59 protein-coding genes and 1 tRNA gene are annotated in these 55,332 nt (G+C 60.3%); 27 read left to right on the top strand and 33 right to left on the bottom strand.

The genetic code is table 11. The annotated features are described in order from the left end of the window. The first annotated feature begins 397 nt into the window (after positions 1–397). The 3 genes from NW855_RS07660 (at position 398) to NW855_RS07650 (ending at position 3,348) form a co-directional block, all read left to right on the top strand. A complete protein-coding gene (locus NW855_RS07660; protein ID WP_414388410.1) occupies positions 398–2,533 on the top strand; it encodes an Rne/Rng family ribonuclease in 2,136 nt (711 codons plus the stop codon). Positions 2,534–2,591: 58 nt separating this feature from the next. Beyond that, positions 2,592–3,257, top strand: a complete 666-nt coding sequence (locus NW855_RS07655; RefSeq protein ID WP_011429711.1) for a ribonuclease HII — start codon at positions 2,592–2,594, stop codon at positions 3,255–3,257. 17 nt (positions 3,258–3,274) lie between these two features. Further along, positions 3,275–3,348, top strand: a tRNA-Arg gene (locus NW855_RS07650). Between the two features lie 63 nt (positions 3,349–3,411). Here NW855_RS07650 and NW855_RS07645 read toward each other — a convergent pair. The 5 genes from NW855_RS07645 to gvpA all read right to left on the bottom strand — a co-directional run bounded on the left by NW855_RS07645 (position 3,412) and on the right by gvpA (position 7,147). After that, entirely contained in the window at positions 3,412–3,837 is a 426-nt protein-coding gene (locus NW855_RS07645; RefSeq protein WP_011429712.1) for an LptA/OstA family protein, read from the bottom strand. A 75-nt stretch (positions 3,838–3,912) separates the two neighbouring features. Then, positions 3,913–4,245 carry a gas vesicle protein gene (locus NW855_RS07640; protein WP_011429713.1) on the bottom strand — a complete coding sequence of 111 codons (333 nt, stop codon included), beginning with the start codon at positions 4,243–4,245 and terminating at the stop codon, positions 3,913–3,915. 39 nt (positions 4,246–4,284) lie between these two features. After that, positions 4,285–5,169: a gas vesicle protein GvpN gene (gvpN, locus tag NW855_RS07635; protein WP_011429714.1), complete on the bottom strand. Its 885-nt coding sequence runs from the start codon at positions 5,167–5,169 to the stop codon at positions 4,285–4,287. Between the two features lie 88 nt (positions 5,170–5,257). Next, positions 5,258–6,280 carry a gas vesicle protein GvpC gene (gene gvpC, locus NW855_RS07630; protein WP_099812338.1) on the bottom strand — a complete coding sequence of 341 codons (1,023 nt, stop codon included), beginning with the start codon at positions 6,278–6,280 and terminating at the stop codon, positions 5,258–5,260. 648 nt (positions 6,281–6,928) lie between these two features. Next, positions 6,929–7,147: a gas vesicle structural protein GvpA gene (gene gvpA / locus NW855_RS07625; RefSeq protein WP_011429717.1), complete on the bottom strand. Its 219-nt coding sequence runs from the start codon at positions 7,145–7,147 to the stop codon at positions 6,929–6,931. Between the two features lie 382 nt (positions 7,148–7,529). Between gvpA and NW855_RS07620 the strand changes: the two genes are divergently transcribed. The 6 genes from NW855_RS07620 to aroH all read left to right on the top strand — a co-directional run bounded on the left by NW855_RS07620 (position 7,530) and on the right by aroH (position 10,568). After that, on the top strand, positions 7,530–7,748 hold the full coding sequence (locus NW855_RS07620) for an Hfq-related RNA-binding protein (protein ID WP_011429718.1): 219 nt from the start codon (positions 7,530–7,532) through the stop codon (positions 7,746–7,748). Positions 7,749–7,899: 151 nt separating this feature from the next. Further along, positions 7,900–8,583 (top strand): V4R domain-containing protein, encoded by a 684-nt coding sequence (locus tag NW855_RS07615; RefSeq protein WP_011429719.1) that lies wholly within the window; start codon positions 7,900–7,902, stop codon positions 8,581–8,583. Further along, a complete protein-coding gene (locus NW855_RS07610) occupies positions 8,580–8,831 on the top strand; it encodes a hypothetical protein (protein WP_011429720.1) in 252 nt (83 codons plus the stop codon). The genes NW855_RS07615 and NW855_RS07610 overlap by 4 nt, the downstream gene beginning before the upstream one ends. Positions 8,832–8,876: 45 nt before the next feature. After that, entirely contained in the window at positions 8,877–9,356 is a 480-nt protein-coding gene (locus NW855_RS07605; RefSeq protein WP_011429721.1) for a hypothetical protein, read from the top strand. Positions 9,357–9,412: 56 nt separating this feature from the next. Then, the gene (locus NW855_RS07600; protein WP_011429722.1) at positions 9,413–10,102 is read left to right on the top strand and encodes a V4R domain-containing protein; all 690 of its coding nucleotides are present in this window, start codon (positions 9,413–9,415) and stop codon (positions 10,100–10,102) included. Positions 10,103–10,193: 91 nt separating this feature from the next. Further along, positions 10,194–10,568, top strand: a complete 375-nt coding sequence (gene aroH / locus NW855_RS07595; protein ID WP_011429723.1) for a chorismate mutase — start codon at positions 10,194–10,196, stop codon at positions 10,566–10,568. Here the strand turns inward: aroH and NW855_RS07590 are convergent. Then, positions 10,565–10,966 (bottom strand): hypothetical protein, encoded by a 402-nt coding sequence (locus tag NW855_RS07590; RefSeq protein ID WP_011429724.1) that lies wholly within the window; start codon positions 10,964–10,966, stop codon positions 10,565–10,567. The two genes, aroH and NW855_RS07590, sit on opposite strands and share 4 nt — an antisense overlap. A gap of 166 nt (positions 10,967–11,132) precedes the next feature. Between NW855_RS07590 and NW855_RS07585 the strand changes: the two genes are divergently transcribed. After that, a complete protein-coding gene (locus tag NW855_RS07585) occupies positions 11,133–11,915 on the top strand; it encodes a Ycf66 family protein (RefSeq protein WP_099812336.1) in 783 nt (260 codons plus the stop codon). A gap of 132 nt (positions 11,916–12,047) precedes the next feature. Here the strand turns inward: NW855_RS07585 and ppc are convergent, their stop codons facing one another. The 3 genes from ppc to NW855_RS07570 form a co-directional block, all read right to left on the bottom strand. Next, positions 12,048–14,984 (bottom strand): phosphoenolpyruvate carboxylase, encoded by a 2,937-nt coding sequence (gene ppc, locus NW855_RS07580; RefSeq protein ID WP_099884165.1) that lies wholly within the window; start codon positions 14,982–14,984, stop codon positions 12,048–12,050. A gap of 122 nt (positions 14,985–15,106) precedes the next feature. Then, positions 15,107–15,364 carry a DUF3146 family protein gene (locus tag NW855_RS07575; protein WP_011429727.1) on the bottom strand — a complete coding sequence of 86 codons (258 nt, stop codon included), beginning with the start codon at positions 15,362–15,364 and terminating at the stop codon, positions 15,107–15,109. 200 nt (positions 15,365–15,564) lie between these two features. Further along, positions 15,565–15,906, bottom strand: a complete 342-nt coding sequence (locus NW855_RS07570; RefSeq protein ID WP_041438161.1) for a DUF3155 domain-containing protein — start codon at positions 15,904–15,906, stop codon at positions 15,565–15,567. A gap of 765 nt (positions 15,907–16,671) precedes the next feature. Between NW855_RS07570 and NW855_RS07565 the strand changes: the two genes are divergently transcribed. Then, positions 16,672–17,148, top strand: a complete 477-nt coding sequence (locus tag NW855_RS07565; protein ID WP_011429728.1) for a DUF4168 domain-containing protein — start codon at positions 16,672–16,674, stop codon at positions 17,146–17,148. Here the strand turns inward: NW855_RS07565 and NW855_RS07560 are convergent. Next, positions 17,138–17,545 carry an ATP-binding protein gene (locus NW855_RS07560; RefSeq protein WP_099884163.1) on the bottom strand — a complete coding sequence of 136 codons (408 nt, stop codon included), beginning with the start codon at positions 17,543–17,545 and terminating at the stop codon, positions 17,138–17,140. The two genes, NW855_RS07565 and NW855_RS07560, sit on opposite strands and share 11 nt — an antisense overlap. Before the next feature lie 109 nt (positions 17,546–17,654). Here NW855_RS07560 and NW855_RS07555 point away from each other — a divergent pair, with 109 nt between their 5' ends. The 4 genes from NW855_RS07555 to NW855_RS07540 all read left to right on the top strand — a co-directional run bounded on the left by NW855_RS07555 (position 17,655) and on the right by NW855_RS07540 (position 21,331). Beyond that, positions 17,655–17,804: a hypothetical protein gene (locus NW855_RS07555; RefSeq protein WP_011429730.1), complete on the top strand. Its 150-nt coding sequence runs from the start codon at positions 17,655–17,657 to the stop codon at positions 17,802–17,804. Positions 17,805–18,011: 207 nt separating this feature from the next. Continuing rightward, positions 18,012–18,503 (top strand): DUF2062 domain-containing protein, encoded by a 492-nt coding sequence (locus NW855_RS07550; protein ID WP_346426062.1) that lies wholly within the window; start codon positions 18,012–18,014, stop codon positions 18,501–18,503. Positions 18,504–18,691: 188 nt separating this feature from the next. Continuing rightward, positions 18,692–19,480 (top strand): type I methionyl aminopeptidase, encoded by a 789-nt coding sequence (gene map, locus NW855_RS07545; protein WP_011429732.1) that lies wholly within the window; start codon positions 18,692–18,694, stop codon positions 19,478–19,480. A gap of 6 nt (positions 19,481–19,486) precedes the next feature. Continuing rightward, complete coding sequence (locus NW855_RS07540; RefSeq protein WP_414402357.1) at positions 19,487–21,331, top strand: chloride channel protein; 1,845 nt, start codon at positions 19,487–19,489, stop codon at positions 21,329–21,331. A gap of 3 nt (positions 21,332–21,334) precedes the next feature. Here the strand turns inward: NW855_RS07540 and NW855_RS07535 are convergent, their stop codons facing one another. The 4 genes from NW855_RS07535 to NW855_RS07520 are packed head-to-tail and all read right to left on the bottom strand — an operon-like array spanning position 21,335 to position 24,659. Next, entirely contained in the window at positions 21,335–22,123 is a 789-nt protein-coding gene (locus tag NW855_RS07535; protein WP_228375438.1) for an endonuclease III domain-containing protein, read from the bottom strand. Positions 22,124–22,142: 19 nt separating this feature from the next. Then, complete coding sequence (murG, locus tag NW855_RS07530; RefSeq protein ID WP_414402358.1) at positions 22,143–23,231, bottom strand: undecaprenyldiphospho-muramoylpentapeptide beta-N-acetylglucosaminyltransferase; 1,089 nt, start codon at positions 23,229–23,231, stop codon at positions 22,143–22,145. Positions 23,232–23,238: 7 nt separating this feature from the next. After that, the gene (locus NW855_RS07525) at positions 23,239–24,234 is read right to left on the bottom strand and encodes a photosynthesis system II assembly factor Ycf48 (protein WP_414508640.1); all 996 of its coding nucleotides are present in this window, start codon (positions 24,232–24,234) and stop codon (positions 23,239–23,241) included. Positions 24,235–24,242: 8 nt separating this feature from the next. Beyond that, complete coding sequence (locus NW855_RS07520) at positions 24,243–24,659, bottom strand: rubredoxin (protein WP_346426045.1); 417 nt, start codon at positions 24,657–24,659, stop codon at positions 24,243–24,245. 358 nt (positions 24,660–25,017) lie between these two features. Here NW855_RS07520 and NW855_RS07515 point away from each other — a divergent pair, with 358 nt between their 5' ends. The 3 genes from NW855_RS07515 to NW855_RS07505 all read left to right on the top strand — a co-directional run bounded on the left by NW855_RS07515 (position 25,018) and on the right by NW855_RS07505 (position 28,835). Then, positions 25,018–25,428, top strand: coding sequence for an FHA domain-containing protein (locus NW855_RS07515; protein WP_011429738.1), 411 nt, complete (start codon positions 25,018–25,020; stop codon positions 25,426–25,428). Positions 25,429–26,389: 961 nt separating this feature from the next. After that, a complete protein-coding gene (gene accC / locus NW855_RS07510) occupies positions 26,390–27,745 on the top strand; it encodes an acetyl-CoA carboxylase biotin carboxylase subunit (RefSeq protein ID WP_011429740.1) in 1,356 nt (451 codons plus the stop codon). A 97-nt stretch (positions 27,746–27,842) separates the two neighbouring features. Next, entirely contained in the window at positions 27,843–28,835 is a 993-nt protein-coding gene (locus NW855_RS07505) for a tyrosine-type recombinase/integrase (protein WP_099812332.1), read from the top strand. Positions 28,836–28,998: 163 nt separating this feature from the next. Here the strand turns inward: NW855_RS07505 and NW855_RS07500 are convergent, their stop codons facing one another. The 4 genes from NW855_RS07500 to NW855_RS07485 all read right to left on the bottom strand — a co-directional run bounded on the left by NW855_RS07500 (position 28,999) and on the right by NW855_RS07485 (position 32,014). Next, positions 28,999–30,012 (bottom strand): hypothetical protein, encoded by a 1,014-nt coding sequence (locus NW855_RS07500; RefSeq protein WP_011429743.1) that lies wholly within the window; start codon positions 30,010–30,012, stop codon positions 28,999–29,001. Continuing rightward, entirely contained in the window at positions 30,003–30,605 is a 603-nt protein-coding gene (locus NW855_RS07495) for a J domain-containing protein (RefSeq protein ID WP_011429744.1), read from the bottom strand. The genes NW855_RS07500 and NW855_RS07495 overlap by 10 nt, the downstream gene beginning before the upstream one ends. 325 nt (positions 30,606–30,930) lie before the next feature. Beyond that, a complete protein-coding gene (locus tag NW855_RS07490) occupies positions 30,931–31,230 on the bottom strand; it encodes a hypothetical protein (protein WP_143597299.1) in 300 nt (99 codons plus the stop codon). A gap of 31 nt (positions 31,231–31,261) precedes the next feature. Then, entirely contained in the window at positions 31,262–32,014 is a 753-nt protein-coding gene (locus NW855_RS07485; protein WP_011429746.1) for a DUF561 domain-containing protein, read from the bottom strand. A 172-nt stretch (positions 32,015–32,186) separates the two neighbouring features. Between NW855_RS07485 and speB the strand changes: the two genes are divergently transcribed. The 4 genes from speB to proC all read left to right on the top strand — a co-directional run bounded on the left by speB (position 32,187) and on the right by proC (position 36,150). After that, positions 32,187–33,092, top strand: a complete 906-nt coding sequence (speB, locus tag NW855_RS07480; RefSeq protein WP_011429747.1) for an agmatinase — start codon at positions 32,187–32,189, stop codon at positions 33,090–33,092. Positions 33,093–33,523: 431 nt separating this feature from the next. After that, complete coding sequence (locus NW855_RS07475) at positions 33,524–34,198, top strand: YggS family pyridoxal phosphate-dependent enzyme (RefSeq protein WP_011429748.1); 675 nt, start codon at positions 33,524–33,526, stop codon at positions 34,196–34,198. A gap of 573 nt (positions 34,199–34,771) precedes the next feature. Continuing rightward, positions 34,772–35,341, top strand: coding sequence for a cell division protein SepF (locus NW855_RS07470; RefSeq protein WP_011429749.1), 570 nt, complete (start codon positions 34,772–34,774; stop codon positions 35,339–35,341). Positions 35,342–35,346: 5 nt separating this feature from the next. After that, a complete protein-coding gene (gene proC, locus NW855_RS07465; protein ID WP_011429750.1) occupies positions 35,347–36,150 on the top strand; it encodes a pyrroline-5-carboxylate reductase in 804 nt (267 codons plus the stop codon). Here the strand turns inward: proC and NW855_RS07460 are convergent. The 3 genes from NW855_RS07460 to NW855_RS07450 all read right to left on the bottom strand — a co-directional run bounded on the left by NW855_RS07460 (position 36,136) and on the right by NW855_RS07450 (position 39,389). After that, entirely contained in the window at positions 36,136–37,350 is a 1,215-nt protein-coding gene (locus NW855_RS07460; RefSeq protein WP_414508639.1) for an NAD(P)/FAD-dependent oxidoreductase, read from the bottom strand. The two genes, proC and NW855_RS07460, sit on opposite strands and share 15 nt — an antisense overlap. Positions 37,351–37,399: 49 nt before the next feature. Further along, positions 37,400–38,650, bottom strand: coding sequence for an MDR family MFS transporter (locus NW855_RS07455; RefSeq protein ID WP_414402608.1), 1,251 nt, complete (start codon positions 38,648–38,650; stop codon positions 37,400–37,402). Between the two features lie 445 nt (positions 38,651–39,095). Next, positions 39,096–39,389, bottom strand: coding sequence for a hypothetical protein (locus NW855_RS07450; protein ID WP_011429755.1), 294 nt, complete (start codon positions 39,387–39,389; stop codon positions 39,096–39,098). 214 nt (positions 39,390–39,603) lie between these two features. On the opposite strand from NW855_RS07450, the gene NW855_RS07445 reads away from it, so the two are divergent. The 4 genes from NW855_RS07445 to NW855_RS07430 all read left to right on the top strand — a co-directional run bounded on the left by NW855_RS07445 (position 39,604) and on the right by NW855_RS07430 (position 43,260). Beyond that, positions 39,604–39,846 (top strand): Ycf34 family protein, encoded by a 243-nt coding sequence (locus NW855_RS07445; protein ID WP_011429756.1) that lies wholly within the window; start codon positions 39,604–39,606, stop codon positions 39,844–39,846. A 121-nt stretch (positions 39,847–39,967) separates the two neighbouring features. Next, positions 39,968–40,981 (top strand): oxygen-dependent coproporphyrinogen oxidase, encoded by a 1,014-nt coding sequence (gene hemF, locus NW855_RS07440; RefSeq protein WP_099813229.1) that lies wholly within the window; start codon positions 39,968–39,970, stop codon positions 40,979–40,981. 31 nt (positions 40,982–41,012) lie between these two features. Further along, on the top strand, positions 41,013–41,708 hold the full coding sequence (locus NW855_RS07435) for an alpha/beta hydrolase (protein WP_414402609.1): 696 nt from the start codon (positions 41,013–41,015) through the stop codon (positions 41,706–41,708). Positions 41,709–41,781: 73 nt separating this feature from the next. Further along, a complete protein-coding gene (locus NW855_RS07430; protein ID WP_414508638.1) occupies positions 41,782–43,260 on the top strand; it encodes a hypothetical protein in 1,479 nt (492 codons plus the stop codon). Here NW855_RS07430 and NW855_RS07425 read toward each other — a convergent pair. The 12 genes from NW855_RS07425 to cas10 all read right to left on the bottom strand — a co-directional run bounded on the left by NW855_RS07425 (position 43,257) and on the right by cas10 (position 53,680). Beyond that, complete coding sequence (locus NW855_RS07425; protein WP_099812327.1) at positions 43,257–44,153, bottom strand: putative CRISPR-associated protein; 897 nt, start codon at positions 44,151–44,153, stop codon at positions 43,257–43,259. The two genes, NW855_RS07430 and NW855_RS07425, sit on opposite strands and share 4 nt — an antisense overlap. A 53-nt stretch (positions 44,154–44,206) precedes the next feature. After that, a complete protein-coding gene (locus tag NW855_RS07420; RefSeq protein WP_414402611.1) occupies positions 44,207–44,338 on the bottom strand; it encodes a hypothetical protein in 132 nt (43 codons plus the stop codon). A 129-nt stretch (positions 44,339–44,467) separates the two neighbouring features. Continuing rightward, positions 44,468–44,923 (bottom strand): hypothetical protein, encoded by a 456-nt coding sequence (locus tag NW855_RS07415; RefSeq protein ID WP_414402612.1) that lies wholly within the window; start codon positions 44,921–44,923, stop codon positions 44,468–44,470. A 10-nt stretch (positions 44,924–44,933) separates the two neighbouring features. Beyond that, on the bottom strand, positions 44,934–45,914 hold the full coding sequence (locus NW855_RS07410) for an RAMP superfamily CRISPR-associated protein (RefSeq protein WP_414402613.1): 981 nt from the start codon (positions 45,912–45,914) through the stop codon (positions 44,934–44,936). 95 nt (positions 45,915–46,009) lie between these two features. Further along, complete coding sequence (locus tag NW855_RS07405; RefSeq protein WP_414402614.1) at positions 46,010–46,462, bottom strand: hypothetical protein; 453 nt, start codon at positions 46,460–46,462, stop codon at positions 46,010–46,012. Further along, positions 46,459–47,439 carry an RAMP superfamily CRISPR-associated protein gene (locus NW855_RS07400; RefSeq protein ID WP_414508637.1) on the bottom strand — a complete coding sequence of 327 codons (981 nt, stop codon included), beginning with the start codon at positions 47,437–47,439 and terminating at the stop codon, positions 46,459–46,461. Before NW855_RS07400 ends, NW855_RS07405 begins: the two co-directional genes overlap by 4 nt. Before the next feature lie 54 nt (positions 47,440–47,493). Beyond that, the gene (gene csx7, locus NW855_RS07395; protein WP_414508636.1) at positions 47,494–48,336 is read right to left on the bottom strand and encodes a CRISPR-associated RAMP protein Csx7; all 843 of its coding nucleotides are present in this window, start codon (positions 48,334–48,336) and stop codon (positions 47,494–47,496) included. A gap of 19 nt (positions 48,337–48,355) precedes the next feature. Further along, positions 48,356–48,892, bottom strand: coding sequence for a hypothetical protein (locus tag NW855_RS07390; RefSeq protein WP_148202689.1), 537 nt, complete (start codon positions 48,890–48,892; stop codon positions 48,356–48,358). Positions 48,893–49,006: 114 nt separating this feature from the next. Next, positions 49,007–49,447, bottom strand: coding sequence for a hypothetical protein (locus tag NW855_RS07385; RefSeq protein WP_414402616.1), 441 nt, complete (start codon positions 49,445–49,447; stop codon positions 49,007–49,009). Continuing rightward, positions 49,444–50,667: a CRISPR-associated RAMP protein Csx10 gene (gene csx10, locus NW855_RS07380; protein WP_414402617.1), complete on the bottom strand. Its 1,224-nt coding sequence runs from the start codon at positions 50,665–50,667 to the stop codon at positions 49,444–49,446. The genes NW855_RS07385 and csx10 overlap by 4 nt, the downstream gene beginning before the upstream one ends. Continuing rightward, entirely contained in the window at positions 50,667–51,380 is a 714-nt protein-coding gene (locus NW855_RS07375; protein ID WP_414402618.1) for an RAMP superfamily CRISPR-associated protein, read from the bottom strand. Before NW855_RS07375 ends, csx10 begins: the two co-directional genes overlap by 1 nt. Then, entirely contained in the window at positions 51,380–53,680 is a 2,301-nt protein-coding gene (gene cas10 / locus NW855_RS07370; RefSeq protein ID WP_240527715.1) for a type III-B CRISPR-associated protein Cas10/Cmr2, read from the bottom strand. The genes NW855_RS07375 and cas10 overlap by 1 nt, the downstream gene beginning before the upstream one ends. 421 nt (positions 53,681–54,101) lie before the next feature. On the opposite strand from cas10, the gene cas6 reads away from it, so the two are divergent. Next, positions 54,102–55,226: a CRISPR-associated endoribonuclease Cas6 gene (cas6, locus tag NW855_RS07365; protein WP_414508635.1), complete on the top strand. Its 1,125-nt coding sequence runs from the start codon at positions 54,102–54,104 to the stop codon at positions 55,224–55,226. Positions 55,227–55,332 lie beyond the last annotated feature (106 nt).

The following is a 55,332-nucleotide window of genomic DNA, read 5'->3' as shown; positions in this document are numbered from 1 at the left end:
CTCCTGAGAAGGTGTTTCTTTCCGCGTGCAAACCCTGTCTTTCTGTGGATCTAGGCTGGCACGATTGGGGTTCTGCCACGAACCATCGTCTAATCTCTTCTGGGATGTCTGAGGCGGAGGGGTGTCATCTTGCCTCCTGAGCCTATCCATCAATCCCCATGCAAATCCCACCCAATCCTAAGGATCCGATGAGCTTGGACTCACCTCATCAATGGTGGAGTGGAAGCCCAGCAAATCGGTCATCCTCCGTCAAAGCAGAGCTTAGGGTAATGGACAGCCTCATGATGAATCGATTCTGGCTAAAAAAACTTGAGCGGATCCCGCCAAAAGGACAGCGCCTCGCCGCAAGGAGGGTTCAATCCACAACCGCAGGCCCTGGGGGCGGGGAGGAACGTTAATGCCCAGGCAGATTGTAATTGATGAGCAACACCGCGTCGCTGCTGTTTTTGCCGAAGACCAAGTCCAAGAGCTGATCGTTGCCAGTGGCACCTACCAGGTGGGAGACGTCTACGTCGGGATCGTCGAGAACGTCCTGCCCAGCATCGACGCTGCCTTTGTCAACATTGGCTCCGGCGAACGCAACGGGTTTATTCACGTCAGCGACCTAGGCCCGCTACGCCTCAAGCGCAACCATGCCTCCATCTCGGAGCTGGTTCTGCCACAGCAAAAGGTGCTGGTGCAGGTTATGAAGGAGCCCACCGGCAACAAAGGGCCACGCCTCACCGGCGATCTGGCCTTTCCAGGGCGGTACTTGGTGCTGCGACCCTACGGCAAAGGGGTTCATCTGTCCCGCCGCATCGAGGATCGGGAAGAACGCAATCGCCTCAAGTCGCTGGCTATTTTGATCAAACCCCCCCAGATGGGCCTGTTGGTGCGCACCGAGGCCGAGGGGGTGTCTGAAGAGGCGATGATCGAAGACCTGGAGCAATTGAAAAAGCTCTGGGAGGATATTCAACAGCAGTATCAGGCGGCACGGGGTCCGGGGCTGCTCAGCCGAGATGACGATTTTATCCAGCGAGTGCTGCGGGATGTCTACTCGGAGGACGTCAACCGCATCGTTACCGACTCGCCGGCAGGGGCGAAGCGGGTGCGTAGCTATTTGCAAGGTTGGAACAAGGGCCAGATGCCGCCCGGTGTTGTGGTCGATGCCCACCGCGAACCCACCCCCATCCTGGAGTATTTCCGGGTCAATGCAGTCATCCGGCAGGCGCTGCGACCCCGGGTGGATCTCCCCTCCGGCGGCTACATCGTCATTGAGCCCACCGAAGCCCTGACGGTGATCGATGTCAACTCTGGCTCTTTCACCCAATCGGCCACCTCTCGCGAGACAGTGCTGTGGACCAACTGTGAGGCGGCTACCGAGATTGCCCGTCAACTGAGGCTGCGCAACATTGCCGGCGTGATCGTGGTGGATTTCATCGACATGGATTCCCGCCGCGACCAGTTGCTGGTTTTGGAGCACTTCAACAAGGCCCTCTCCAGCGACAAAGCTCGCCCCCAGGTGGTTCAGTTGTCGGAATTGGGGCTGGTGGAGCTCACCCGCAAGCGGCAGGGGCAAAGCCTTTACGAGATCTTCGGCCACTCTTGTCCTACTTGTGAGGGGCTAGGGATCCTGGCCCGCCTGCCAGGAGCTGAGCCAGGACGGCTGTTGACGGTCGAAAGTGGCCTGCCGGTAACGTTGCCCACTGAGGGGGAGGACGGTTCCAGCCCAAGCCTGCTCCAGGAGGGCGACTCGCAGCGGGCGGGCCTGCGGCTGGGGAGCAATGGGGTGTCGCGAACCGAAGGCCGTGTCTCCCTGAGCCGCTCCCGTACTGCCCCAGAACAGCGACCGGATCTGGAGGAATCGCGAATTGAGGTGGGGCGCAAACGCTCCCGCGACGAGTGGGTGGATCCCCGCGTAGGCCAGCGCCCGGTTTCCCGGAGCGGAGAGGCAGAAGGGGGCAGTCTGGAGGTGCCTGGGGAAGATCTCTTGCAGCCGGCAGGGGGCGGGGCGGAGCAGAAGCGCAAAGAATCCCGGCGTCCCAGCCGGGGAGAAGATGGGGAAGAGCAGGGCTCCCACAGAGACCAGCCTACCGCGGGGCGATCCGCTCGCGCCGGTGGGGTGGAGTCCTCAGAAAGCCGTCCAGCCCGGCAAGCCATTACTGTGGAGATGACCCCCTTGCAACAGCGGGTCTACTCAGAGTTAGGGCTGTCGCCGCTGTTGCTTCTGGATCAGCCACCGCCCTCGGGCCGCGACACGGTGGTTATGGTGGCCCTGCCGGGCACTGTAAAGATGGCCAGCCCGGAAGAGGCGGAGGCCGGTGCAACTTCTGCCAACGGCACGGCGGAGACGGTTGCCCCTGAAGCCGCAGCTTTGCCGGAGCAGGAGCCGGTAAATACTCTTCCCCCGCCAGCACCCTCCGAGCCGCAAACTCCTCCGCCTGTATCATCGATGGCGGAGCCGCCGGCAACGGTGACGCCCCAGGAGGTAGTCATCGACCCGTCTCAGCAATCTCCGGCGGCCTCCAGACGACGGCGCTCCCGCAGCAGCTAGCCGGCCCGCTGAGCCCGGGAGCAAACCTCGCCGTTGGTCGGTTGGCTCGGTCAAGAGGATGGTTGGCTCCGGAGTTGGGGGTGTGGACAAGGTGGTGCAGCCCAGCCTGAAGTGGGAGGGATCCCTGTGGCAACAGGGGATGCGGCGGGTGGCAGGCGTGGATGAGGTGGGGCGGGGGGCCCTGGCGGGGCCGGTGGTGGCGGCGGCGGTGATTTTGCCGGCCCATCTGGATCCGGAGGCGCTGTCAGGGGTGAGAGACTGCAAACAACTGCGCCCGCCGCAGCGCGCCCACTGGGCGGAGCGGATTGCCCAAGTAGCCCTGGCCGTAGGCATTGGCAGCGCCTCTGCCGCCGAGATCGACCAGCTCAACATTCGCCAGGCCACGCTGCTGGCCATGCAACGAGCTCTGGCGCAGGTGGGGGAAGTGGAGCACATCCTGCTGGATGGGTTGCCGTTGGCAGAGCTGGGATCCCGGCAGACGGCCCTGGTCAAAGGGGATCAGCTTAGCCTCTCCATCGCCGCCGCTTCCATCGTGGCCAAAGTCTGGCGGGATACCCTGATGCAGAGCTGGGATCACCAGTACCCCGGCTACGGCTGGCGCACCAACGTCGGCTATGGCACGCAGGAGCACCGACTGGCGCTGCAGCGCTTGGGGCCAAGCCCCCAGCACCGCCGTAGCTTTGCCCCCCTGCGAGACTTGCAGGCAGGCGAAATTGGAGGGTAGGATAGAGTCCACGTACTGCCCACGTAGCTCAGCGGACTAGAGCACTGGGTTCCGGTCCCAGGGGTCGGAGGTTCGAATCCTTTCGTGGGCGTTTCTTCCAGAAGCAGACAGCGAAGGAGCACTTCTCTCAGCAGGATCTGGATCTAAGCCTTAGCTAGGGGCTCGCAGTGGGTTCTGGTAGCACATAAACGGACTCCACCTGGCCTCCTGCTGCTGGCACGGCCTGGATGGTGCCTTTTTCGATGTGATAGATGACTTTTTCTGCTTGCAACTGATTTTCCCCTTGGCGGATGGTGACCTGGCCCTCCAGCTCGATCCGCTGCTCCCGGCTGTAGTACACCGCTCTCTGGGCGCGGGCCGTGAGGCGCTCGGCGGGAAAGCTGAGGGTGACATTGCCGGTGGCTACAAACACCCCCGTGTTGGCATTGGCCTCCTGGACATCGGCGCTGATGCTGAGGGCACGCGGGTTTTGCCCCCAAGCCAGGCTGGGGATCGCCAGCAGCAGCGCCACCCCCACCGCCCAGGCTACCCCCCTTAGCTGGCACCTGTTTTTCTGCTCAAGGTCGATCCCGACCGCCATGCGCCTCACCCCAATCAAACCACCCCACCTGCGAGTCTAGCCCGGGATCCCTGGCCCCGCTGGCGGGGCAGCGCGTTAGTCCTTACCATTTCCTCCCTTGGGCAGGCCTTGGGCCAGTTGCTTTTCCAGCTCGCTGACCCGCTGCAGTAACTGGCGGTTGGTTTCCAGCAGCTCGCGGGCTTGGCTGCTGAGATAGGGATCCGATTCCCACCAGTTGATCCCAATCTCCTTGGCCTTGTCCACCGAAGCGATCAGCAGCCGAATGCGCACATTGAGCAGCTCCACATTGCCCACCGAAACGGTGATATCCCCGGCGATGACAATCCCCTTGTCCAAAACCCGCTCCAAGACATCGGCCAGAGAGGAGCCATGCGTTGCCGTGGCCAGGGGTTGAGAGGTAATAGGCACAGAGAATTTCCCTCCAAAGTGTGCGAAAGCATACAAATATCAGCCGGGCAGTTGATCCAGCAAATAGTTGAGCACCTGGGCTCCTTCCTCGTAGCGCTTGCCGGCCCTGGGCAACAGCACGTCGGCGCACAGAGCGCGAAAATCGGCATTGTCCTTGCTCACCGCCAGCTCGTGCTCCTTGACAATGCGTCCGATCATCAGACAACTGCGCAGGCTGGGGTGGCGGGTCAGATCCAATTTGCGGCGAAAAGCGCGGACGATGTGGACGATCTTGAGCGCATCAGGGGCAGAGAGACCGATGCGCGCGGTGAGGATCTCCTTTTCGGTCTCGATATCCGGCTCGCCGATATCGATGGTGATCATCCGATCCAGCAGCGCATCCTGGGCCTTGTGAACTCCGGTGTATTCCTCTGGGTTGGAGGTGAAGATGGCCCGGAACTGGGGATGCACCCGCAGATACTCCGAGCGGTTGCTGTCCGGCGGCAACACCAGCAGCCTCTCTTCCAAAGCGCTCAGGAGGGCGTTGTTGGCCTCCGGGCGGGAGCGGTTGAACTCGTCGTAGATGAGGGTGAACCCCTCGCGGCAGGCCAAGGTGAGGCGGGCATCCACCCAGCGCTGCTGCACATCCTCCTCCGTCTTCACCACCGAGTGGATAAAGTTGTCCACCACCCGCCGATGGGTAAAGCCGGTGCGCCCCCCGATCAGGTCGGAAGAATCGAAGCGATCGTCGCCGTAGATCAGCATGATGGGACGGCCCAGCAGGCTAGCCAGATGCATCGCCAGGGTAGTCTTGCCCGTGCCCGAAGGGCCCCGCAGATGCACCGCAAAACCCGATTGCAGATAGCGCAAAGCGCGGCGGGTAATCCGCTCGATGTAAGGAGTGTTTACGAACTGGCGGGGACGCGCCTGCAGAACCGTGGCCATAGCAATACCCAACTCTCAATTGCCTTGACGCTCTTGCCTCGACTATAGCGGCAACGGTCTTCTTGCGCTCACAGGTGTTAGGCCGGGATCAGATGGCAACCGTCGCTGACACCATACGCCGCAAGGTGGCCAGGATCTCGGAGGGATCCACCCCCAGATCCACCGCACCGCGGGCCAGCAGATCCCGCACCCGCTCCCGATCCCCGATCACCTGCAGCAAAGTTAGATCGGGAGCCTGCGCTTGCAGGTTGGTTACATAGTTGTTGACGTAGGCCATGATGCGATCCGAACTTGCCTCCTGCGGGGGCGCGGGCCGAACTGGAGCAGGTTCAGGTGGTGGCGGAGTCACCACAGGCTGAGGGGGAGGAGGAGCCGCCTCTTCTGAGACCGCAACCACAGGCTTTGGCAGGGAAACCTCAGCCGAAACCGTTTTCGAGGCATTGGCCGAGCTCTCAGACTTTTCACCTTCCAAGCCCTCAGAAGGGATGATGGGTTGGGCCTCTGGGATCCCATTCCCCCAGACCTGCTCGTGCAACGCCCTGCGGAAAGCCGCCAAAGCTTGCCGCAGAGCCTGGGCCTCTGCCCGCTGATCCTGAGCGACCTGAGCCAGCTCCTGCCGCGCGAGCTGCTGCAAAGCCTGTACCCGCTGCCGCAACTCAGCATAAAAAGACTGGCGAGCTTGTCGAGTTTGGCCGGCCATGGTCTGCCGGGCCTGTGCACAGGTGCTCAGCAATCTCCCCACCGTCGCTGTCAAGTTGGCTTGAAAAGTCTGCAGCTCCTGCTGCTGGGCCTGCGATTGGGCGGCTCGCTCTTGAGCCATGCGGGAGAGAAGCTCCGCCACCGCTTTGACCCGCTGGGCCACAGCCTCCATGCGAGAATGCTCGTCCAAGGCCCGCTGCGCCGCCCGGCTCTGGTTGAAGCTCTTCAGTTGCCTACGGGTTTGCTCCCTCTGTTGCCGGATTGCCTCTTGTCGTTCCCGGCGGCGTTGCTCCAGCTCGGCTATCAGAGCTCGGTGCTGCTCCAGACGCTGCTGCCGGGATTGACTGAACAAACTTTGATTCTGGGCCACCCGTTGGTTGTGGGCCATGGCCCACTGTTCCCGCAAACTCATGGCGCTCCCTCTCTCCTGTTGGTTTTTACTTTGACACTCCCACCGCCTAAAGGCGGGGGATTCTTACGCAGTCCACAAAAGAACCCGTAACGGCGTTGTCAAAGCGCCTCTAGACAGTTCCTTCACGCAAAGCCCCAAGGTTCTGCTGACTTTCTTAAGCAGGTTGGCGGCAGCATTTGCCTCAGCGTTGACCAACCACCCCTTTGCCGTTTGGTACAGGCCCCGCTTGACACGCTTTCCAGAGGGTCTCCACCCGTCGGGTTTTTCACCATAACTAGGTAGCCCATCTCCATCTAGGAAGCTTGCCTGCGAGCTGTACGCCTCCTCTACCTCAATAAATTCAATGCCATAATGCTGACTACCCTTTTGTGTGGGTCAGGGGCACTACGGCCTTTTTCCCTTCTCCCAGATAGCTGGCTTCGGCACTTGCGTGGCAATGCAAACCGGCAGGCCGCACAAGTCCTCCACCTGGGAGCGGGAATAGCCGGGCTGTTGGTCGGTCAAAGTTGGCCAGAACTGAGCAAAGCGAGGCAGAGACTCTACCCTGGTCCCTGCCTCACTAGCCACCTGCTTCGACAGGACTGCCAAGCCATAGCGGCTGCGGGAGGCAGCTGCCGCCTCTTTACAAGTGGCTGAAGACGGCCAGACTTAGACGGCAGGGGCAGCAGCAGTAGCCGTCAGGCCCACCGCCTCGGCGTATTTCAGGTAGGTTTCCACCGAAGCCACGACAACGCGAGCTTCAATGGCCAACAGCTCGATCCCCACCAGAGAAACCCGCACCCAGGCATCGACCACGATCCCTTTGTCCAAAATGCGGTCGATCACTTCGGCCAGGCTGGAAGAAGAGTTCACTTTCTCAACTGCCATGACGATCTCTCCTGCACTGATGATGGTTGGATGGTTGAAGACGAATCGGCGGCAAAATTGCAGGTTGGAAGGGATCCTAACCTTGGATCGGCCCCCTGGGGTAACACCCGCCCCTTGTATCACCCCAGCCCCATTGTGCTGGCTTTTTTCGGGGAGAACACCCGTAGATTCGCTTAAAAAACGTGACGGGCTGACAAGAGTCGCCGTCTCCTCCGAGCGCCACCCCGCCTTCATAGTACCCGCTGGTAGAGAAAATGGGTCAAAGGGTGAGAGCGTCCCGGGGAGAGGCCCTCAAGTCAGGGTGCGGGCCGGCAGGGATCCCCTATACTGAGAGCAGTGCGCTTGCCGACATGCCGTCCTTCCGCTGGCCAAGAGGGCTGCTGTGACCGAGTTCAACACCGGGATCCCAAGCGTGCGTCGCCTGCAGCGGGTGATCCGGGATCGGGAAATCGTTGAGGTTAAGCTCAATACCGGCGATGTCTTCGTCGGCCAGTTGCGCTGGCAGGATCCCGACTGCCTTTGTTTGGCCGACGCTGAGGGACAAGAATCGCTGCTGTGGCGCTCCGCCATCGCCTTTGTCAAAGTCAGACCTCCCTCCTAAACCCAAACCCCTGCAGCCCTTGGCCGTCGCTGGCTTCCCGGCGGCAAGGGTTTCTTTGGCGCACCTATCGACAGCTCTGGCCAAAGCCCCCGGCGAAAAGGCTATGATTCAGCAAGAAGTGTGAAAAAATTTACCCTCCTCCCCTCTAGCCATGTCAACCGGCCCCATCGAGCTTGCCCTGCAACCTGTCGCCCAGCGGCATAACCACTACAGCCGCGAGGATTTTTTTCGCTTCGACCGCTCCCAGGGATCCCTAGTAGACTGGACGGGCGCGCGCAACGTCTTGGTAAGCGAGGATTTTATCCTAGGTTTGCAACAGGGCCTGGAAGAAGAAGTGGGGGATGCCTCGGCCTCCTTGATGTACACCATTGGCCGCGAGTGGGGCCGCAACGATGCAATCCACTTCTCCCACTGGTTTGAGGAAGAGTATCGGCGCAAACCCAAGCAGAGCCACCTGATGTTCCTCTTGGAAACCTGGTGGTGGCCCTTGACCTCGCAAGGCTGGGGGCGCTGGGAGGTGGAGACCGAGAGCCGGCGGCAGGGGTTTATTTTTATCAACCTCTTTGACTCCGCCGTGGCCCGCACCCTGGGGGATGTGGGCAAGCCGGTTTGCCATCTCTACGCTGGCTTATTTGCCGGGTTTTTCAGCGCCATGGTGGAACGGCAGCTCAACTGCATCGAGATCCAGTGCTACTCCATGGGAGAAAGCTACTGTAAGTTTTTGCTCGGCAGCAAAGATCGCATCGATGCGGCTGCCTTTTGGCTCAACGAAGGGGCCAGCGCCAGCGAAATTGCCCAAAAGTTGCGCTCCGGTCAAGGAGTGACCAAGCCATGACAGCAGAGGTTTTTCTGGAAGAATCGGTGCAGAGCTTTTTTGCTCGCCTGAATTGGGATAACCGCCCTCTGCAAGACCCCTCGCTGCCCATGCCTTTTGTACGGGTGCGAGAGCATTTTGCCTCCATCCCCTGGACGGGGGATCCCCTGGCTTTGGCGGCCCGTTCCTTGGGATCCCTCTCGGCAGCGCTGCCGCCCCAGCCTGAAGAGGAACCGATTACTTTGGCCGATTTATTCAGCCTGTTTTGAACGCCGACACCCGCTGAGCACCCACCAACACTTTGGAGAAGTGAGATGGTGAGCCCACTGGAGCAGATGCTAATTGAGGCCGAGGCCCGCTACCTCACGCCGGAGCAACTGGAGCAGCTCAAAGCCTATGTGCTCGGCTGGCCAAAGCGGCTGCACGTGTACCGGGTCGTACGGGAAGGGGAGAGCCAGATGGTGAGCCGCACCCTAGACACCCTTCAAAAGGAGATGCCCAATCTTTCTCCGCAAACGGTAAACCTGTGCCGGCGGCACCTGCTCCTGTTGCTGCGTCAGAGCGCCCTGGCCATGTTGCTGCAGGACGAAAACCTCTTGAAGGAGCGGCTGATCGAGTGGATGGAAGAGGAGGTGCGCCTGTACGAGCTGCAGAGCGTTTATGAGGTAGTCCATCGGACTTTTCAGCAAGAGCTTAGGGATCACCTAACTCCCGGCGAACTGGAGTTCATCCGCCCCTGGATCACCCAGGTGCAGGCAGCTTTGCTCTCTTTAAACGGCCTCAAATCCGCCTAGAACCTTCCCCACCGCCTTTTGGTAACTTACCGATACTGATAACCCAGGGATCCCCTATGGCCAGCACCCCCCCCATCCCCAGCAGCCTCGCCGACTTTGACCCCTACACGCCTGTTTTGGCCAACTATTACGCGCCCAGCGCCTATCTGCAAGGCGATCTGGAGTCCGGTTTGCTGGAAAGTCGCCACGGCGACCGGCTCTTGGCCCTTCCAGAAGCATTGCTACGAGGCATCTACACCGGCTTGGAATACGAGACAGGGCAGGCCGCCCGCCTGGTATTGCGCAACTGTGGCCGTATGTGGGGCAAAGAGTTTTTCCGCCGCTTTGCCCAGGAGCTCTCCGACTACTACCAGAAGCCTTTGTCCGAGCTGGAGATGGGGCTCTTTTTACAAAATCTCAAACAAGCCTGGAAGACCCACGGCTGGGGGCTGATCGACATCGACTGGACCTACAAAAATCAGGGGGTGCTGGTGGTGTCGATCCGCAACTCTCCCTTTGCCGCTGCCACACCCCCCCACTTCAAGCGCCCGATGGGCTTTTTGGAGGCAGGGCTGTTGGCCACCTGGTTTAGCCAGCTGACCGGCCAGGATCTGGGCTGTGTGCAAACCACCAGCGAGGCTTTGGGAGCGAAGAGCAACTTGTTTATCTTGACCGCTGCCGCCCGCCTCAAGGAAGGAGAGGCCTGGGTGGACTCCGGCCTCAGCCACGACCAGATCCTGGAGAAGTTGTTACAGCCCGCCCCGTAACCAGATCCAGCAGCGGGATGGGATCCCGTCGGGACGAGTCTGTATAATTCTCTGGAAGCAGGACGAGCTCAAGCGCTTGAGGGTGTAGCCATTGGGGTGGCGGGTCAGAGCAATCCGAGGGGCCATCACCGTTCCGGCAAACACTGCCGAGGCCATTGGCGCTGCGGTGAACGAGCTACTGGACGCCCTGGAACATCGCAACGCCATCAATCCGGCGGAGTTGGTGAGCGTCATTTTCTCCGTTACCCCCGATCTCAACGCGGCCTTTCCTGCCCAATTTGCCCGCCGCCGCCCCGGCTGGGAGTTGGTGCCTCTGTTGGACGTGCAACAAATGGACGTCAACGGCGCTCTGCCCCGTTGTATCCGCGTTTTGATCCAACTGAACACCCCGCTGGCCCAGGCTGAGATGCACCACGTCTATCTGCGAGGTGCCCGCGAGCTACGGCCTGATCTCAGCCCAGTTTAGGAGGATAGCTTCTCGCGCAGCCGAGCCTCCCACTGTTGCAGTTGCTCCTGGAGAGCGGCCATCTCCGCTTCGCGACGGCTCAGCTCTTGACTTTGCCGGGTCAAAGATTGACGCCAGCTTTCGATCTCCGCCAGGTCGGCCAGGCTGCGGGCCTGCGAGAGGCTGTGCAACATCTCCACCAACTTCATCGCCGCCTCTTCCACCCGCTGCACCTGCCGATTTTCCGCAAGCTCAACCAGCAGCAATACCCCCACGTTGTAGGAGGCTGCCTCCTTAGAGGTAACCCGTTCTGGCTGGCGAAGCGGCGCCCAAACCCCACCCTCGGCTTGCTGGGCCAAGAGCTGCAGCTCCGCCTGGCCAAAAAGACTTTTCTTGTCTACCCGCGCCAGATACAGCATGAAGCCTACTGGAATGTACAGGCCATCCTAGCACCGATCCCCTTCCTTTGAGGGATCCTGCCCTAAAACCGGGATGGTTGTCCCTGGGAGGATCGATGTTAAGATCGGCTGCGAAATGGGTAAGGCCTGACGCCTTCCTGTTTTCAGCAGTTTAGGGATCCCTGGCATGTTTCTCACCCAAAGCCCCTATTTTTTGATGGCAGCGCTGGTGGCAATTGCCAGTGGGGCCATCTTTGCGGTTCGGTTCATCAAGCGAGAGGCTTCCGCAGAGTCGGATGTGATTTTCGCCACGATGGGCCTGATCTATTCCATCAGTTTGCTTCTGGAGGGTCAGCGGCTCATCCCGTTGCTGTTTTTTGCCCAGGTGCTGCTGGCGGTGATAGCTGGCTGGTTTGCCTTCGAAACCTTCCGATTGCGGATCCTCTTGAACGAAAAGGTACGGCAGGGGGGTGGAGTGCGTCCGGTCGTGGGGCCCCGGGGCTTTAGCCGCACCTATCCACCCGATGGCTATGCCCAGACGCGCAGCGTTTCCACGCGGCCTAGCGGATCCCGCATTCGCGACACCTCCTCCGCCAGCCGCTCCATTCCTGAACGCAGCGAGGAGCCAGCTCGTCGCCCGCGGCCCCAACTGACCAGCGATACCCGTGTGCGCCCCCGCCCTCGCCCGGCAGCGGAGGAGTATTACGAGGAGCAAGAGACCCGCTTCCGTCGGGACACCGAGGACGATGAGCCGGATCCCTCTCGCCGCTCGGCTGCCGAGGACTATCCCGAGGATGTGCAGGAAGAACGAGGCACAGTCACCCGCCGTCGTCCCCCCCGTCTGCCTCAAGACCAGGGTGAGAGCTACGTTGAGGAAAAACCTCGTCGTCCTTCCCGCCGTGTTGTCGAGGTGGAATCGGTGGAAGTGCAAGAGGCGGAGCCAGACGAGTACGAAGATGATTTGTTCTGACCTCACCCTCAAGCCGTCCTGGCCTGAGGGCTGCTCCTGCTGAGGCAACTCCCAACCGCCTTGCTCCCGGAGATATCCTAGGCCGGTTGGAGAGGGCCGTAGCTATCCTTGATCCCCAGGAAGAGTCGGTGCTCAGCCTGTGTTGCGCATACCGGCAGCGATGCCGTTGATGGTGAGCAGAGCTCCCCGCAGCAGCTCGGCGCGGTTGTACTGGGTGTTGTGGAAATGGGATTTTTGCTTGCCACGCAGGCGCTTGAGGAGCGAGACCTGGATAAACCCGAGGGGCACGATTGAACGGTTGCGCAGTTGCACCGAGCGCTTCAGATAGGGGTCGTTCTCCAACAGCTCCTTGTGTCCTGTAATTTTCAAAACCATCTCCCGGGTGCGGTACATCTCCTGGGCAATGAGCTCGAATAGCTCCATCGCCCGCTCCAGGCGCTCGGGGGAGCTCATCTCTCGCACGTAGTGGCGGGCAATTTGCAGATCCGCCTTGGCCAGGGTCATCTCCACTTTGGAGATCACCATGCGGAAGAAGGGCCACTCGCGGTAGAGATGCTGCAGGTGGTTGAGGTTGTGTTCGCCTTTAGCCGCGTATTCCTCTAGAGCGGTGCCCACTCCATACCATGCGGGCAAGAGAAAACGGCTCTGTGTCCAACTGAATACCCAGGGAATGGCCCGCAGGGATCCGATATCTTTCGAGTTGCCGCTGCGGCGAGCTGGGCGGGAGCTAATCTGCAGTTGGCTGATCTCTTCGATGGGGGTGACCTCGTGGAAAAACTCGACAAAGCCTTCCTGCTCGTAGACCAGGTTGCGGTACACCTGGCGAGAGCGCTCTGCCAGCGATTCCATCAGGCGCGACCACTCGTGCAGGTCGTTGGGGTAGGTGCGCAGCAGGCTCGCCTGGATGACGGCGCTGGTAACAGTTTCCAGGTTAAAAATGGCCAGATCCTGGAGAGAGTACTTAGAGGCCAACACCTCTCCCTGCTCAGTAATCTTGATGCGGCCCCCCACGCTGCGCCCCGGCTGGGCCAAGATCGCCTCGTAGGCCGGCCCTCCCCCGCGCCCCACCGAGCCACCCCGGCCATGGAAGATCTGCAACTTCACCCCATAGGACTCGGCCACCGCCTGCAGCCGCTGCTGGGCTTTGTAGATCTCCCAGTTGCTGCTTAGAAAGCCAGCGTCCTTGTTGCTATCCGAGTAGCCCAGCATCACCTCCTGTAGGTTTTCCTGCTGGGCCAGGTACTGGCGATAGAAGGGGATCTCCAACAACTGCCGCAGCACCTCTGGCGCCCCCTTTAGGTCTTCAACGGTCTCGAACAACGGCACCACCGCCAGGGATCCGCGCCCGCTGATGGGATCGTAAAGGCCCACCTCCTTAGCCAGCAGCAGCACCTCTAACAGATCGCTCAACTGGCGGCTCATGCTGATCACGTAGGTTTGGCACATGGCCATGCCAAATTCCTGCTGCAGCCGGCGCAGGGTGCGAAAGGTGGCAATCAGCTCCGCCGCTTTATCGGAAAAGGGAGCTTCTAGAGGGATGAGGGGCCGGCGGGTTTGCAGCTCCCGCAGGAGAAAAGCTGTTTTTTCCTCCTCCGTCATCTCGCTGTAGGGCCGCGGCAAGATCCGCAAGTACTCGAAGATCTCGGTGAGAGCGGCCTCGTGGTAGCTGCTGTCTTGGCGGATATCCAGGTGGGCCAGATGGAAGCCAAAGACCTGCACCTGGCAAATGAGGTGATCCAACTGGCGGCAGGAGAGGCCACTGTTTTTCAAGCTGCTCTGAATAAGCTGCAAGTCGGCCAGAAATTCTTCTGCATTGGCGTAGGCGTTGTCCAGAGGGGGCGGGACAGGCAGGCAAGCGGAGTCGGCCAAATTGCGGTTGCGCTCCCGCGTCAACTCCAGCCGCCGCTGGATGTAGCTGAGCTTGAGCCGGTAGGGCTCTTGGCGATATTGCAGCGAAAAGGACTCGTAAACCTCGGGCATGCGGCGGCGATCCTGCTCAAGGACATCCAGCAACTGGCTGTCCACATCCCCCCAGTGCAAAGAGACGCTCAGGGTTTTGGTGAGGGCCTTCACGGACTCGATGTACTTGCCCAAAATCAGGTTGCGCTGGTAGCGGGCCGTTTGCCAGGTAACGTCGGCAGTGACGGAAGGGTTGCCGTCCCGATCCCCGCCCACCCACGAGCCGAAGTTGCAAAAGCCTGCCGGCGGTGGCTCGACGCTGGGAAAGGACTTTTTCAAGCTGCGGCTGAGGTACTCATGCAGCAGAGGGATAGCCTGAAACAAAACCTCTTCAAAATAGTGCAAGGTGTAATCGACTTCGTTCAGAACGGTCGGTTTGGACTGATGCAACTCGTCGGTGCGCCACCAGAGCAGAACCTCCTCCGCCAGTTGTTCTCTCAACATCTGGGCCTGCAGAGGGTGAGACTGCTCTGCCCAGTCCAGTTGGCTGAGCAAGTGGGAGAAGGCCCGTTGCTTTTCGCGGATGGTGTGGCGGACGATCTCGGTGGGGTGGGCGGTGAACACCAGGCGGATGTGCAGCCGCTCCAGCAGCCGGCGCAGCAGTCCCGGCGGCACCCCCTGAAGCCGCAGGTAAGGGAACAGACGTTCAAATTTTTCGTTTTCCCGCACGGTGCGCTGCTGGCTGTCCACCATGCGCATATCTGAGTCTTCTGCCCGTTCGTAGTGCTGTTCAACGATGTTGATCAACTGAAAGAACAAAGCGAAGGCGCGGGCCGTTTGAATGGCTGCATCAAGGCTGAGATGCTCGACAATTTGTAGTACTTCCGGGATGGGGTACTCCAAGGCCTGCCCTTCAGGGGAACACATGGAGCGCAGCCGCTGCAACAGATCTACCAAAGGCTGCCCGCACTCCTGCAGGATTACGGCTTCCCAAAGTTCTTCCACCATTTGCAGGCGGCGATTCAACAGGTTGTTCCTGCGGTCGAGCGCTTCATCCACGGCGAGGGCACGGGCCAAGGGATCCCGTTCCGCCAGTGGAGGGGCCTCCTTCAGGCCGTTGGCAGAACCCACTGCCCGCTCTGCAGTCGTCAGGTGGGAGGAAGAGGTCATGAAGGCAGCTCCTAGAACAACCATCCCAATATTAGAGCCTGTTCGCTGGAAGCGCAGATTACTCTTGGAGGAGAGCTGTCTCGGCAGCATGGCCAACTCTCCCCCTGTTTGCCCAGGGATCCCTAGAGGCGGCTACGAATAACAAATGAGTAGTTGCTGCCGGGCTCTAGTAAGTAATCCGATTTCTCCAAAAAACGGCTCAAGGGATCGCAAATCAAGGCCCGCCCTACAGAGGGTTCCACCTTCAGCTCCCCGGATCGAAAGCGCCAGCAAAAGCGCCAAACCCAACCGTTGGCGTTGACTTCCCCTTCAATGGCGCCCTCCTGCCAGGAGCGGCGGGTAATTTGTACATGGGCGGTGGTCTGCGGCAGTCGGCTCATCCAGAACCTCCCGACGGGATCCCCTGTAAGGTAGCGCGCAAACCCCTCTCCGAGAAGTCGAAGATGGGCGATGAGGGGCTAGATAGATGCTAGGTGGAAAGGGATCCCGTTAATTGGATGGTTCTCTTGCCGAGGATAAAAGCAAGCCCCCCGTGGGGGGGCTGTTTCTTCAGCTCCTGAGGCCGGTATTGATATAGAAACTATTGAGCGGCAGTTGCCAGAGCCTTGGAAGATTTTTTCTCCGGCTTCTCAGCCGCAACCTGCGCTAGCAAAGCCCGTAAGCTGGGAAAGAGAAAGTGATTTTCTTCGACATATTGCGCGCCGAATAGTCCCTTCTCCGCCCAGAAAAATCGGTCTATCGTGTGCTCGTTTCGCCGAACCAGAATCAGCGCAGGCGGCTGAATAGAGTTTTCCTGTATGTATCTCCGGGCGGCGGTTACAGACTTTTCTTCGCCGCTATCTAATTTAAATTGAGGAATATAATCTAAAATTTTGCGCCCCTCCAAACGACGGCGGCTCTTACGCTTTCTTCTCCTGACCAATGTCAGCCTCCTGTAGAAGGATTACAAGACAACCTCAAAAAATATATCAGCAATACCTAAGAAAATCAATAACTTCTACCGGCTTTTGTTATCATCCTTTACAGAAATAACAAAGGACAACGAACGTCCTCCTCCACGAGCGGAAAAGAACTTACCTCTGTCTCCCCTCCAAGAACTTTGCCGGGAAACTGCTTATTCAGTTGAAAAATAAACCCTTTCTCCCCGGAAGGGAGCAAAGAGAAATAGGGTATCGATTAGCTCTGATGCCTGCGAAGAAAGTCAACTGCCAGCGCAGGAGACTCCCTTCCGATCTGGCCTCTGAGCTAGCATCGACAACAAGGAACGCTCAACAGAACACATACCTAAACCCAGGTACGGGCAACTCCCCTTAGTGGGGATTAGGGTTGGCCAATTGCAACTGCGCAAACCTAGAGCAGCTTCACCAAAAGGAATACTCGCGGGGCGAGCAGCCTTTGGAGAGGGTACTACGACTGTACAACCAATTTTCCGTTTCTACAATATGTCCAGGATAGGTTTCCCGTACTGCGTTAAACCCTTAGACGGCAGACAGACCTCTTGCTACTCTGGCTTCAGGGATGACCTGAGCCATAAGGGTTCCGGTCGGTCTCAGGTAGAAGCTGCAGGAGCCCCGCTTCGTACTCCCTTCCATCCCCCCGCCTCCCTGCCCCTGGTATGCGGGGGGTTGGGGGGGAAGGGAGGCGGTCGGAGCCGGGTAGTTTACTCTAGGTCGAGGGAGTTTTGGGCATGAGGAAATTCGCGTTGCTGGTGAGTCTGGGATTGATTCTGGGATCCCCGCCGCTTTGGGCGCAGGAGGCAACCCCGCTCCCCAGTCCTGCTGCAACTCCTTCTGCGGCTACAGGGGGGGCTCCCAGCCCGCAAGCTTCCCCAACTCTAACCCCAGAGCAAGTTACCGATGCTCAGGTGGAGCAGTTGGTGCAGATTCTGTTGGAATTGGATCCTTTGATCCGGGAAGCCAGCGCTCAGTTGCGAGAGACCCAGAACGAAGAAGAGTACGAGCAGATCATGCAGCGCACGGAAACCCAAGCCAGCCGCATTGTCGAGAAGCAGGGGCTGACGGTGGCCGAATATCGCGAGCTGATGACCTTGGCCAACGAAGATCCCGTTTTGAACCAGCGAGTGCGGGCCCGCTTGCAAAAAGTGATCGAAGAAAGGGAATCCTCTGCTTCTCCCCAGCCAGCCACCCCGACGCCTAGGCCCTAGGCTGAGCTGACTGCTGTTGGCCGGAGACAGAAAGAAGCCGGGGCAACCGCAAGGTAAAACAAGTGTGGTCGGCCTCGCTGTTAAGGTAGATTTTCCCTTGCAACAAGTTTACCCGTTGTTGCACAAGGGCCAAGCCCAACCCTGTCCCTCCCCGCCGCCGGGGATCCGAGCTGGGCACGCGGTAAAACTTCTCAAATACCCGCTTTTGTTCTGCAGGGGGGATGATGATGCCGGTGTTGCCAATTTGGATTTCCAGGTGAGGAGGAGCGCTGGTGACCTGTAGGTTAATCCGGTGCTGGGCAGGAGTAAATTTCCCGGAAAGCGCCGTAAAGCCCCTATCTTTGGGCAGGGGATATAAGGCGCTTTCTGGTAACCCCGTTAGCGGGTCGGGGGCCAAACTCTACACTTGGGGTACTGAGCAACTTTTTGGCAATCTTCCCGCTCCCGTCTCTCCAGGATGAGATCCTAGAATTGGAGTCTTCTAGGATCTTTTCTGGGACTTGAGGATGAAAACTCCGCCTGAAAGGCCCGCCCCCAAAGTCCAGGCGGGATCTCTGCGAGCTGCGCTGAGCATTGCGCTGTTTCTGTTCTTACTGGCGCTGGTTTCCTACTTGAGCCTCAACTTCGTGCTGGCCTTGGTGGACAAGCTCAGCTAGCCACTCCCTGAGGCGATTCCTCGGCGCGGATCTGCCGATAGCCCTTTGTCTTCGGCAGCAGGAAAGATACAATGGATTTACAGGGCTTAACACCTTTTCTCAGTTTCTACGCTCCCCATCATGAGCCCCCTCTCATGGCTGAGACCATTTTCTTGGTTCGCAGGTTCGCCGGGATCCGCTGGGCCTTATCTTGAGTCTCAACCTGCGCTGACTTGGCCCCGCCGGGATCTGGGCTGGAGGCGCTGGCTGCGGTACCTGTATCTGCGCCTGTTGCGAATGCAATCCTCCCCCAAAGAAATTGCCCGCGGCCTGGCGGCGGGAGTTTTTGCGGGTTGTTTTCCCATCTTCGGCTTTCAAACCCTGGTGGCCCTGCTGTTGGCCGTTCCTTTGCGGGGCAACAAGCTGGTGGCGGCGGCAGGAACTTGGGTGAGCAACCCCCTCACCTATGTGCCGATCTATGCCTTTAACTACCGGGTGGGGGAATGGCTGCTGGGATCCCGAACAGCCTTTGCCACTTCGGAACTGGTGGTAGCTCAGAACTGGATGCAGTGGGGCCTGGAGGTGTCGGCCACACTCTTGGTGGGCTGTGCGTTTGTCGGGTTTTGGGGCGCCCTCGTTAGCTACTTTCTGGGGCTGTGGCTGGTGGAGTGGATCCGCCGGCGGCGGAGAAGGGGCCGGGTCTCCTGTGAAGGGATGTAGGGCGGCTCAAAAGGCCCAACCCAAAGCTGAGCTAGGCCGGGATCCCTGCCGCCTCAGACTTCGGAGATGGATCCAACTTCAGAGAACAGAAGGGTTTGACGATGGAAGATATGCGATCGCTATTAACCGATCTCAGCCGCCGCTCTCAGCGATGGGGGGAACAGTTGGGATCCGCCTTGCAGACGGGCATGAGCCAGCTTACCCAAGCTCCTCAGCCGATTGTGTTGCTCTCGTCGCGGGAGCTGGAGAAGATGCGACGGGCCTGCCGCCTGGCTGCGGATCTGCTCAAGCACCTGGAGCCGATGGTGCAGCCGGGGGTCACCACCCAAGAGCTTAACGACGAGGCGGAGCGCTGGACGCGGGCCCACGGGGCCAGGAGCGCCCCTCTGGGCTACCACGGCTTTCCCAGGTCCATCTGCACCAGCGTCAACCACGTTGTCTGCCACGGCATTCCCAGCCCCAAGCAGGTCCTGCGGGAAGGGGACATTATCAATATCGATGTCACCCCCGTTTTGGATGGCTACCACGGCGACACTTCCAAAACGTTCTTTGTCGGGCAGCCTTCCGAGCGGGCGCGGCGTCTGGTGGAGGTGGCGGAAGAGTGCCTGCGGCGGGGCATTGCCGCCGTGAGGCCAGGCGGCAGAGTTGGGGATATTGGGGCTGCTATTCAAGAGTACGCCGAGTCCCAGGGCTACAGCGTGGTGCGGGACTTTGTCGGCCACGGGGTAGGACGGCAGTTCCACACGGCGCCCCAGATCCCCCACTACGGCGAACGGGGGAAGGGGGAAAAACTCCGCCCCGGCATGGTGTTTACCATCGAGCCGATGATCAACGAAGGCACGTGGGAGGTGAAGGTGCTTGCAGACGGGTGGACTGCTGTGACGGCAGACGGCAAGCTCTCCGCCCAGTTTGAACATACGGTTGCCGTTACCGAAACCGGCGTGGAGATCCTGACCCTACCCTCCTCCGGCCCTTGAGCAGGTATGAATAGCGCTAGCGTTGCCGATCCCCGCCTGCGTCTTTCCTCTGAGAATCTGCTGCTGCTGCTGGCGGCAGCGGCGGGGCTGGGCACAGGTTTGTTGGTGATCGGGTTTCGCTATCTCATCGGCTGGTGTCGCTATCTTTTGCAGGATACTCTCGTCGACAGCATTGTCAGGGCTGTGCAACAACACGGCCTGTTGCTGCTGGGATCCTGGGCAACCATTTTGGCGCCGCTGCTGGGGGGTCTGTTGATCGGCACCCTGGGGGTGGTTCTGCCTTTCCCCAACCTCAGCCTCTCCAGTTTGGTGAGTGCCAACCGGCCTCTCGCCCCTCGCCCAGAATGGATCCCACTTAAGCTGGTGGCTGCCGCCGTCTCGTTGGGGGCGGGAGCTGCGCTTGGGCCGGAGGCCCCCAGCGTGGAAAGCGGGGCCCTACTGGGATGCCTGCTGGGGCAAAACCTGCGCCTTGCGCGGGAGCGGGTGCAACTGTTGATGGCCGCCGGGGCGGCGGCGGGGCTGGCGGCGGGGTTTAACGCGCCGATTGCCGGGGTGTTTTTGGCGCTGGAGCTGGCTTTGGCCCGCACGTTCACCACTTCTGCCGTCAGTGTGGTGGTGTTGGCAGCGGTGGTGTCGGCCCTGATTGCCCAGGTGGGGCTGGGGGCGCAGCCGGCCTTTTTGCTGCCGACCATTACGCAGCCGGCTTTTGTCTTGCCCGCCTACGAGCTGCACAGTCTGCTGGAGGTGCCCCTCTATTTGGGTTTGGGCCTTTTGGCCAGCTTGGTCTCCATCGCCTTCGGCTATGCACTGGAATGGGTCAAGCACCTGTTCGGCAGTGGCCCCCTGGCGGCCTGGCCAGCCTGGAGCAAGCCGATTCTGGGCGGTGGGATCCTGGGCTGTGTCGGCCTGGGGATCCCGTTGGCCCTGGGGGTGGGCTACGAGACCATTGAGTCGATCTTGCAGGGGGTGCCCTTTTCCCTCGGCCAGCTTAGCTTGCTGTTGCTGGGCAAGGTATTCCTCAGCGCGGTGAGCGTGGGCAGCGGCTTTGTCGGGGGAACCTTTGCCCCGGCTTTGTTCTTGGGAGCGGTGCTGGGGGCAGGCTACGGCCAGGTGGTGGGAAAGGCTTTGCCTGCTATTGCCCTCTCTCCCCCTGCCGCCTACGCCATGGTGGGTATGGGGGCGGTATTGGCGGCCAGCGTGCGGGCTCCCCTGACGGCCATTCTGCTGCTGTTTGAGATGACGCGGGACTACCACATCGCCTTGCCGGTGATGGCGGCGGTGGGCCTGAGTATCTGGCTGACGGAGCAGTTGCACCCGCCGGCCATCTACCCCTCCGCCCGTCGCAGGCAGGAGCCGAAGGGCCTGACGGTGCAAGAGGTGATGGTGCCCCCTTCTCTGCTGCTACCCCAGGATACGCCCCTGCGGGAGGCGCTGGAGCGCTTGCTGCAGCAAAAGTGCCACAGCGCTTTGGTGGTGGACGGGCAAGAGCGGCTGCGGGGCATTCTCACCCTGGAAGACCTGGAGCGGGCCCTGGCCCACAAGCAGGCCGGGGAACTGGCCGAGCTGACGGTGGAGCAGGTCAGCCAGTCGCCTGTGCTCACCACTTTCCCCGACGAAGCCGTGGCGGTGGCCGCCGAGCCGCTGTACGAATACGATTTGCGCCAGTTGCCGGTGGTCTCGCGGGAGGATCCGGAGCATGTGGTTGGCCTCTTGGATCGGGAGCGGGTGTTGCTCTCCCAAGAGATCGAATCTGTGCGGCAAGTCCTCGAGCCGGAAGTTCCTGCCCCAGGTGGGGTCGAAAACGGGATCCCTGCCCAGCCCACTCCCTCTTCCCCTGCGCCGGCAGACTAGGGATCAGCGCTGCCGCAGCAGGGCGGAGGGGCATTCGTGTCGCAGAGGGCAGCGGCCACATTCGGGCATGCGCGCCTTACAGATGCGTTTGCCCAGCCGGATCAAGTTGACGTGCAGGGAATAGGCCTTGCCCGCCGGGATCCGCGGCGACAGTTGGGCAAAGGTGTCGTCGGGGTGTCTGGCCCGCACCAAGCCAAGACGGTTGGCCACCCGATGCACATGGGTATCCACCGGGCAGAGATCCCGGCCCAGGCCAAACAACAGCACGCAGGCGGCTGTCTTCAGTCCTACCCCCTTCAGGGAAAGGAGATAGGCCAGAGCGTCCGCGTCGTCCAGATCCCGCAAAAAGTCCAGGCTCAGGGATCCCTGTCGCTTGACAATGGCAGCCAGAATCTCCTGAATGCGGGCTGCTTTGAGTTGGGCCAGGCCCCCGGGACGGATCACCTGGGCCAGCTTGGTTGGATCAGCAGCTAAGACAGCTTCCCAGGAGGGGAAAGCGGCTTTGAGGGCGCGAAAGGCGCGGCTGCTATTGTGGTCGGTGGTGTTCTGGGAGAGGATCGTGCCCACCAATTCGTCCAAGAGGTCGGGATAGAGGGGCAGACCATCAGGGCTGCGAGGACGTTGGGGGATGCCAAAGCACTGTTCCAGGCGCGCCAACAGTGATTCCAGCACGACGGCGTTGGGGCTCGCCTCACCAGGACGAGGTTCCAGCCAGGCTGAAGTCTCCATGGCTGCGGCAGGCTCAGGCAGGCGGCGGGCAAGAGGATCCCGATCCAATCTCGGCTGTACCACGGCTGGCCTCCTGGGGAAGTTAACGGGCGGAATCTCGGCAGATCTCCTGGAGCAGGCCGGCAACTGCCTTGCTGGCAGGGGGGAGAGCTGTCGCCTTCAAGTTAGCGGCCATTTGGGCAACCACCTGGGGCTGATCCAGCCAGCTTAGCGCCGTTTGCCGCAGCGAGTCCAAATTCTCTTCAGACTCTCGCAGGACCACTCCCCCACCTCGCTCCACAAAAGCCAGGGCGTTGTGATACTGATGGTCTTCGGCGGCAAAGGGGTAGGGGATCAAAATGGCCGGGGTGGCGGTGGCCCACAACTCCGCCAAGCTGAGAGCGCCAGCCCGGCTGATGGCAAAAGTTGCCCGCTGCAGCAAGGCGGCCACATCGGCGCGGAAAGGAAAAGCGCGGTAGCGGGGGTGGGAAGGGATCCCGACCTCACTGCCGCCGGTCAAATGCACAATCCACGCCCCTGCCTCCAACCAGGCGGGGGCACAGGCGGCCACCAGGCGGTTCAGGCCCCGCGCCCCCTGGCTCCCCCCCATCACCACAATCAAAGGATCCCCCTCTGGAATCGGCAGATCCGCGGGCAAGGGCTGGGGCTGATAGAACTCCGCCCGCACTGGCGTGCCTACCACCCGGGTAACTGCCCCTGGCAAATGCTCTGCCGTTTCCGCCATGCCCAGGGCCACCAGCCGGCAAAATCTTCCCAGCCAGCGGGTCACCTTGCCCGGAAGGCAGTTGGACTCGTGCAGCAACACCGGCACCCCCAGCGAGCGAGCTGCCAAGATGGTCGGGGCGGCGATGTAGCCGCCGGTGGTCAACACCACGTCAAACTGGCCTGAAGCCAGGATCTGCCGCACCTGCAGCGTTGCCCGCGCCAACTGAACCAGGGATCCCAGCTTCTGCCAGGGGGATCCCTGCCAGCCGGACATGGCCACTCGGTGCAGCGGGTAGCGGTCCGGCACCAGCTTCGCCTCCAGCCGCTGCGGCACCCCCAGCCACTCAATCTGCCAGGTGGGCAACTGCTCGACAACGGCCAGCGCCGGAAAGATATGCCCCCCCGTCCCGCTGGCCGCCACCAGCAGCCGTGGTGGTGAGGTGGGATCCCTCCTGTCTCCATTCACCCTAGGACTAGGACGGGGAATTGCTGTAGCCAACGTAGCGCAAAAGCGTGCCCCGCTGCCCCAAGATAAATCCTCGGTCGGGGCCAAAGAACTCGATGCTGTAGAAATTGGCGGGAATGTTGCTCAATTTCTTGGCCTCCTCCCAGGTTTTGCCGCCATCGGGGCTGTGGATCAGAGTGCCGCCGCCGCCCACCACCCAGAGGTCGTGGTCGTTCTGGTAGGCCGCATTTAGATAGCCAAAGCTGAGGGCACGCCCGGGTCGCAACGGCTTGGACCACTCGCCGGAGGTGAAGTCACTCGTGAAGGCGATCTCCGCGCCTTGGTTCAATTTCCAGGCGCTGCCGTTGGGGCCAAAGCCCATGTTCTGAATGCGGCGAGAGCTTTCCCGCGGATACGGCTTCCAGGATCGGCTTTCTGGAGTGTAGAGAAAGTAGAAGCTGCCCCGCGACGACACGGCCAGATACTCTCCTCCTGGGCCGCGGGCAATGTTTTTAATCGCCCCAATCGGCTCTTCCACCTGGGCATGCCAGGTCTGTCCTCCATCTTCCGTGCGGTAGATGGCCCCCACATTGGTTACCATCTCAGCCGCTCCAGGACCCAGGGCTTGGATTAGGATCGGCTCCCCCGGCAGTTGCTTGCTGAGACGAATGGATGTCCAGTCGGATCCCTCGTTGAGCGTGTGGAGGAGGATCCTCGGCTGCCCCACCACCCAGCCTTCTGCTCCGGCAAAGCTAATCGAGCTCAGATAGGCTTCCGGCTCCAGTGCCGTCAGCTTGCGCACCTGCCAGTGGAGGCCGCCATCCTGAGACTCCAACAGCGTCGCTTTATCGCCCACCAGCCAGCCATGAGAAGGGTTGGTGCCGGTGAAAGCAATGTCCAGCAGAATGTTCTGGGTGGGCACCTCGACTTGTTGCCAGGGCACCACCTTCATGTCCGGCATCCGCGCCGCCATCAGCAAGAGAGAGAAGGCAGCTAGCAGCACCAGTCTCCAGAGCTTAAGCATTTTGGCCATCACTCGACGAAATAGAAACTCATCAAAAACAAAAATCCCAGCGCCAACCCCAAGAAGATGAGCAGGTTTTTCTGGGCAGGGGTCATCACATTGACCCCCAGGCCATAGCGCAAGTTCTCTTGAAAACCGGAAGGCTTGCCCTTGGCGCCCACCGCTTGAAACAGGCGCTTGCCGGCGCGGCACACCGGACATCTCCAGTCGGCGGGCAGCTCCTCAAAGGGCACACCTGCCGGGATCCGATTGAGCTGATCCCCCTTGGCCGGCTCGTAAACATAGCCACAAGAGCGACATTCATAGCGCTGCATGCGCAGGGGATCGCCAACCTGTGCATCGGTTTCATCTTCCGGCAACTCGATCAGCTTCGGTACCCTAGAGGGCTTGGGCTGGTTGACGGGATCCGGTTGCGAGCCATTCATGGTCTGGGAGGCATTTGCATCATCAAATCTTATTATGAGAGGAATTGTTACAAAAATCTACTCGGCCTTCTGCTCCTTTCCTTTCTCAGACCTTTCCTCAAAGCATCGATTGCCAACTCAGGGGGCAGGGAGATTTTGCGGAGTTAAAAACAGCCACGAGATGGGATCCCCTGGGACTCGGTCTTGAACAGGGGCATACCTGGCCTCTCTTGACACCTCTCTGGCAGCGTCAAGGAACGTCGTCTCACTCGCCAGCAGGGCAAGGGCTCTGGCAGACAAACCGGCCAGGGTTCACGCCTCGGATCCCATGCTATGTTTTGACTATCCTATTCGCGTGTTGTGCCAGTGGGTGTCCGCTATGACCACGCCCCCTCGCCGACCTACCCTTAACCACGTGTTGATCGTCAAGGATCGCCACGGGCCAAAGGCCTACTGGCTGACAGCCGAGCTCTATTCCTTGGGGCGGGATCCGAGCAACAGCATCCGCATCGACTCCCAATACGTCTCCCGCCACCACGCCATTTTAGTGAAGACCGAATCTCCCTCCTCTCCCGATGGGTTTACTTACCAAATCATCGATGGAGACATCCATGGCACGCCCAGCACCAACGGCCTTTACATCCGGGGGGAGCGGGTGGAGTTTCGCGATCTTGAGGACGGAGACGAGATCCAGTTTGGCAACGACGCTACTGCCACCTACTCCCTGCAAGCTCAGGATTTGGACAGGATTCTCTCCTCCTTTGAAAATACCCAGATCGTTGGCCTGTGAGAGCCGACTCATCAGTCAGGGGGAAGGTTTTGGCGAGGTAGGATGGTTGCCGGCGGGGGATGCTCAACTCCTTGCAGCGCGGCAGCTCCCTGATTTAGAGGCCTGCAGCTTGCCGTCGCCAGTGGTGGGGAGGAGCGCTGCCCGCCACTGTGGAACGGGTAGGCTGCTACTGGGCAGCAAGCGCTGACCGCAGTCTGCAAGCCGGCTCCAACTCCAGAGCCGGCGACCAAGAAAGGCCTACAGCTCGCTGGCGCGAGCCGAGGGAGTAACCGGCAGCCACGCTCCAGAAGGGAGCGGCGTCGCGCTAGTAGTTGGGCGTCCTACCAGTTGCGGCAAATTGATTACCTACGAAGTGCTGTGGGCAGGGGTAGCGATGGTGTGGGTGCCACCTGCCTACAGGTCTCAGACCTGCCACCAGTACTTGTAGATTGGCCAACGGGAAGGGAAGCGATTCCGTTGTAGTCTGGGTTTGCCTTTACCTCTGGGTGGTGATGCGGATTTTGTTTCCCCGCTGGCGCTTTCGCGGCGGAGAGTGGCTGGGGCCATGGCCTCGCTCCGACAACTAGAGAGAGATGGAGGGATCCATTGCCGTCAGAATCGGGCTGGGAGAGCTTCCCGGAGAAGCCTGGGTTTTGAACAGGTCTGTACAGGCTGAGGGGAGCTGAGAGTTATTGCTGATCCAGAGTTTCGCCCCATGCAAGTGCTGGCGCCAAGATCAACCTCTACCTGAAAATCCTCGGATCCCGTCCGGATGGGTATCCGGAGATGTAGAGTTTGACCCACCGGGATTCTGCTGGATCCCTGCAGCCTCAGCTAGGGTGTCAACTGGATTGATCGGATACGGGATCCCCATCTGGATCCTTCCGTCTGCTTGCCATAGTAGGATCAGCACCTACGTACCCTACCTTGCACGGGCCGCCGGCTTAAGCGGCCAGGGTTCTTCTGACTTGGAACGCTCTCCATGCCGCCCATTACCAAGATCCTGATTGCCAACCGAGGCGAGATCGCCCTGCGCATCATCCGCACCTGTCAGGAAATGGGGATCCGCACCGTGGCTGTCTACTCCACTGCGGATCAGAACTCTCTACATGTCCAACTGGCGGACGAAGCAGTCTGTGTGGGGGAAGCCCCAGTGGCCAAAAGTTATCTCAACATCCCCAACATCATCTCGGCAGCCCTCACCCGCGGGGCCACTGCCATTCATCCGGGTTATGGGTTCTTGGCGGAAAATGCCAAATTTGCCGAGATGTGTGCCGACCACAACTTGATCTTCATCGGCCCCTCGCCAGAGGCGATGCGCAAAATGGCCGACAAAGCCACGGCCCGCGAGACCATGCAGGCGGTGGGCGTGCCGACCGTGCCCGGCAGCCGCGGGCTGATCACCTCTGACGAGGAAGCGGTGAGGCTGGCGGAGAAAATCGGCTATCCCGTGATCATCAAAGCCACCGCCGGCGGCGGGGGGCGGGGCATGCGGGTGGCCAGAGATGCCCAAGAATTGCTGAAGATGATGCGCACCGCCCAGGGGGAAGCCCAGGCGGCCTTTGGCGATGGGGGCATCTATCTGGAGAAATACATCGAGCGCCCCCGCCATGTGGAGTTTCAGATTTTGGCCGACAGCCACGGCAATGTGGTGCACCTCTACGAGCGGGATTGCTCGATTCAGCGGCGCCACCAAAAGCTGCTGGAAGAGGCCCCCAGCCCGGCTCTGACCACGAGCTTGCGCGCCCGCATGGGGGCAGCGGCGGTGAAGGCAGCCAAAGCGGTGAACTACGTGGGGGCGGGCACGGTGGAGTTTCTGCTGGATAAAAACGGCCAGTTCTACTTCATCGAGATGAACACCCGCATCCAGGTGGAGCACCCGGTTACCGAGATGGTGACGGGGCTGGATTTGATTGCCGAGCAAATTCGCATCGCTCAAGGTCAACCCCTGACCTTTCGCCAGAAGGATGTGGAACTGCGGGGCCATGCCATCGAATGCCGCATCAACGCCGAGGATCCCAAGCAGCAGTTTCGCCCTTGCGCTGGCACCATCAGCGCCTATTTGCCTCCTGGAGGGCCGGGGGTGCGCATGGACTCCCACATCTACACCGACTACACCATTCCCCCCTATTACGATTCGCTGTTGGGCAAGCTGATCGTCTGGGGGCCCAACCGGGCAGCCGCCATCCGCCGCATGCAGCGGGCGCTGGGGGAATGCGCCATCACCGGGGTGCCCACCACGATCCCTTTCCACCAGCAGATCCTGCGCCACGAGGCTTTTTTGCGGGGCGAGGTGTACACGGATTTCATCGCCCAACACCTGCTGACTGGCCAGTAGCAATCCCTTCGGAGATTGCCAGAGAGCGTCTTTGAACGGCGCTGGCCAAAAGTTGAGGCTAAAGTTAAAGGTGAGTGGAGGGTTGCTGGTCGTGCCGATGAGGGATCCCCGGCCCGGCTTGGTTCAACAGGCCCATCTCCAGCGTCAGGCGAGCTGCCCCGTGCCCAGCCTGAGCCAGTTGGTGGGGCAATTTTTGCAGGAGCGGCAGCGGGATCTGGCCCCGGCCAGCCGCCGCACCTACCGCATTGCCCTGGAACAGTTTGCCAAAACTTGCCCGGTGCCGCTGCCTCAGGTGCAGCCGTCCCACGTTCAGTCTTTTTTAAACAGCTTGAAGGGGCGTCCATTTCGCAACCGCTCCGGCCAGTGGGTTCATCCGCCCGCCTCTCCCGCCACCTACAACCTCAAGCGGCTGGCGCTGCAGCAGTTTTTTGAGTGGGCCAGCCAACGGGGCTACTTTCCAGATCCCTTGCCCACCCAGGCGATTCGGCCTGCCCGCCTGCCCGCCCGTCTGCCTCGCGACCTGGATCGGCTGTTGTTGCAGCGGGTTCTGCAGCGGGCCCAGAGCCATTCTCTGCGCTATGCGGCCTTGATCCGCCTGCTGCTGGAGTGCGGGCTGCGGGCACAGGAGCTGTTGGACTTGACGGTGCAGGATTTTCAGATCAGCCCTGAGGGATCCCTGTTGGAGGTGCGCTGTGGCAAGGGCAGCAAACCCCGCGCTGTGGCGGTCGGGGATCCCCTCTCCGAGCTGCTGCAACAATATCTGAGCCGAGAACGGGGCCCGTGCGCGCCGACGGATCCCTTGTTTGTCTCCCAATCCCGCTGCCCGGCCTACCGGGGCCGTCCCCTCACCTACGATGGCCTACGTCATATTGTGCTCAAGCTTACCGAGCCCGAGCCGGGCCACCAAACCCCCCACCAGTTTCGCCACAGCTTTGCCACCTTGCTGCTGGATCGCGGCGTTGCCCCCGAACACATCCAACACCTGCTGGGCCATACGACTGCCGCCATGACGATGCGCTACACCCAGCGGGCCAACTTGAGAGCAGCTATTGCCCATTCCCGCGCGATCTTGGATCAGGGCTTGATCTAGGGATCCCCTGTTGCGCCGTGGCCTCTATTACTAGTAGGGAGAGGTTCAGATTGCTAACAGAAAGGGAAGCCGGACATCCAAAGGGCAGCCCCGAAAAAGAAATCAATCAGGTACACCTGGCTAAGGTGCTTGGAATGACCTGAAAACAATCGAATGGGTTATTTCAAGTTACACGCTGGAGAGGAAGGTAGAGCACATGTTCTCTCTCCTTTCCCATAGGCACCTGCGAGCCAAGGCTGGCCTTCTGCTGCTCCAACCAGATGATCAGATGTCTGTTCTCAGGGTAGTATTCCAGAACATACTTAATGAAGTCATCAATTGTACATGGCTTGCTGAAACCTCCCATCCACTGATGAAAGTGGCAATGCACTTCGTCGGCTATGGTAATCAGGTTGGAGAGATTCGCTGCAAGCTTTGGATAGTGCGCTTCAGAGTAGAGATGATGAACCGTTAGGCTACTGGCTGCTTTTCGAGTAACTCTACAAAGATTTTTATCCCTTTTTCTTGCAAGATCTTTTGCCCTTTCTATCTCTCTTTGTCGATCCTGGATTTTCTTGACGATTACCTGAATTTGAGGTTCAATGCGTTCGCTAACATATTGACACCAGTCTTTTCTGTGGTTTTGCTTGAGAACCTCTCCCATAACCTTGGCAAGCTCATAGATACCTCGCAAAGAGAGGTAAACAGTGTCATCATTACCAAAACGTGTGTAATGAACGTCTTTGATTAACTTACTTTGCTTCGATGCAAGCTCAAGCGCCTTCTTAAGGTAGTCAGTTCGAGTTCTAAAGATCATCACAACATCTCGACGAGATAGCCAAAACTGATCTTGTCTTTTGACCAGAGAGGAGCTGTTTTGAAGGATCCTGTAATCTACCAGAGCTTTCTGCTTCTTGCGATGCTCTTCCTTGAACCAATTCCTAATGCTTGTACCTGTAGAGGATTTGCAACCTTGCTCTGATCGAGACCTTAAAAAGGATAAAATGGCATAAGCGCCGGACCGCGTGTATTCCCTTAGCCCAGAACTTTTGTTGATAACACGATAGTCTTTACCTTCCACCAGTTTCCATGCATCATCGGGGATACTGTCAAAGTGAGCTTCAATCTCTCTGAGTTCCTCAAGGCTGATACCCAAGAAGTTGGCGAGCTTGTTTGAGGAAACATAGACTATAGCCATTGCTCAAACTTCTCCGTAAGGCTTTTGTAGAAAAGAGTCAATCGCTGGAAAATTTTGTCATCTCCCGTCGGAGAATCGGGATGGTAAATCTTGCTCAGGCGATAAAAAGCAGCTTTGATGTCTTCATCGGTAGCTCGATCAGGGTCAAGCCCAAAAACCCGCCAAGGCAAGTCGTACTTGAAGATGTTGATCCCATTGATGCAGCCATACCCCTCTTCTCCCTCTTCGTTGGGAAGGATCCCGATGTGCTGACGATAAATGCGCTCCAAATCATCTATGTTGGATAAGTTCAGCTTGCCCATACCACTGGTTGCCAGTCTGAAGCTGGCTGATTTTCTCAGCTCGGCTGCGTTTTTAACGCCAAAGTGGTTGTAAATGGCTTTCTGCAGCTCTTTGACAGACAGCCGGGGCGGTGGCTGTAGCTGCCTGACTACAAACCGGGCAAAATTCTCTAGGAGCTCCTTAGAAATGCCATAAGTATCCGAAAGACGCTGGATTTCTGCGGCAATCGCCACCTGCGGGTCGGGCCCAGCTCCTTCTTTTGAGGTTGTCCTGGTTGTTTTGGTTTTTGTGCTGGTGGCTTTTCTGGGCACGGTTTCTCCTCAAATCACCAATGCCAAGTGCAAACCTGCACAAAACTCACAGGCTGCCTGTGAACTTATCTGCACGATGAAGCAGAGAATTTCAAATTAGTGAAACAATGTTGTCGGTAACCGTAAAACCCTGCATCACATAGGATGCACCCTGGCGATGCCCAGTTGGATAGATTGGTGTGGGGAGCGAATCCGCACGGGGGATCCCCTGGGCAAATTGCGCCCACATCCGGCCGTTAGAGCACCCTTCCTCTGGAGCGCGCTTACTCTAGCTTGTTTTTCGGATACTTGTCAACCCAAGGTCTGGGGCAGCCTTTGTTTTCCTTCAGCTTTTGGGGATCAGCCGCTTGGGACAGGCAGCACGGATGTGGGATTCGCTCAGGTCGGGCATGAGGGCCAGGGCCCGTTGAGCATCGATTTGCGCTTCGCACACCGCCTCCAGCACCTGTTCGGCCAGAAGGGAAAGGGGCATATCGGCGGTTTGCTCAGGATCGGTATCCTCTCTAATTTGTCGAACTCCCACCGGCGGGGGAGGCAACACCAGCGGTGCCGCCTGCGGCGGCAAGGTGGTGGAGGTACCCACCTCCAACTGCGCTTCGGCCAGAGCCACACCGCGCCCTGCCACCCCACCGGGAAAAGGACTCTCCCATCCAATGTCAAACAAGCGCCGACACCCGTGATTCAGACAAAGCTTCCCTCAGCGCCCGCACCTGGGCCACCATGGCCACTTCATCCTGGAGGCGACTGACAGCTCTGCCCACCCCCACTCCTGAAGCACCGGCAGCGATGGCCAAGGGCACCGTCACCGCTGAGAGGCCAGAGGCGCAGATGACCGGCAGCGAGACCACCCGGCTAATCTCATAGGCGGCAGCCAGGGTGGGGGCAGCCTTCTCGATTAGGCCCAGGGATCCGCCGTGACGGGGCTCAGCGCTGGTGCCGCCCTCGGTTTGGATGAGATCGGCCCCCAGATCCTCCAGTTTCTCTGCCAATTCCGCCTGCTGATCCAAAGGCAGCGTATGGGGAACGGTAACCGACAGGAGAGTGCGCGGCAGCAGGGAGCGGGTTTGGCGAGTGAGATCTAGAACTTCCGCAGCGGAGAAGATGCGGCCCGAAGGGTAGAAGCTGTCGTAATTGCCGATCTCGGCCATGTCGGCCCCCGCCTGCACGGCAGCAGCCAATTGCTGCGGGTCCACCGCCGACACGCAGATGGGCAGCTCGATCTGGGCTCGCACCTGCTGCACCAATTCGGGACTGGCGGCGATATCCACCCAAGTGGCTCCTCCCTCCTGGGCGGCGCGGGTGACTTTCAGCACCGACTGCAGGTCGAAGTTTTGTAGGCCGCTGATGATCTTGAGGGCACGGCGCCGGGCAAGGGCGTCGAAAAGGGCAGCTTGAGAGGCTGTGGTCATAGGCTTGTCAGCTTGTGGAAACGGGACACAGGAGGAGTGCAAGCAAATCGGCTGTGGAAACCTTTGCTCAGTCTAGAGGGTTTGCTGCCATCCTACAAGGGATCCATCCCAATCCTTTCGGACTATCGCAAGATCTTTCAATAAAATAGGGATCCCTTCTTGTGCTCTTGCCATGTACCGCTCTCCTTTCCCCTTCCTGGGCCTGCCTGAGCCGGATCCGGAGATGGCCCAAGCCATTCTGTTGCCCATCCCCTACGAGGCCACCACCTCCTACGGCAAAGGCACCGCCAAAGGCCCCCAAGCACTCCTGGAGGCTTCGGCGTACGTGGAGATCTACGACGAGGTGAGAGACTGCCAGCCGGCTTTCCACCCCAACTTTGCCGCAGAGATCTCCCGCTACTGGACGGCGCCGCCAGTGGAGTTCGAGGGGCTGGACACTCATGAGCTGGCCATGGCCGCAATCCAGCGCCGCGCCGCCGAGTGGGTGAGGCCGGGGCGGTTTTTGCTCTCCATCGGCGGGGAGCACTCCATCACTGGCCCCTTGGTTGCCGCCCACCTGCCCCACTACCCAGAGCTGCACGTGCTGCAGATCGATGCCCACTGCGACCTGAGAGACAGCTACGAGGGATCCCGCTATTCCCACGCTTCCGCCATGGCCCGTGTGGTGGAGCAAGTGGGCGGTCGCCTCACCCAGGTGGGGATCCGCTCCATCTGCGCCGAAGACCGCCAGGCCATTCGCAAGCACCGCTTGCACACCTTCTTCGCCCACAGCCTGCACCACAAGCCCGCCCAGGAGTGGATCCCCGAGGTGATCGCCACGCTGGGATCCCAGGTGTACCTGACGGTGGATGTGGACGGGCTGGATCCTGCTGTTGTGCCGGCCACCGGCACCCCCGAACCGGGTGGACTGGGCTGGTGGGAGACGGTGGAACTGATCCGGGCACTGGGGCAGCAGCGGCAAATCATCGGCGCCGATGTGGTGGAGCTGGCGGTCACCGGGGAACGGGAAACCGATCGCCGCAGCGCCTTCACCGTCGCCAAGCTGGCCTATCAGATCCTGGCGGCGGCCTTGGGCTAAGCTCCAGAAGAACTGGGCTATGGCCGGGTTCCCCCTGTTTCCACCTGGCCGCTGGAGCACCGGCTCCAATCTCGAAGCATCCAGACAAAATGAGGACTGGACTCTCTCTGCCGAGATCTTCTGCTAGCTTCCCAGGTGGCCCCAGCCATGTCTCCGCCTTCTTCCAGCTCCCTTGAACCGTCGCCGCCCCCCGTCGACTATATAATATAATATGTTCAGTACGGATTACTACCAGTTGATCTTTCTGTTTACTTTCGAGTCTGCCAACATGGTAGCCAAAGCAAAGCAGAAAATTGGTAGTAAGACGACACGGAAACTGCGCTTTGGGTATTCTACTCAAAGCTTTGCGGGATACCGCCATTCTGTTTGGAAACAAACAGAATGCTATCGCTGCATAGTTGAACAGTGATGTTCAGCAGTGTTCAGCGTAAATGTATCAGCTCATCCACAGCCGCATTCAGGCCATCCGCGCCCAGATCCCAGAGCATGTGGAAATCATGGCGGTGAGCAAGGGTTACAGCGTCAACCACATCCGCGCCGCCTATCGGGCCGGGATCCGCCATTTTGGGGAGAGTCGAGTGCAAGAGGCAGCCGCCAAACAGGCGCAACTGCAGGATCTGACCGATATTGTCTGGCACTTGATCGGGCACCTGCAGACCAACAAAGTCAAACCGGCCCTCAGACAATTTGCCTGGATTGACAGCGTCGATAGCCTGCGCCTGGCCAAGCTGATCAACCAAAAAGCCTGGGAGCTGCACCTCACCCCCAAGCTCTGTCTGCAGGTGAAATTGGCCCCGGATCCCCATAAATTTGGCTGGCTCATCCCCGATCTGTTGCAAAGCCTGCCGCAACTGAATCAACTGCTGCAGGTGCAAATTGTGGGCCTGATGACCATTTTGCCTTTGGGCTTGAGCTCAGAGGCAGCCCTGGAGCTGTTTCGCAAGCTGGCCGAGCTGGCCGATCACATCCAGCGCAGCGGCTACGAGCATCTGCAGTTGCACACCCTCTCCATGGGCATGTCCGACGATTACCCCCTGGCGGTGGCAGCAGGCTCTAACTTGATCCGGCTGGGGCGCGCTTTGTTTGCCGATGCCGAACGGAAATAGATAGATGGAGTCTCTATGAAGCCGTTAAATTGTGATTAAATTTTGTGTAAAGCCGTCCAACTCCGGAGCTGCCCTGCAAGGCACGCTCAGGGCTGGAGTTCGGCCTGGATCGGGCAAAAACAGGGGAATCCTGCCTAAAATTTCCCTCGCAGGGCAAATTTTAGGTAAGTTTGTAATCATTGGCGTCACCTCTGTTAACACGTGTTCAAGCCGGACGAGGAGCAGAGTTGACTCTGGCCAGAGCAATGGCCGGACAAGTGGGATGACATCTTTACTTCTTCTGGGTAAACTCGACTCGTCGAGTCCATGGGTTTTGTTAACCTGCGTTGGCAGCTTCTTGAGCAAGCCCTGTCTCGGCCTTTTGAAAAACTTTAACTAAAAATATGAGGCTGGAGATGCCCTTTGGCTGGAGTGGGCTACTCAAGATCCCATCAGGAGCCTGAATCCTGCGCTTGCCGCAAACCATGACCTGTAGTGAGGATGTGGACGATGAACGTCAATGGAATCTGGAGCAGGGTAAGAGATTTTGTGGGCCTAAATGATCCCGTGGACAGCCTGGAGGAGTACCCTGAGATGGAAGGGCAGGAGGATTACCAACTGCTCTACGAGGGACGCCGTTCTCAACCGGCTCCCGAAGAGCAGGAAGCCAGTGCCCTTCCACGCGGACGCCGACAGCGGGGAGTGGAAGCCGGGGAAGGGTCTGTCGGTCGAGAAGAGGCGCGGGGCCATCGGCGCAGTCAACATCGGGATCGCCTAGGGGGGGGCAGTATGGGGAGCAACGTGATTGGATTACCGGGCGTCAACCCACCCACTAGCGAAGTGGTGGTGCTGGAGCCGCGCAGCTTTGACGAGATGGCACAAGTCATCCAGTACCTGCGGGAGCGCAAGACGGTGATCATGAACTTGACCCTGATGGATCCCGCCGAGGCGCAGCGATCTGTGGATTTTGTTGCCGGCGGCACCTACGCCATCGATGGCCACCAAGAGCGCATTGGCGAAAACATTTTTTTGTTCACCCCCAGCACGGTGACGGTCTCTACTCCAAGCAGCCAAGGGATGCCGCCGCTGCAGCGCCCTCTGCAAAGCCCCACCCCTCTCTGGCCCAGCGGCTATGAACATTTGCAGGCGGTGGGGCAGCACTAGCCGGCATGGAGCGACCGCTGCTGAGTGTAATCGGGGGTGGAGCCATGGGATCCGCCCTGCTGCGGCGTTGGGTGGCCGCGGGAGTTTATCCTGCAGCTCAGGTGGCTTTGCGGGAGCCCGACCCGGACAAGGCCAATACCCTACAGCAGGAGCTGGGCATTCGGCTGTTGGCGGATCTTGCCCAAGCAGGAGAGTCTGAGATTTTATTTTTGGCCGTCAAACCCCAGGTTTTCCCGCAGGTGGTGGCAGAGATGGGCCAGCCGTCCGCCACGCAGTTGGTGATCTCGATTATGGCCGGGATCCCATTGCAGCAGTTGCAGCAGGCTTTTCCCCAGCAAAAGGTGGTGCGCACCATGCCCAACACGCCGGCGCTGGTGGGGGCGGGCATAACGGCCATCAGCTACGGGCCGGGGGTGACGCCCGCCCAGGTAGAGCAGGTGGAGAAGCTATTTCGCGCCGTGGGCCAGGTGGTGACGGTGCCGGAGAGCCAGATGGACGCGGTGACGGCCCTTTCGGGGTCGGGGCCAGGGTATTTGGCGGTGATCCTGGAGGCGCTGATCGACGGCGGGGTAGGGGTGGGGTTGCCGCGCTCCATCGCCACTCAGTTGGCGGTGCAGACCTTGGCGGGCACTGCCGCCCTTATGCAGCAAGAGAACCTTCACCCCGCCCTCCTCAAGGATCAGGTTACCAGCCCAGGGGGAACGACCATTGCCGGGATCCAAGCCCTAGAACAGGCGGGGGTGCGGGGGGCCTTGATGCGGGCGGTGCAGGCAGCCTACGAGCGCTCCCGTCAGCTACAGGGATCCTAGCGCCTGCCACAGCGGGCGGGCGATCCAGTTCCATCCCACCTTGAGCTGGTGCTCCAGGGTAGGGAGGCGCACCAGGTAGGCAGCTCGTCGGGCCAAATAGCCCAAGGGGCCGCTTAGGGTGAGGCCAGCGAGGGTGGAGACTACCGCCGCATCCACTCCCAAGCTCAGCATCTCCCCCAGAGAGAAGTAACGGAACGGCAGCAGGGGCCGCTCCTGCGTGAGCAGAGCCCACAGGTTCCAAGCACAATAGCCGGCCTGCTGAAAAGCCGCTTGGGCAGTGGCGGGCACCGGCTGGCCACTGGCATCCAGCACCGCCGCCGCATCTCCCAACGCGAAGATCTCTGGGAAGGTGGGAGTTTGCAGGGTGGGCAAAACCTGCAGCCGTCCCCGCTCAGTTTTGGGCAGATCCAAGTTGGCAATCACCGCTGCCGGTCGGGTTCCGACGGTCCACAGCACGCCATCCACAAGATCCGTGGCCATCTCTTGGGCCGCCAGCCGCTGCAGTTGCAGGCGGAAGGGAGGGGCGCCGTTCTCGCCCAGGGCCTCGATGCCCAAGACCTTGGTTTGCAACTCCACCTGCACCCGCCGTTGGGCCAGCGCCGCCTGGGCCGCCTCCCGGCTGGAGGGGGCAAACCCCGACAAAATCTGGGATCCCAGCTCAATAAGACGGATCCGGCCGCGCGATCCCAGCCGGTCAGCCAATTTGCAGGCTAGCTCTACGCCGCTGGCCCCCGCCCCCACAATAGCCAGGTGGATCGCCTGAGCCGGATCCCGGGCTTCTAGAGTTTGCAGGTGGGCCCGCAGCCGCTGGGTATCGGCCAGGGTGCGGAAGGGAAAGGCCAACTCTGTTGCTCCTGGCACGCCCTGCAGGGGAGTTTCCCCTCCCAGGGCCAGCACCAAGGCGTCGTACTCCAAGGTCTGCCCTTCTGCTAAAAAGACGCGGTGGTCTTGGAGGTCAACCGACTGCACCGCGCCGCGGCGAAACTCTACCCCCTCCGGCAGCAGATCCTGAAAACGGGGGGCCACCTCCCACTCTTCCATCTCACCAGTGAGCAGCTCGTAGAGCAAAGGAGCAAAGACAAAGCGCTCCTGACGATCCACCAGGGTAATCTGGGGCGGCTCCGGCCAAGGTCGGCAGATAAGCTCCAGGGCTGTGTACAGCCCGCCAAAGCCGCCCCCAAGGATGCAAATACGACGCATGTTCAGAAAGCTGAAGGTAACATTAGCTTAACAAGCTGCCCATCTCCTCCTAGAGCTTGCTGGCCAGGGGAGCAGCCTCCTTGGCGCGAAGGGGCAGAAGGCCATCCAAAACGTTAAGGATCCCCCAGACAAGACTAACGCTGGCCACCCAAAACAACCACAGCCCGCCTGCCCACGCTGGCGGCAGATCCAGAGCCACTCCCCCAATTAGCGGCCCAAGGGCAAAGCCTGCTGCCCAACAGAGGGAGTTGACCGACAGATACACCCCCCGCAGATGATCCGGGGCCAAATCTGCCACCAGCGCCGAAGCGGAGGGATTGTAGCTCACCAAGGCCAACGAGAGCACTGCCAAGGCCAAGGCCGCCATCCCTATAGCCGGCATCGCTCCCAACTGGGCCGCCAGGCCGCTGAGCCAAACCAAACCAAATCCCAGCCCCCACATCAGTGCGGATCCCCGGAGGGCGCGGACACGCGTCCAGCGATTGAGCCAACGAGCTGCCGGCATCTGCAGCAGGGCAACGAGGGCGCCGTGCAGAGCAAACAACGTGCCAATCTGTACCTCAGGCATCCCAGCCCCCTTGCGCAAGTAAAGGGGCAAGCTGCTGCTGAGTTGGGCAATGTAGGTGGTGAAGAAAATGTTGGCCGCGGCAAACACCAATAGGGGGCGATCCCTCAGGGCGGCTTTCCAGCCTGCGAACTCTGCCGCCGACGGAGCTACCCGAGTTTCCCGAATGCAAAGCCAGAGCAGGGCTAAAAAAATCAAGTACGTGAGGCCGTCGATAATAAACAAGAGGCGGTAGTTCTTCGTCAGAGCCACCAGGGCGCTGGCCATGGCCACGCCGAGGCTCAGGCCCAAGTTATCCCCCAGGCGGTTTAGGGCATAGGCTTCGTTGCGCTGCTCGCGCGGGGTTAGATCCGCTACTATTGCTTCCGCCGGCGGCCAATAGAGGCCCTGCCCAAACCCCGCCACCAGGTTGGCCAAGGCAAAGCTCCAGAAGCCATGGGAAAGGGCAAAGCCAAAGGAGCCCAGAGCGGAAATGGCCAGCGAGAGGATCAAGGTGGAGCGGCGGCCCCAAGCTCCGTCTGCCATCGAACCTCCGAGGATGCGGCCAAATACGCCAGTAAAGGCCATCAAGCCCAGGCCCAAACCCACCTGGGTAGCTGTCAGCCCCACCTGATTGACGAAAAAGAGGCTGGCGTAGAACAGGGTAAAGCCGGTTCCGGTTTGGGAGAGCAGCCGACCGATAAAGATTAGCCAAACCTGAAAACTTAGCTTTGGCCACCAGGACGGGATCCGCATAGGGGATGCAACGGGAGATAGGTTAGCTAGCTTACGGGATCCCGGTCGCTGACGCCAGATCCACTTCAGCGGGCGGAAAACTGAGGGGGAGCCAGCGGCTCACCCTCCAAAGATCCGGCGGAAACTGCAATTAACTCCCCAAGTTGAGGTATTCGCTCAACAGCCGCGCCAGCCGGTACACTCGGTAGTCGAGCTGGGCCAAGCTATTTTCCATTGCCTTCATCACCCTTGCACACACCTTTTCCTACGCTTTCCTGCAGCCCTTCCTTGAGCCAACCCCGGCTGTTTCCTTGAGCTAGGAAGCGCAAAGGCAAAGGGGCCAGCCAGCAGGGCTGCTAGCCCCGATTATAGACAAAATTTGACAAAGCTTAAACAAGTATTAAGGAGAAAGTGCCCCTGTCCCGCGCCCCCAGGGATCCCTGGGGCCGCCAGGTTCAGATGGCTGCTAGCTGACGGTCACCGGCGACTCGGCTGCCGCAGCGCGCTCTTCCTCTTCTTCCGGTGGAACAGCCACAAACTCGATGTGGTTGAGCAGCGTCGTCACGAAGGCAAAGAGCAGAAAAGGCAGGGAGATGACCAAGATCAGCGCGATGGTGAGAAAGGCGTAGAGGGGGCTATTCATCAAAGAGAGGGCGGCACCCAGGCCGGCAAAAATCACGATTAGCCAAACGATGATCTGGCCGTAGATATCCCCAAAGGAGAGGGTGCAGGTAAAGCGGTAGCGGGTGTGGGTGTTCATGGCAATTTCTCGGGATAGCCTGGTTGACTCGATCCTGACTAGGAACCAAACCTTAGCCTCATGGGTGGATGAGTATCTTGAGATTTTAGACGAGAGAAGGGGAGATGCCTCTCTTTCCTAAGAAATGCCTCAGGAGTCGGTTGAGCAAGCCGGATCCCCCGCCTCTGAGAATGCTATCGTCGAGGTCACAGACTCTTTCGGGTAGGCAGCAGCCATGTGCATTTGTATTCACTGCTACTATGTGGATCGTTGCACCACCTATCACGCTGTGGAAGCGCAGCACCAGCAGCCCCACCTCACCCTGACGCCAGATTTTGAGCCGCAAGGACCCCAGATCAACGTCAACATCCGCAACGGCGGCACCGAGATGGAGTGGGATGTGGTGGCCTGCCAGAGCTTTCGCGAGGAGCGGAACAAGTGGGCTCGGCTTCGCCCCCAGGAGGTCGTTCCCACTTAAAATCCTAGGAGTGGCCTAGATCGCCGAAAAAGGGTTCTCCGCGCCTGCGGGGCTTGAGCCTTGGGTCTGCCCTTAGCAGGGGGAGGTTGTTCTGTCCGTTTCAAGAGATGGAAAGACGATGATGCTGACCGCAAGCCCGACAGCGCCGCCAACAGATGCCCGTCAACGAGTAAGCCAGTTTATGCGGCACCTCCAGGACGAGATCTGCGCTCGCCTAGAAGCACTGGACGGCAAAGCCAAGTTTCGGGAAGACAGTTGGGAGCGTCCCGGAGGAGGGGGTGGACGCTCGCGGGTTATCCAGCAGGGAGGGGTGTTCGAGCAAGGAGGGGTCAATTTTTCCGAGGTGTTTGGATCCCAGCTGCCCCCTTCGATTTGCAAACAGCGCCCAGAGGCAGCAGGGCATCCTTTCTACGCCACCGGCACCTCGATGGTGTTGCACCCCCGCAACCCCTACGTGCCGACGGTTCACCTCAACTACCGCTATTTTGAGGCGGGGCCGGTTTGGTGGTTTGGCGGCGGCATGGATCTCACCCCCTACTACCTGTTTGAGGAGGATGCGGCCCATTTTCACCGCACTGCCAAGGCGGCCTGCGACCGGCTGGATCCGGCCTACTACCCGGCTTTCAAGATCTGGTGCGACCGCTACTTCTTCTTGCCCCATCGGGGCGAGGCCCGCGGCGTGGGCGGCATTTTCTTTGACTATCAAGACGACCGGCCTGGGCTGCTCTACCGTCCTGAGGGCGAGGCAGAAGCGGATCCCGAGCAGCTCGCCGCTGAGCCGCCGCCCCTCCAGGTGCGGGTGGGATCCCGCAGTTGGGAACACCTCTTTGAGCTGGTGCAAGCCTGTGCCGAGGCGTTCTTGCCCGCCTATGTGCCGATTGTAGAGCGGCGGCAGGGGATGGAATGGGGGGAGCGGGAACGCCAGTTCCAGCTCTACCGGCGCGGCCGCTATGTGGAGTTCAACCTAGTCTACGACCGGGGCACGGTCTTTGGTCTCCAGACCCAAGGCCGTACCGAGTCGATCCTGATGTCGCTGCCGCCCTTGGTGCGCTGGGAATACGGCTACGAGCCACCGCCCGATAGCTGGGAAGCTAAGCTCTACGAAGTGCTGCGCCAGCCTCGGGATTGGGTCTAGGCGGCATTGGTCTCGATTTCTGAGGATTGCAGTGTCTTCCCCGCTGCCCCTTGCCTACCGCTTTCAACCCCCCCGCCACGCCGGGCCCGGCAAGGCGCCGGTGTTGGTGATGCTGCACGGGATCGGCAGTCATGAGGGGGATCTCCTCCAGTTGGCCCCTTACTTGGATCCCCGCTTGGCGGTGATTAGCCTAAGGGCGCCGCTTCCCTGGGGAGCGGGTGGCTTTGCCTGGTTTGAAATGGCCTGGACGCCGGAAGGGCTGGTGGGGGATCCCGAGCAAGCCCGCCGCAGCCGGGAGCTTGTCAGCCACTTTCTGGAGCAGGTTCTGCCCCAGGGGATGGCCGACATTTCTCTGGATCCGGCCCGGGTCTATTTGCTGGGGTTTAGCCAGGGGGCGATCATGAGCCTATATCTGGCTCTAACCCGGCCGGAGAAGCTGGCTGGCGTAGTGGCCATAAGCGGTCGCCTTTCACCGGAGATCCTAGCCGAGGCGGTGGAGCCAGCCCGGATGCAACACCTGAGTGTCCTCGTGGTTCACGGCACCGCCGATACCGTTTTGCCTGTGGCTTTCGGCCGCCAGATCCGCGACTACTTTGCCTTGCTGCCCCTGCGCTTGACCTATCGGGAGTACGAAATGGGCCACGAGGTTTCCCCAGAAAGTTTGCGGGATATCCAAGGGTGGTTGCAAAGTCAGCTGGACAAAAACGGTGGCCCTCCTTGGAGTTGAACCCTGGGCAAGGGCTGGGAGCTGTTGAGATCCCCTACAATAGCGGCAAAGTTTCTGCCCCCTGAGGCTCTCAGTGAACGGCGGCCAGCCTCCCTACGACATCCTCATCCTCTCCAACGGCCCCGGCGAGCTGCTCACCTGGGTGCGGCCAGTTGTCCTAGAGTTGCGCCAGCAACTGCCCCAGGCGCGTCTTTCCCTGGTGCTCTCTCCTTGTCCGCACGCCTCTGGGCAAGAGGTGAAGATAGCAGAGGAATTTATCCAGGTCGATCGGGTTCAGGATCCCGATTTTTTTCTAGCTTTTTTGCTCACTGGCCAAACCGAAGAAGCTTGGGACTGGGCCAAACGGGGGGTGGTGCTGTTTCTGGGGGGGGATCAGTTTTTTGCTGTCTGGATTGCCCGTCGTCTCGGCTACCGCGTGGTGGTGTATGCCGAGCATCGGCCCCGCTGGCGACCCTGGGTAGACGTTTTTGCGGTGCGGACGGAGGAGATCAAACGTCGCTACGACGGGGGACGCCTCCTGGGCCACCGCTGGGCTGCCAAGATGCACGTGGTCGGGGATCTGATGGCCGATGGCGTGGCCAGTGCTGTCTACTTGCCGGGGATACCTCTTCCCGGCTGGCTCAGCAGCCGCTCCCTTCCCCCGCCGACTCCTAGCGCTGCTCCCAAATCGACGGCAGGCTTTTCCACCCTCCTCCAGCCCCTCCCCGATCCCATCGAGGAGCTGGGATCGCTGCGAACGGCACCGGAAAAGGTGGAACCCACCTCTGCCGACGAAGCCTTGCTGCCGCGCGGCTGGCAACGTCTTGGCGATAGCATCCGCACCCACTACCAGGTGGGGCTGCTCCCCGGCTCCAAGCCGGCCAAGCTCTCCTTGGGGGTGCCGCTGGTGCTGGCGGTGGCCGATGAATTGCGCCAGCTGTTGCCCAACGTCGGCTTTGTGATCCCGGTGGCTCCTGGACAGACCCCACAATCCCTGGCGGCCTATGCCCATCCCCGGCTTAACCCCGATATGGCCATCATCTACGGCACCTCCGCCACCCTGGAGCAAACCAATCTTGGATCCCACTTCGTCACCCCCTTTGGCACCACGGTACAGCTGTGGACCCGTTTCCCTGCCTATTCGGTGCTGGCCAACTGCGACCTCTGCCTAACCACAGTTGGGGCCAACACCGCCGAGCTGGCCTACTTAGGGGTGCCGATGGTGGTGGCGATCCCCACCAACAAGCTAGAAGCTATGCGCGCCTGGGACGGGATCCCTGGACTGTTGGCCCGCTTGCCTGGCCTGGGCACCTGGCTAGCCCGCCTCATCAACAGAATTGCCCTGCAGTGGTTGGGCCACCTGGCTTGGCCAAACATCTGGGCCGGACACGAGGTGGTGCCGGAGCTGCGAAGCCATTTGCGCCCAGCCCAGGTGGCCGAACAGATGCGAGCCCTGTTGGTTAATCCCGAGCGGCGTCAGCAGATGCAGAGGGAATTGCAACGTCTAGGGGGCAGTCCGGGTGCGGCCCAGGCCATCGTACAACTCGTGGCCCAGCAGTTGAGCAAAAGCTAAAGGAGACGGCCAAGGCGCTCCCGCAACTCGGCGGCAGCCTGCTCCAGGTGGTCGGGGGTATAGCCGGTGGTCTCCACCCGAACCGCAAGATGGGTGTCCTGGCTCTCGTGGAGATGAACCCACAAAATGTGGCGACCATCTTCGGTTCTGCGGTTGGCGGCTTTGACGCCGTTTTTGGGGGCAGCGTAGGCGTTTGAGTCGTAGCGAACCAGATCTACCCAGGGAAGGTCGCGCAGGAGCTTTTCCACCTTGACCCAACTGCGAGGACGGTGATGGCTGCTGTCGCTCCGCAATTGGATGACCTGGGAGCGATCTCGACCGGAATCGGGGAGAGCCGCCCGCGGGATCCGCGGCTGGACTTGCGGCTGTAAGTAAGGTAAATACACCAGAGATTTATATTGCTCGTGGATGTAGCAGACCGGGATCCCCAATTGACTGCCCACCACGGCCATGATCATGGCCTGGGCTTTGAAGCCCCCGGTGGCGGCGAAGGTGACGATCCCTTTAGCGCTTTCCGCCAACTGGCGCAACAGCTCGGCCATCCGCTCCAGGGAGGATCCCTCTAGCTCGTAGTTAACGCCGGGGAGGGGCACCAGCGAAACCTGTTGTTGGCCCAGCGCTTCTTCAAAAAAGAGCTGCAAAATCTGGGCACACTCCAGTCCTTCAGAGGTTTCGGAGTAAAGCAAAATCAAGGCATCCTGGGGAGTGGGATCCAGCCGGTAGTAGGTATTGGTTTCGGCGCTGATTAGTTCCAAATCTGTCTTTTTCATCCAGGCCAAGGCCCGTTCCGGATCCCCGATGGTTTTTTGGCCGACCCAAGGGCGTTGTGGTTGCAGGTTTTTGTCCGGGTTGGTGAGCAAAGAGGTGCCCACCGTCATGATGATGGTCTGCATGAGTTATCCCCTAACTTTCTCGCAGTTTTTAAGGGCTCCATCCCCTCTCGCAATCAGAGCAGCCTTACTCTGCGAACTCTGCCATCTTCCCTTAAGTCGAGTACCTCTACCTCCACTTCTTGCCCCACCGTCAGGGATCCGGCCCGTTTCGGCTCTTTTTGGGTGAGCTTGATATTCGTATTCACGATTTGGAAGGTAACTTCGTTGCCCTTGATATTCGTGATGCTGGCCTTGAGGTGTTGCCCAATTTTGAAGCGGGCCTTGGTAGAAGCTGCTGCATTTTCAACTTGGGGCTGAGCCTGCTTTTGTTCAGGTTACTCTTTGGGCCGCAGTGCCTCTGGCTGGGGCTTGGCCTCGCCGCCGCGGGAATGGGTCGGACGACCGCCATTGGGATCGGGAGGGGACGGGATCTCGCCGATCGGCACTCCCCCATCTTTGTAGTAGCGGGCCAGGCGGGCGGCCCAGCCCAGGATCTGCAGCATCTCAGCCGGCCTATCCTGCAGAGATTGCAAGTACTTTTTACAGGTTTGGTCGATGAGCCGGTAGTAGCGTGGGGTTTCGTTGCTGCGGTGGAGGCCAGTTTCTCGCACCAGCTCGCCGGTGAATCGGAAGAAACGGGATCCCGCGTCGGGGAGATGGACCACCGAGCGGAGGTAGGCGAAGCACTTGCTCAATTCGTTGACATCCACCTCTTCCTTCGCCAAAGTCATGGCGATGCCGTGGGCGAGATCCCAAGATTGGGGGCTGAGATCGACGGGGTCTGACAGCATCGGAGCACCCTCAGTAGGCGGTGGTGGGCGGTTCGCGCAGATGGGTGGGGCTCAGGATGGCGGCCAACTGCCGAAGCTGATCGGGCAGGATGTAGCCCTGGGCAGCTTGGATCTGCTTTTGCACAAAGGCTTTGAGGGCTTCTCCTTCTAGGGTATCGGCTTGTGGGGGATCGTAGCGGCTATAGCGCTCTTTCAGGTTGCGGGGCTGCTCGATCTTGTCCAGGGTGACCTGCAGGGATCCCAGTCCTACAGGCTTGCCGCCCCCCACCTTCAGCAGCAGCGGATGCGCGGGATCCTGACCCAAAACCGTGAACAAGGTGCCCAGCTCGGCAGGGGTGAGGTTTTTGAAGTGGATCTGGGTTTTGAAAACCGTATTTTGCGCCGCCTGCTGGGTGGGTGTCCCCTTTTGATGGCCCTGCAAAGCCCTGCGGTGCGTGTAATAAAACTTGCGCCCAACCGCCTTGCCGTTTTCAAAGTAGGCTCTGCGCTGGTCGGGTCGGGGACGGTACAGCGGGGGCAGGGATCCGCCGCCGGAGCCGATGCCGGTGGCAACGGCATCCCTGAACTCCACCAGTCCCTGCCAGTTGAGGGCGCCAAAAACGCGGCTGGCAGGACATAGCCGCTCCTTCTGGCGGCAGGGCTGCCGCTCTGGTGGGATCCGATCTTTGTAGCGGCTGGTGATCACTGCAAGGGTGCTGTTGGTGATCGCCTCGTACATGGCCCGGATGGCCCCCTTGAGGGAGCTGCCCTGGATCTTGAGCCGCCCGTCGGGGGTGGTGGTCATGGTTTTGAGCACCGGGATCCCGTTGACGCCGACGTCGCTGCCCAAGGCCAGGTGGCCGGTGGAGATGTGGAGGGCGGTCTGCACCGTCAGGGTGAGAAAGAGGGTGCCGTGCAACTTGTCGGGATGGAACTTGGCGTGGCCGGCGGGCCGCTCCAGCTTGGGGGGCTGGGTGGGAAACGGGATCAGCTCGTAGGGTTTGGGAGACACGGTTGGGTTACCTCCACCTCGACTGCTGTCGCCGGCAGAGGATCTTGCAGAGGCAGCCTGGTTGGGCAGTGGGCGAGGGCCTTGGGGGGTCATGGTCACCTCGGGATCAGGGCAATAAAGTGAACACGGGCAGTTCGCTCATCTCGGAAGTAGCGCTGGCCTACCCTGAGATCTTTGGGATGGCTGAGGAGCTTGGGGAAGCGGGTTTCTTGACTTTGGGATCCGTACAGGTCGGCTGCGTGATCCTCCCACCGCCACTCTCCCGGCAGAGGGATAAAGGAGTCCGGGGGAGCTTGGATCCCCAGATACAGCAGATCCCAGCCGTGGGGGGTGCTTTTCCAGCGCAGTTCCCCTTGTTGGGAGAAAACTTGCCCCTCTGGACAGACGGGATCCGCCGGGATCCCCACCTGAATGCCGCTGACTCGATGGGGCCAGCGCAGAAAGGAGTAGGTTTTTTCAGAAGTGGAAAAACAGGCCGAGAGCACTTGGGAAAGCGAGGGCTCCCCCCCGTCTCGAATCCTGAGCGAGGCGACGTAGGCTGGTTTCATACGGCTTTGGCCTCCGCTTGCAGAAGTTTGGCCCAACTGTTGACGGCGGCAGCGAGCAGGTGCTCCACCTTGGCCTCGGATCCCTGCTCCCAGGTCAGCCGCGCCCCAAATCCCAAAGGCATCGGCTCTGCTCCCACCGGCACCGCTTGGCTATCGGGTTGGGGAAAGCCGTATTTGCCCGCCTCTTCGGGGGTTAAAAATTCGCCCGCCCCCAACAGGGATCCCTGTGGCCAGGTCAGGGGGGATCCCAGTAGTCGAATCTGCTTGTTTGCCTCATCCACCAGGCAGCCCGGATAGTCCACCACCGCCCACTCGTACTCAACCCGAACGGTGCCCATGCCGCGGGACTTGGCAAAGCCGATGCCAAACCAGCCTTCATCCAGATCCCGCAACGCCAGTCCCAGCAGACCCAGTTGGGCCAGGGTAAAGTTTTTCAGGTGGATCTTGGTTTGAAAGGATCCCTCTACGCACACTTGATAGCTGAACGGCCCCAGCCCCACCGCCACTGAGCCGAAGACGCGGTCGATGGCCACCCCATTACGTTCCTCCAGGCGCAGAGGGGTTCCCGGCTTGGGATAGGCATCTTCGATGCGGACCCGGCTGGCGATGGCTGTGTTGCCGAACATCTGATCCGTAAAGGAAGAAAGGGCGTAAACCTGGTGGGGCTCTGCAATTTTTTCCAGCCATTGATTGGCCTTTTGGTCGAGGGGATCGCTGGCCCAGAGTTTGAAGCCTCCCCCCTCAGGACGTCTGTCGCTGCCCACCGTTCGGACGATGCGCTCCGCGTGGGCGCGAATGGCCCCTTTGAGGGAGCTGCCGGGAAAATAGACTGTCCGCCCGCCGCCGCGATAGGTTTCCACAAACTCCATGTCGGGCTTTGTCGGATCTGCCCCTTGTTTGCCAGCTTTGATGAGCACAGGGCCATCTGGCTTGAGGGTGAGGCAGAGGGTGCAGTGGTTAACGTAGCGCTTGTGCATGGCCTGGGATCCTTCACTGAAGAGGAACAAGAGGGTTTTCGCCCAACCCTTGCGCTAGCTGCGGGGGCCGACGGGAGCGACAGCGGTTAGTTTGGCAACCAGGGCTTCCACCCAGTCTTGGCGCAAGGCGGCAGCCTCTTCCGGGCTAAGGGGTTGCCGGGATCCGGCCACCAGCTCTTGCAGATAGGTCAGCAGCCGCCGCGGATCCCCTTCTGAGTCAAACCAATAGACCGCCCCGATCTCCAGGCGGACGACCCCCAAGCCGCGGGAGCGCCCCCCTCCCAAGGGGATCTGCTCCGTTTCCAATTGGTGCAAGCCGATGGCCAGCAGGCCCAGCTCCCATGCTTCGGCATTTTCGACAACGGCGTGGAACTGAAAGGGGGTGTTGGCCGGCACCACTTGAAAGTCGTAGAGCTTGCCCTCTGCCGCCGTCTCCGTATCCCGATCGATGGCCACACCATCCCGCTCTTGGTATTGGCCAAACCAGGCTTCCGGCACCACGGGCAAATCGCGAATCTGCACCTTGCCCGCCAGCCAAGGGGATCCAAACACCTGCGAGACCCAGTCGGTGGCCTCAATGAGCTTTTGAGTCAGAGCCGCATCGTCCCCTTTGTAGTCATTTTTAATTTGGTTGATGATCTGAAATTGCTCGCTGCTGGTCAATTCGCCGGGATCCCTGGCCAGCTCTGGGTTGATGCCCCGCAAGAAACTTTCCAGGCGAGAGCGCATTGCCCCCTTCAAACTGGAGCCGGGAATGAGCGGACGGCCCAGCGCATCCTTGAGAACCGGCAAATCCGAGCCGATGGGTTCGGTGGAGCGGCCCACCCCGATGTGCAGAGCGGTCACGGTGGTGAGGGTGCCGGTGATTTCCAAGCGGTTTTTGAAAACGTCGAACATTGTTCCCTCAAATGGCTGCTCAAGTTAAGGCTTGTACTGCAGAGGTTTGCCATTCCCGAAGCGAGACGGAGCCCTTAATAAAACTCAAGAGGATCCCTAGGATCTGAGCAATTTCTGAGATAAAGTACTCCCTGTCATCGATAAAGAGTTGGTCACCCTCGAGTTTTGCAAATCGCCAGTTGGTTCCTGAGGTTACTGCTCCATAGACACTGTCTACTTGAGAATTGGAGTTCTTGTTAAAGACCTGTGCCCCCACCATACCGGCAACGCACTGGCCCAGACCCCCGATCAAGTCTTCTTTTTTGGCCTCAACGATAATCACCACCGGATCTTGAATGTAGAGTTGGAGAGGGGATAGGCAAATGATGTAGTCGCATAGGCCCACCAACCCCCTCTCGGGATCCACGTTGAATTCCTTGCCGGAAAACAGCGAGATTTGATCCCGACATAGGTACTTCACCTCTCCCAGCACAGGGGCGATGATAAACTCGGAGCGGGCTTTTTCGCTGTTGACCGAGGTGGCCAAGCCGAGATAGCGATCTAGGGTTATTTTCAAGTAATCGGAGCACTCAGTCGGTGGAACCTCTGCAAACAGGCCATGGATGATTCTTGACCTGAGCTGAAAGGTCGAAATGGCTCTCTCAAGGGTAAAACTGCTGTAGGTCACGGTCTAGGATCCTCCTCCCTCTCGCTTGTACTTGAGGTAGCGGGCCCCATAGCCCAGGTAGCGCCGAATCAAGTCAATTTTGATCTCGTTGACTTTGGGGGATGCTCTTTCAATTCCGGCTTCCCTGGCGATGGCTATAGCCCTTTGATGAATCCAGTTGTCGATGTCTTTGATGATGGCTTCTGCCAAAGAGTCTTTGCCCCGCCCCCACTTGTTATCGCGCCCCACCTGGTAGCGCAAAAAGTTCTTGATCACCTCTGAGCTTTCGGTGGAAGCTGCCACGTGCAATAGGTTGCGATATTGGGCCTCTTCCAATCTGTTGAGACCTCTGAAGTTATCCAAGGCGGCTTGAATTCTGGCGACCAGATCATCTTCGGCCAGCCGGATTTGCCGTTGGATCTTGAGCTCTTGTTCCGATGTGATCTCGCTGGTGGCGAAGGTCATAGCGGGTTCTCCCAGAAATGATGATGGAACGGACTGCAAACTTCGATTTGGCCGAATCCTTCAGCAGTGCGTTCGCCAATCCCCCAGTATTCCATCTCCGCCAAAATCGGGATCCAACGCTCCAGTTGCGTGGTGCTCAGCAGAAAGACACTGCCCTGCGTGGTTACCAATTCTACATCTTTGAACAGACCCCAGGCAGCGTTCCAGCCGGAAACATAGGCGTAGCTGCTGAAGGCCAGCTCCAAAGCCAGGGATCCATCTTCGCAGTTGGCCTCCTCCTGGAGCATCGGCGGCGTGAGCACCGTGGTGCGTTGCCAGCGCTCCTTGAGGATGGCCCCCGACTGCAGCCCGATGGAGAAGTACTGCCGCTCCGGCGGCAAGGGCTGCCAGGGATCCCCAAACACCTGCCATTGTTGCCAGCGCTGCCGCAGCTTTTGGTTAAAGGCTGCCACCCGCTCAGCCAGGGAGGGCTTCGGGGCCCTCAGGTGTCGAGCGGCAAGGCTGACCCGGCCCAGCCCCCGCGACACCCCCCCTCCCAAGGACAAGCGGCGGGCGTGGGTGTTGAGGTAGCCGGCGAGGGCTGCCGCCAGCTCGCGATCCTGCAGATAGATGTGGCCGCTGAAGAGGGAAGGCTGCAAGCTCCCATCTCGCCCGGCCCGGCCCTCGTTGATCACCTCCAGGCTGTAGAGGATCTGGTCGGCGGCGGTGGCGCGGCGGCGGTTGATCCCCACCCGCGTGAGCAGGCGCTTGGACACGGCCACCCTTCGGTAGCGGGATCCCTCCTCCTGGCTGTAAAAGCCGCCGAAGGGCTCCACCCTGCCCCCGGAGCCATCCGGCTCTGCCGGATCAAAGGGGATCCCCAGCCGCTGCGAGCAGAAGCGATCCAGCAGTGTGTCGAACACCCCCGTTTTGCCCGCCTCTGAGCGGAAGCCGGGGTTGTTTTTGGAGCTAAAGGCCGTGGCCGGCAAAACCCGGCTGCCGGATCCCGGATAAGCATGGGTAAACACCGCCGCACGGGCCTCCGTGAACAGGGCGGCCAGATCTCCTGTCAGGGCCTCGCCGGGGCGGTGCCGGCTTTGGCGGAGCAGGAGGTCGGCCAAGGCCCCCCGGATCACGCTGCCGGGAATGAAGTCCTGGGCCTCGCTGATGGAGCCGCCCGGCTTTTGCCGACCGATGGCCAGGGGAGACTCGGCAGTGAGCGTGAGTTCAATGGCCTCCATCAGCTCCCTCCTCCGGCCAAAAAGGCCCAATCTGCGTCATTCGGCTGCAGGGCAGCTAGAGACTGGGGATCCCAGTGCAGCCAGCCCAAACCTGCGGATTTGCTGCCCCCCAGCGCGATCAGGTGGTGCAGGGCCGCCAACAGGAGAGTTTTGCCCCAGGAAGGGCAATCGGGCAAAAGCTGCAGGGATCCGGAAAAAGTCAGCTCAGCCGCGGGAGAGGTCTCAATGAGGTAGAGCCGCTGATCCTCGGCGGTGCGGCGGCGGCGGTTGAGGGTGACCCCAGGGCGAAGGGTTGGTTCCAGAGCTGCTGGCGGCACCTCGCAGACGAGATCCTCCACCCACAGGCGGGAAGGCAGGGCCGGATTGCCGAAGATCTGGCAGATCAAGCAGTGGGATCCCCGATAGCCCTCGACCTGGTACTCGGGGCGGTCGAAGTTGCCCTCGTTGCCCTCCCGCTGCGGACACATGCGCTCTGGGTCGGGAGAGCGGCAAATGGCCCAGCCCAGGCCGCGGGCCAGTTTTTCGCATTCGTGGCGCAGCCGCCCCTTCAGTTGGGAGCCGGGAATGATCAGCCTGCCGAAGGCATCTTTGAGCAGGGGCTTGTCCGCCAAGGAGCCGCTGGAGCCGCCGGATCCCACCGCCAGAGCCGAGGCGAGGGTGGCCTTCAAAGGGATAGAGGTGCTCGTTTGGGGCAGCTCTGCCAGCCGAACCATCACTTCACCTCCACAGGAACGGGCCGGCCCTCGGCCTGGGGCTGTTTTTGGACAAAAGCGTACAGATCCACCAGATCCCGCCAGATGGTCTCGTAGGTGGGTTCCCCCTCCGCCGCCACGTACATCCAGGGGGGAAGGTGGCCGTCGTTGGTTTTGGCCTTGCACCAGGTGCGTTCAAAGGCCTCGATCAGCGGCTGCCCTTTTTGGCCCAGCCGGGTGCGGAAGTAGAGGTAGTTGAGGGTGGCGGTGCGCTTGCCTTTTTCCAAAAAGCCGCGGATTTGGTAGAGCTGGGAGCGGGGAAAATCCGCCGCCTGCAAAGCTTGCACCGTTCTCAGCAGCCCACGGATCTCCGGGACGGTGTAGGGGCCGGCGTAGAGCTTGAGGAGGTGGCCGTTCTGGCGATTCTCCAGGGCCTGCTGGCGAAAATCCTGGATGCTGGAGGCGATCAAAGTCACCGATTTCAAAGAGAGAAAGTCGATGGTGGCCACCGAAAAGTCTTGATCGCGGGGCTTCAGCTTTTTGGCGCGGCTTTTGGCAGATTTCAACAGTTGTTCGGTCAGCCTTTCGGCATAGTAGATGGGGGTGTCTTCCGAGGCAAACAGCACGCCTGCCGAGGTGGAGAGCCGACAGAGCTGGTCTGGGCTGTCGGCCGGGTAGCGGTGCGGCACCTGGCCGAGGGAGCGGGCGGCGTAGGTGGCCGATTTGGCCAGCAGGATCTGCTCGAACTGCTCACAAAAGGTGGCGGCAATGTCCAGGGCCTTGTGGGCTGGCACCACCATCAGCACATCGTCCCCGCCGATGGTCAGGATCTCGAAGGGGTGGATCCACTCGCCGTTGCGGTCTCTGCCGCTTTCCGGATCCGGCGGCAGGCCCCGCAGCCGGTGCGCCTGCAGGTGCTGGGCAAGGGCGCGGTAAACGGCTTGTTCCGTGGCCTCGGAAACGTCGCGGCTAAATTGCCGGTAGGCCTCTGGGGTTTGGATCTGCTGCACGTAGCCGCCCATGTTGTTGCCGTCGGCGTAGAGGTAGGCCACAAAGCCCTGGCTGGCGTTGGCCACTTCCCGCAGCGATTGCGCCTCGCCGATCCCCTGGCCGGATCCCGCGCAGGGCTGCAAATAGCGCTCCCGGTAGGGCTCGCCGGCGGGAGAGTCGAGGAAGCGGGCAAATCGCGTTACCCAGCTTTCCACAAAGCCGGGATCCCAGGCGGGGAATTTGCGGAACCACCCCTGCTGGCCTGTCTCCAGGCGCTTGGCCTGGCGGCCCACCAGCGCTTTGCGGGCTGTGGCCTCCGATAGCCAGGGCTGACCTGGCAGGTCGGCTTTGGCCAGGGCCGGGCGGCGGTCGGTGCTGTCGCGGCGCAGGTAGGGGTGGGTTTCAAAACAGGCGGGATGGGCGCGGCTGGGACGACCGGGATCCGGATTGCCGTTGCGGCGGTGCTGGAAGCGGGCAGCCAGGTGGCCCACCAGCTCGTTGAAACTTTTGCGGGCCTGGAAGCTGGCTTCGCTGCAATCTCCAAAGTAGGCCCTCACCAGAGGGTGGGCCTGGTGTTGGGCCAGCCAGTCCAGCCAGGGGGTGCGCTCGATGGGATCCCGCAGCAGGCCGTAGCGCAGCTCCAGCAGCCGAAAGGCGGATCCCACGGCACAGGCGTTGGCGGTGAGGGTTTCTTCGGTGTAGCGGCGCTCGATGGCCTCGCAGAGGTCGTCCACATAGGCCGCCGGACAGAAGGCCAAGAGGTTGCCGCCGGTGGAGTAGATGAGGAGCTCCGGAATGAGAGCCTGCGCCAAAGCCGGGTAGTGCTGCTGCAGCCAGGGCCGAACCCGCCGGTTCACGTAGGCCTCCAGCTCTGCTTGAGACTCCTTCCCCAAGGCTTTCCACCCCAAGTAGGTTTGCTCGGGATCCCCAAAAAAGGCGGGCAGATCCACCAGGTTAATGCGATCCAACAGGGCCGAGGCGCCGCGAATTTCCGGCAGTTTGGCGGACTCGAAGACGTAGCCCTTGATCTTGGTAGCCCCCCCGTAAACCAAGCCGATGCGGCTGGTCTGCCGCCACAGCTCCGGATAGCGCGATTGCAACTCTGCCAAGGTTTTGGGAAAGGTTGTGGCCGCCACGCTCTCCTGAAATTGGCGCACCTGCGCCCAGAGGGGCTGCAGCGCCTCCGGGATCCCGGCTGCGTCGTCGGTGCGGATGGCTGCGCACATCTGCTGCAGAATCGGCAAGGGAAATTGGGGATCCCGCCCTTCTCCCCAGGCCAGGCACCAGGCCAAGGCGATGGGCACGGGGGAGGCAGAGGAGGTAGCGGTCATGGGCAACACCTGGCAAAAAAGATATAGAACGCAGCTGCTGTGCTGGCGGGCAAATCCGGCCCTGACTTTTGACTGGAGCGATCCTTGAACTTCACAAATCCTTCATCAAAACCAAAGGCGCTTCAAAAAGACGGCGTCGGCAATAGCAGCCACGCGGGCAGAGAATCGCAGCCGACAGAGAGAGGCCATGGCAGTGACTGATGGTTGCATTTTGCAGTTCCAGACTGGGAGACAGTATAGGCCGATTTGGATTCATTGCCAACAGATTCAAGACTTTTTTCGGTTGGCCCAGCCAGCGATTTAAAGGTAAAGCAAATTGGAAGGGATCCCTTCTCAAATCCTCTCAAAGGAAAAGTGGCTCTAGGTTGATTTTGGATAGGGGCTGCTATTGACTGGGGATGAGCAGAAATGGGATGGGCCTATGCTGACCAAGTTGAGTTTTTCAGAGCCACCCGTCGCCGGAGCAGAAAACAGCAAGTGGCCGGCGGGATCCGAGCTGGTGGGGATCGCCCTGGAAGTGCAGGCCCCTCAGCCCTACCTGTTGGATCCCCACTATGCTAAGGGGCTGCACGCCTGGTTTTTGGGCGAGGTGCAGCAGATGGATCCGCAGCTATCTGCCTATTTGCACGACGGAGAATCGGAAAAACCCTTTACCCTCTCCCGGCTGATGGGGCCCTTCCGCGAGCAGGGGGGGCGACTGCTGATCCCGCCCCAGATCCCCTTCCGCTGGTCGATCACCGCCCTCAACCCCCAAGTGGTGGAGTGGCTGCGGGAATGGTGCCGACGGCTGCCCCCCTGGCTGGAGTTGCGCGGATCCCCGCTGCAGATTCTGGGATGGAAGGTCTCAGCCCCCCCGCGCACCTATCGTCAACTGCTGGAGCAGCCCCTTGTCCGTCGCTCCTGGAGCCTCTCTTTCATCTCGCCCACCAGCTTTCGCCACCGCGGCCACCATTTGCCGCTGCCGGTGCCTCGCAACCTGTTCCACAGCTATTTGCGCCGTTGGAACGATTTTTCCGGCCTGCCCATCGAGGTAGAACCTTTTCTGGATTGGGTGGATGGGGAAGTGGTCATCCAGCGGCACCGGCTGGAATCGGTCAAAACCACCGCCGGCCGCCAGGGATCCGTGACGGGCTTCGTTGGCTGTGTACAGTTGGCGGTCTCCACCCGCGCGTCTGAACTGTTGCAGCAGCAGCTCCAGGCCCTGATCCACTTCGCCCCCTACTGCGGCACCGGCCACAAAACCCCCTTTGGGCTGGGGCAAACCCGCCTCGGTTGGCTGGCCGAAGAGCTGCCCGCCACCCCCGTCCTTTGCCGGGAAGAGCAACTGGCCCGGCGCATCGAGGAGCTGAGCGCCCTCTTTCTCAGCCAGCGGCAACGACAAGGGGGATCCCGCGCCGAAAAAACTGCCCAACTGTGGGCGACGATCCTGGCCCGCCGCGAAGGTGGAGAGAGCTTACAACAGATCGCCGCTGATTTGGAGATGCCCTACGAGACGGTGAAGACCTATGCCAAGCTGGCCCGCCGCTCTCTCCAGTCTGGATCCTAGGACTACTCGTCGAGCAGTCTTCCCTAGATGACTTGAGGTACTTTGTTGAGCCTGATACATTCACGCTGAACTCTCCTGAACATGGTTCAGGAAAGAAGCGATCGCA

It is taken from the genome of Synechococcus sp. RC10B2, assembly GCF_047502635.1.
Note: the sequence above shows the minus strand (reverse complement) of the source record. Positions and strands in the feature narration are given on the sequence as shown.

Excerpts from the sequence above, each read along its gene's own strand:
- NW855_RS07660 (WP_414388410.1), top strand. The coding sequence starts at position 398 with ATGCCCAGGCAGATTGTAATTGATGAGCAACACCGCGTCGCTGCTGTT.
- NW855_RS07655 (WP_011429711.1), top strand. The coding sequence starts at position 2,592 with ATGGTTGGCTCCGGAGTTGGGGGTGTGGACAAGGTGGTGCAGCCCAGC.
- NW855_RS07645 (WP_011429712.1), bottom strand. The coding sequence starts at position 3,837 with ATGGCGGTCGGGATCGACCTTGAGCAGAAAAACAGGTGCCAGCTAAGG.
- gvpN (WP_011429714.1), bottom strand. The coding sequence starts at position 5,169 with ATGGCCACGGTTCTGCAGGCGCGTCCCCGCCAGTTCGTAAACACTCCT.
- gvpC (WP_099812338.1), bottom strand. The coding sequence starts at position 6,280 with ATGAGTTTGCGGGAACAGTGGGCCATGGCCCACAACCAACGGGTGGCC.
- gvpA (WP_011429717.1), bottom strand. The coding sequence starts at position 7,147 with ATGGCAGTTGAGAAAGTGAACTCTTCTTCCAGCCTGGCCGAAGTGATC.
- NW855_RS07615 (WP_011429719.1), top strand. The coding sequence starts at position 7,900 with ATGTCAACCGGCCCCATCGAGCTTGCCCTGCAACCTGTCGCCCAGCGG.
- NW855_RS07610 (WP_011429720.1), top strand. The coding sequence starts at position 8,580 with ATGACAGCAGAGGTTTTTCTGGAAGAATCGGTGCAGAGCTTTTTTGCT.
- NW855_RS07605 (WP_011429721.1), top strand. The coding sequence starts at position 8,877 with ATGGTGAGCCCACTGGAGCAGATGCTAATTGAGGCCGAGGCCCGCTAC.
- NW855_RS07600 (WP_011429722.1), top strand. The coding sequence starts at position 9,413 with ATGGCCAGCACCCCCCCCATCCCCAGCAGCCTCGCCGACTTTGACCCC.
- NW855_RS07590 (WP_011429724.1), bottom strand. The coding sequence starts at position 10,966 with ATGCTGTATCTGGCGCGGGTAGACAAGAAAAGTCTTTTTGGCCAGGCG.
- NW855_RS07585 (WP_099812336.1), top strand. The coding sequence starts at position 11,133 with ATGTTTCTCACCCAAAGCCCCTATTTTTTGATGGCAGCGCTGGTGGCA.
- ppc (WP_099884165.1), bottom strand. The coding sequence starts at position 14,984 with ATGACCTCTTCCTCCCACCTGACGACTGCAGAGCGGGCAGTGGGTTCT.
- NW855_RS07575 (WP_011429727.1), bottom strand. The coding sequence starts at position 15,364 with ATGAGCCGACTGCCGCAGACCACCGCCCATGTACAAATTACCCGCCGC.
- NW855_RS07565 (WP_011429728.1), top strand. The coding sequence starts at position 16,672 with ATGAGGAAATTCGCGTTGCTGGTGAGTCTGGGATTGATTCTGGGATCC.
- NW855_RS07555 (WP_011429730.1), top strand. The coding sequence starts at position 17,655 with ATGAAAACTCCGCCTGAAAGGCCCGCCCCCAAAGTCCAGGCGGGATCT.
- map (WP_011429732.1), top strand. The coding sequence starts at position 18,692 with ATGAGCCAGCTTACCCAAGCTCCTCAGCCGATTGTGTTGCTCTCGTCG.
- NW855_RS07540 (WP_414402357.1), top strand. The coding sequence starts at position 19,487 with ATGAATAGCGCTAGCGTTGCCGATCCCCGCCTGCGTCTTTCCTCTGAG.
- NW855_RS07525 (WP_414508640.1), bottom strand. The coding sequence starts at position 24,234 with ATGCTTAAGCTCTGGAGACTGGTGCTGCTAGCTGCCTTCTCTCTCTTG.
- NW855_RS07520 (WP_346426045.1), bottom strand. The coding sequence starts at position 24,659 with ATGAATGGCTCGCAACCGGATCCCGTCAACCAGCCCAAGCCCTCTAGG.
- NW855_RS07515 (WP_011429738.1), top strand. The coding sequence starts at position 25,018 with ATGACCACGCCCCCTCGCCGACCTACCCTTAACCACGTGTTGATCGTC.
- accC (WP_011429740.1), top strand. The coding sequence starts at position 26,390 with ATGCCGCCCATTACCAAGATCCTGATTGCCAACCGAGGCGAGATCGCC.
- NW855_RS07505 (WP_099812332.1), top strand. The coding sequence starts at position 27,843 with ATGAGGGATCCCCGGCCCGGCTTGGTTCAACAGGCCCATCTCCAGCGT.
- NW855_RS07500 (WP_011429743.1), bottom strand. The coding sequence starts at position 30,012 with ATGGCTATAGTCTATGTTTCCTCAAACAAGCTCGCCAACTTCTTGGGT.
- NW855_RS07485 (WP_011429746.1), bottom strand. The coding sequence starts at position 32,014 with ATGACCACAGCCTCTCAAGCTGCCCTTTTCGACGCCCTTGCCCGGCGC.
- speB (WP_011429747.1), top strand. The coding sequence starts at position 32,187 with ATGTACCGCTCTCCTTTCCCCTTCCTGGGCCTGCCTGAGCCGGATCCG.
- NW855_RS07475 (WP_011429748.1), top strand. The coding sequence starts at position 33,524 with ATGTATCAGCTCATCCACAGCCGCATTCAGGCCATCCGCGCCCAGATC.
- NW855_RS07470 (WP_011429749.1), top strand. The coding sequence starts at position 34,772 with ATGGAAGGGCAGGAGGATTACCAACTGCTCTACGAGGGACGCCGTTCT.
- proC (WP_011429750.1), top strand. The coding sequence starts at position 35,347 with ATGGAGCGACCGCTGCTGAGTGTAATCGGGGGTGGAGCCATGGGATCC.
- NW855_RS07460 (WP_414508639.1), bottom strand. The coding sequence starts at position 37,350 with ATGCGTCGTATTTGCATCCTTGGGGGCGGCTTTGGCGGGCTGTACACA.
- NW855_RS07455 (WP_414402608.1), bottom strand. The coding sequence starts at position 38,650 with ATGCGGATCCCGTCCTGGTGGCCAAAGCTAAGTTTTCAGGTTTGGCTA.
- NW855_RS07450 (WP_011429755.1), bottom strand. The coding sequence starts at position 39,389 with ATGAACACCCACACCCGCTACCGCTTTACCTGCACCCTCTCCTTTGGG.
- NW855_RS07445 (WP_011429756.1), top strand. The coding sequence starts at position 39,604 with ATGTGCATTTGTATTCACTGCTACTATGTGGATCGTTGCACCACCTAT.
- hemF (WP_099813229.1), top strand. The coding sequence starts at position 39,968 with ATGCTGACCGCAAGCCCGACAGCGCCGCCAACAGATGCCCGTCAACGA.
- NW855_RS07425 (WP_099812327.1), bottom strand. The coding sequence starts at position 44,153 with ATGCAGACCATCATCATGACGGTGGGCACCTCTTTGCTCACCAACCCG.
- NW855_RS07415 (WP_414402612.1), bottom strand. The coding sequence starts at position 44,923 with ATGCTGTCAGACCCCGTCGATCTCAGCCCCCAATCTTGGGATCTCGCC.
- NW855_RS07405 (WP_414402614.1), bottom strand. The coding sequence starts at position 46,462 with ATGAAACCAGCCTACGTCGCCTCGCTCAGGATTCGAGACGGGGGGGAG.
- NW855_RS07400 (WP_414508637.1), bottom strand. The coding sequence starts at position 47,439 with ATGCACAAGCGCTACGTTAACCACTGCACCCTCTGCCTCACCCTCAAG.
- csx7 (WP_414508636.1), bottom strand. The coding sequence starts at position 48,336 with ATGTTCGACGTTTTCAAAAACCGCTTGGAAATCACCGGCACCCTCACC.
- NW855_RS07385 (WP_414402616.1), bottom strand. The coding sequence starts at position 49,447 with ATGACCTTCGCCACCAGCGAGATCACATCGGAACAAGAGCTCAAGATC.
- csx10 (WP_414402617.1), bottom strand. The coding sequence starts at position 50,667 with ATGGAGGCCATTGAACTCACGCTCACTGCCGAGTCTCCCCTGGCCATC.
- NW855_RS07375 (WP_414402618.1), bottom strand. The coding sequence starts at position 51,380 with ATGGTTCGGCTGGCAGAGCTGCCCCAAACGAGCACCTCTATCCCTTTG.
- cas10 (WP_240527715.1), bottom strand. The coding sequence starts at position 53,680 with ATGACCGCTACCTCCTCTGCCTCCCCCGTGCCCATCGCCTTGGCCTGG.
- cas6 (WP_414508635.1), top strand. The coding sequence starts at position 54,102 with ATGCTGACCAAGTTGAGTTTTTCAGAGCCACCCGTCGCCGGAGCAGAA.